This is a genomic window from Thermoanaerobaculia bacterium (assembly GCA_035593605.1).
GTDB lineage: Bacteria > Acidobacteriota > Thermoanaerobaculia > UBA2201 > DAOSWS01 > DAOSWS01.
Genome location: DAOSWS010000005.1, coordinates 1 through 57671 on the forward strand (window position 1 = coordinate 1; position 57671 = coordinate 57671).

At 54.0% G+C, this 57671-nt stretch carries 42 protein-coding genes, 3 tRNA genes and 1 pseudogene (1 of these 46 running past the window's edge); 25 read left to right on the forward strand and 21 right to left on the reverse strand.

The genetic code is table 11. From position 1 onward, the window contains the following. Positions 1 to 558 precede the first annotated feature (558 nt). Positions 559 to 1611, reverse strand: a complete 1053-nt coding sequence (locus tag PLD04_03380; GenBank protein ID HXK67362.1) for a Fic family protein — start codon at positions 1609 to 1611, stop codon at positions 559 to 561. A 37-nt stretch (positions 1612 to 1648) separates the two neighbouring features. Next, entirely contained in the window at positions 1649 to 1876 is a 228-nt protein-coding gene (locus PLD04_03385; GenBank protein HXK67363.1) for a helix-turn-helix transcriptional regulator, read from the reverse strand. 593 nt (positions 1877 to 2469) lie between these two features. Between PLD04_03385 and PLD04_03390 the strand changes: the two genes are divergently transcribed. Then, positions 2470 to 9015: a S8 family serine peptidase gene (locus PLD04_03390; protein ID HXK67364.1), complete on the forward strand. Its 6546-nt coding sequence runs from the start codon at positions 2470 to 2472 to the stop codon at positions 9013 to 9015. Between the two features lie 55 nt (positions 9016 to 9070). On the opposite strand, the gene PLD04_03395 is transcribed toward PLD04_03390, so the two are convergent. Beyond that, the gene (locus PLD04_03395; GenBank protein ID HXK67365.1) at positions 9071 to 9562 is read right to left on the reverse strand and encodes a YajQ family cyclic di-GMP-binding protein; all 492 of its coding nucleotides are present in this window, start codon (positions 9560 to 9562) and stop codon (positions 9071 to 9073) included. A 130-nt stretch (positions 9563 to 9692) separates the two neighbouring features. Between PLD04_03395 and PLD04_03400 the strand changes: the two genes are divergently transcribed. The 6 genes and pseudogenes from PLD04_03400 (at position 9693) to PLD04_03425 (ending at position 19378) form a co-directional block, all read left to right on the forward strand. After that, positions 9693 to 11027: a NapC/NirT family cytochrome c gene (locus PLD04_03400; GenBank protein ID HXK67366.1), complete on the forward strand. Its 1335-nt coding sequence runs from the start codon at positions 9693 to 9695 to the stop codon at positions 11025 to 11027. A gap of 296 nt (positions 11028 to 11323) precedes the next feature. Beyond that, positions 11324 to 14521, forward strand: coding sequence for a hypothetical protein (locus PLD04_03405; GenBank protein ID HXK67367.1), 3198 nt, complete (start codon positions 11324 to 11326; stop codon positions 14519 to 14521). A 251-nt stretch (positions 14522 to 14772) separates the two neighbouring features. Then, positions 14773 to 15327, forward strand: a pseudogene (locus tag PLD04_03410) (GTPase domain-containing protein). Between the two features lie 689 nt (positions 15328 to 16016). After that, positions 16017 to 17456, forward strand: a complete 1440-nt coding sequence (locus PLD04_03415; GenBank protein ID HXK67368.1) for a LysM peptidoglycan-binding domain-containing protein — start codon at positions 16017 to 16019, stop codon at positions 17454 to 17456. Continuing rightward, complete coding sequence (locus PLD04_03420; GenBank protein HXK67369.1) at positions 17456 to 18982, forward strand: YifB family Mg chelatase-like AAA ATPase; 1527 nt, start codon at positions 17456 to 17458, stop codon at positions 18980 to 18982. Before PLD04_03415 ends, PLD04_03420 begins: the two co-directional genes overlap by 1 nt. An 18-nt stretch (positions 18983 to 19000) precedes the next feature. Beyond that, entirely contained in the window at positions 19001 to 19378 is a 378-nt protein-coding gene (locus PLD04_03425) for a RidA family protein (protein HXK67370.1), read from the forward strand. A gap of 44 nt (positions 19379 to 19422) precedes the next feature. Here PLD04_03425 and hemH read toward each other — a convergent pair whose 3' ends face one another. Further along, positions 19423 to 20469, reverse strand: a complete 1047-nt coding sequence (gene hemH, locus PLD04_03430; GenBank protein HXK67371.1) for a ferrochelatase — start codon at positions 20467 to 20469, stop codon at positions 19423 to 19425. A gap of 182 nt (positions 20470 to 20651) precedes the next feature. Between hemH and PLD04_03435 the strand changes: the two genes are divergently transcribed. From PLD04_03435 to PLD04_03465, 7 genes are all read left to right on the forward strand, one after another. Continuing rightward, positions 20652 to 20727, forward strand: a tRNA-Gly gene (locus PLD04_03435). Between the two features lie 24 nt (positions 20728 to 20751). Then, positions 20752 to 21315, forward strand: a complete 564-nt coding sequence (pal, locus tag PLD04_03440; protein HXK67372.1) for a peptidoglycan-associated lipoprotein Pal — start codon at positions 20752 to 20754, stop codon at positions 21313 to 21315. After that, positions 21312 to 22103 carry a tol-pal system protein YbgF gene (ybgF, locus tag PLD04_03445; GenBank protein HXK67373.1) on the forward strand — a complete coding sequence of 264 codons (792 nt, stop codon included), beginning with the start codon at positions 21312 to 21314 and terminating at the stop codon, positions 22101 to 22103. The genes pal and ybgF overlap by 4 nt, the downstream gene beginning before the upstream one ends. A 13-nt stretch (positions 22104 to 22116) precedes the next feature. Continuing rightward, positions 22117 to 22386 (forward strand): 30S ribosomal protein S20, encoded by a 270-nt coding sequence (gene rpsT / locus PLD04_03450; GenBank protein ID HXK67374.1) that lies wholly within the window; start codon positions 22117 to 22119, stop codon positions 22384 to 22386. Between the two features lie 7 nt (positions 22387 to 22393). Further along, positions 22394 to 23065 carry an ABC transporter ATP-binding protein gene (locus PLD04_03455; protein HXK67375.1) on the forward strand — a complete coding sequence of 224 codons (672 nt, stop codon included), beginning with the start codon at positions 22394 to 22396 and terminating at the stop codon, positions 23063 to 23065. Positions 23066 to 23094: 29 nt separating this feature from the next. After that, a complete protein-coding gene (locus PLD04_03460; protein ID HXK67376.1) occupies positions 23095 to 25413 on the forward strand; it encodes an FtsX-like permease family protein in 2319 nt (772 codons plus the stop codon). A gap of 40 nt (positions 25414 to 25453) precedes the next feature. Next, positions 25454 to 27025, forward strand: a complete 1572-nt coding sequence (locus tag PLD04_03465) for an HD domain-containing protein (protein HXK67377.1) — start codon at positions 25454 to 25456, stop codon at positions 27023 to 27025. Here PLD04_03465 and PLD04_03470 read toward each other — a convergent pair. The 3 genes from PLD04_03470 to PLD04_03480 all read right to left on the reverse strand — a co-directional run bounded on the left by PLD04_03470 (position 26982) and on the right by PLD04_03480 (position 29988). After that, positions 26982 to 27728, reverse strand: coding sequence for a class I SAM-dependent methyltransferase (locus PLD04_03470; protein HXK67378.1), 747 nt, complete (start codon positions 27726 to 27728; stop codon positions 26982 to 26984). The two genes, PLD04_03465 and PLD04_03470, sit on opposite strands and share 44 nt — an antisense overlap. 10 nt (positions 27729 to 27738) lie before the next feature. Further along, positions 27739 to 28830 carry an ATP-dependent 6-phosphofructokinase gene (locus PLD04_03475; GenBank protein ID HXK67379.1) on the reverse strand — a complete coding sequence of 364 codons (1092 nt, stop codon included), beginning with the start codon at positions 28828 to 28830 and terminating at the stop codon, positions 27739 to 27741. Positions 28831 to 28932: 102 nt separating this feature from the next. Then, the gene (locus PLD04_03480; GenBank protein HXK67380.1) at positions 28933 to 29988 is read right to left on the reverse strand and encodes a hypothetical protein; all 1056 of its coding nucleotides are present in this window, start codon (positions 29986 to 29988) and stop codon (positions 28933 to 28935) included. A 204-nt stretch (positions 29989 to 30192) separates the two neighbouring features. On the opposite strand from PLD04_03480, the gene PLD04_03485 reads away from it, so the two are divergent. Next, positions 30193 to 31218, forward strand: coding sequence for a zinc-binding dehydrogenase (locus PLD04_03485; GenBank protein ID HXK67381.1), 1026 nt, complete (start codon positions 30193 to 30195; stop codon positions 31216 to 31218). After that, positions 31193 to 31894, forward strand: a complete 702-nt coding sequence (locus PLD04_03490; protein HXK67382.1) for a hypothetical protein — start codon at positions 31193 to 31195, stop codon at positions 31892 to 31894. The genes PLD04_03485 and PLD04_03490 overlap by 26 nt, the downstream gene beginning before the upstream one ends. A gap of 20 nt (positions 31895 to 31914) precedes the next feature. On the opposite strand, the gene PLD04_03495 is transcribed toward PLD04_03490, so the two are convergent. From PLD04_03495 to PLD04_03530, 8 genes are all read right to left on the reverse strand, one after another. Next, on the reverse strand, positions 31915 to 33459 hold the full coding sequence (locus PLD04_03495) for a fused MFS/spermidine synthase (GenBank protein ID HXK67383.1): 1545 nt from the start codon (positions 33457 to 33459) through the stop codon (positions 31915 to 31917). Between the two features lie 25 nt (positions 33460 to 33484). Beyond that, positions 33485 to 34867, reverse strand: a complete 1383-nt coding sequence (gene rho, locus PLD04_03500; protein HXK67384.1) for a transcription termination factor Rho — start codon at positions 34865 to 34867, stop codon at positions 33485 to 33487. 10 nt (positions 34868 to 34877) lie between these two features. Then, entirely contained in the window at positions 34878 to 35459 is a 582-nt protein-coding gene (gene yihA / locus PLD04_03505) for a ribosome biogenesis GTP-binding protein YihA/YsxC (protein ID HXK67385.1), read from the reverse strand. Beyond that, the gene (gene lon, locus PLD04_03510) at positions 35460 to 37859 is read right to left on the reverse strand and encodes an endopeptidase La (GenBank protein HXK67386.1); all 2400 of its coding nucleotides are present in this window, start codon (positions 37857 to 37859) and stop codon (positions 35460 to 35462) included. Beyond that, positions 37856 to 39094 carry an ATP-dependent Clp protease ATP-binding subunit ClpX gene (gene clpX, locus PLD04_03515; protein HXK67387.1) on the reverse strand — a complete coding sequence of 413 codons (1239 nt, stop codon included), beginning with the start codon at positions 39092 to 39094 and terminating at the stop codon, positions 37856 to 37858. The genes lon and clpX overlap by 4 nt, the downstream gene beginning before the upstream one ends. Positions 39095 to 39135: 41 nt before the next feature. Next, a complete protein-coding gene (gene clpP / locus PLD04_03520) occupies positions 39136 to 39720 on the reverse strand; it encodes an ATP-dependent Clp endopeptidase proteolytic subunit ClpP (protein ID HXK67388.1) in 585 nt (194 codons plus the stop codon). Then, complete coding sequence (tig, locus tag PLD04_03525; GenBank protein ID HXK67389.1) at positions 39698 to 40966, reverse strand: trigger factor; 1269 nt, start codon at positions 40964 to 40966, stop codon at positions 39698 to 39700. The genes clpP and tig overlap by 23 nt, the downstream gene beginning before the upstream one ends. 22 nt (positions 40967 to 40988) lie before the next feature. Beyond that, positions 40989 to 41072 (reverse strand) — tRNA-Leu (locus PLD04_03530). A gap of 346 nt (positions 41073 to 41418) precedes the next feature. On the opposite strand from PLD04_03530, the gene PLD04_03535 reads away from it, so the two are divergent. Continuing rightward, a complete protein-coding gene (locus PLD04_03535) occupies positions 41419 to 43968 on the forward strand; it encodes a serine/threonine-protein kinase (protein HXK67390.1) in 2550 nt (849 codons plus the stop codon). Between the two features lie 256 nt (positions 43969 to 44224). Here the strand turns inward: PLD04_03535 and PLD04_03540 are convergent. Together PLD04_03540 and PLD04_03545 are read right to left on the reverse strand one after the other, a co-directional pair. Beyond that, positions 44225 to 44297: transfer RNA gene (locus PLD04_03540), tRNA-Lys, on the reverse strand. A 62-nt stretch (positions 44298 to 44359) separates the two neighbouring features. Further along, entirely contained in the window at positions 44360 to 45091 is a 732-nt protein-coding gene (locus PLD04_03545; GenBank protein HXK67391.1) for a hypothetical protein, read from the reverse strand. A gap of 71 nt (positions 45092 to 45162) precedes the next feature. On the opposite strand from PLD04_03545, the gene PLD04_03550 reads away from it, so the two are divergent. Together PLD04_03550 and PLD04_03555 are read left to right on the forward strand one after the other, a co-directional pair. After that, positions 45163 to 45753, forward strand: a complete 591-nt coding sequence (locus PLD04_03550; protein ID HXK67392.1) for a hypothetical protein — start codon at positions 45163 to 45165, stop codon at positions 45751 to 45753. Further along, complete coding sequence (locus PLD04_03555; GenBank protein HXK67393.1) at positions 45723 to 47843, forward strand: DPP IV N-terminal domain-containing protein; 2121 nt, start codon at positions 45723 to 45725, stop codon at positions 47841 to 47843. Before PLD04_03550 ends, PLD04_03555 begins: the two co-directional genes overlap by 31 nt. A 25-nt stretch (positions 47844 to 47868) precedes the next feature. On the opposite strand, the gene PLD04_03560 is transcribed toward PLD04_03555, so the two are convergent. Together PLD04_03560 and PLD04_03565 are read right to left on the reverse strand one after the other, a co-directional pair. Beyond that, positions 47869 to 48327: a helicase associated domain-containing protein gene (locus PLD04_03560; GenBank protein ID HXK67394.1), complete on the reverse strand. Its 459-nt coding sequence runs from the start codon at positions 48325 to 48327 to the stop codon at positions 47869 to 47871. 59 nt (positions 48328 to 48386) lie between these two features. Continuing rightward, positions 48387 to 49334: a hypothetical protein gene (locus PLD04_03565; GenBank protein HXK67395.1), complete on the reverse strand. Its 948-nt coding sequence runs from the start codon at positions 49332 to 49334 to the stop codon at positions 48387 to 48389. A gap of 116 nt (positions 49335 to 49450) precedes the next feature. Between PLD04_03565 and PLD04_03570 the strand changes: the two genes are divergently transcribed. Next, the gene (locus PLD04_03570; protein HXK67396.1) at positions 49451 to 49897 is read left to right on the forward strand and encodes a hypothetical protein; all 447 of its coding nucleotides are present in this window, start codon (positions 49451 to 49453) and stop codon (positions 49895 to 49897) included. A gap of 11 nt (positions 49898 to 49908) precedes the next feature. On the opposite strand, the gene PLD04_03575 is transcribed toward PLD04_03570, so the two are convergent. Then, on the reverse strand, positions 49909 to 50931 hold the full coding sequence (locus PLD04_03575; protein HXK67397.1) for a radical SAM protein: 1023 nt from the start codon (positions 50929 to 50931) through the stop codon (positions 49909 to 49911). Positions 50932 to 50989: 58 nt separating this feature from the next. Between PLD04_03575 and PLD04_03580 the strand changes: the two genes are divergently transcribed. The 5 genes from PLD04_03580 (at position 50990) to PLD04_03600 (ending at position 56289) form a co-directional block, all read left to right on the forward strand. Beyond that, positions 50990 to 51340, forward strand: a complete 351-nt coding sequence (locus PLD04_03580; protein HXK67398.1) for a hypothetical protein — start codon at positions 50990 to 50992, stop codon at positions 51338 to 51340. Between the two features lie 93 nt (positions 51341 to 51433). Then, entirely contained in the window at positions 51434 to 52702 is a 1269-nt protein-coding gene (locus PLD04_03585) for a P-loop NTPase (GenBank protein ID HXK67399.1), read from the forward strand. Positions 52703 to 52868: 166 nt separating this feature from the next. Further along, a complete protein-coding gene (locus PLD04_03590) occupies positions 52869 to 53213 on the forward strand; it encodes a cytochrome c (GenBank protein HXK67400.1) in 345 nt (114 codons plus the stop codon). A 33-nt stretch (positions 53214 to 53246) separates the two neighbouring features. Continuing rightward, positions 53247 to 54893 carry a DUF3373 family protein gene (locus PLD04_03595; protein ID HXK67401.1) on the forward strand — a complete coding sequence of 549 codons (1647 nt, stop codon included), beginning with the start codon at positions 53247 to 53249 and terminating at the stop codon, positions 54891 to 54893. 7 nt (positions 54894 to 54900) lie between these two features. After that, positions 54901 to 56289 (forward strand): hypothetical protein, encoded by a 1389-nt coding sequence (locus PLD04_03600; protein HXK67402.1) that lies wholly within the window; start codon positions 54901 to 54903, stop codon positions 56287 to 56289. Positions 56290 to 56413: 124 nt separating this feature from the next. Here the strand turns inward: PLD04_03600 and PLD04_03605 are convergent, their stop codons facing one another. Further along, positions 56414 to 57671 carry the 3' portion of a hypothetical protein gene (locus tag PLD04_03605; GenBank protein ID HXK67403.1) on the reverse strand. The gene runs 767 nt beyond the window's last position, so 1258 of the gene's 2025 nt are visible here — the last part of the coding sequence; the start codon falls outside the window, past its right edge; the stop codon is at positions 56414 to 56416.

Below are 57671 nucleotides of genomic sequence, written 5' to 3' on the forward strand. Positions count from 1 at the left end.
TGAAATTCTAATTTATTCACCTTGGACGTCTGGTCACTGCGGAGGGATTTTCACCATTGGGTAGGCTCGACTCCCGCCCAGCCTCCCTCTCGCCGCCGTCGCGGGGTGAACCTGTTTTCTTACACTCCATGCTGCTGCGTCGATCCATATGCGCAAAACTGCTGTGTCAAACTCAATCAAAAATCCTCGACGTAACTCAGGCTACGCCTCCGGTATTTTTCAATCGTTTTCCTTGCATTTTCACGTATCTTCACCGCCTCGCTACGCATAGAATATAAGAAAAACAGGTTTGATTACTCGGGTTACGCTCCGGTCAAATCCTCCGCCCGAGCCATACTTTTTCAAATAACAGATAATAATATACTTACAGGTTCAAGTCCCGGAAGGGTCAGGAGTTTGTTCTCTCTCGTTTTTGGACGGGAGGGCAGGCTCTCAGATAAATCACTCCACGTAATCTTTCAAATTCGTCGTCTTCCTTCCTGACCTGAGCGGATTGTGGTTGTTTTGTTTTGTCACAGCTCGTGTCACAGTAATGTCACAGCTCGGTGTCACAGCTTGTCATAGCTTGCCCGGTACATAATGACGAGTCGGATCCGTGGAAGCCACACCTACTTCTATGATAATTTCCTTCGCAAGCATTCCTCTCAGGTCCCGCTGAAGGCTGCGGCGGTTCACATCCGGGCAGAGGGATTCAAAATCCTGGATCGTCAATTTGCCGTGTTGGAGGAGATGCGCGAGAGCCCTGGCCTGTCGTTCGTTCAAACCATGTTTCTTCACAAGCACATCCCGACGGATGGCCTGTTCGCCCCGTTCCCGCACCTCGATCATCTGGGTTTCCAGGCCGGTAATAAAGTAGTCAAGCCAGACCGTCATGTCCATATTATGTTCGCGAACGCTCTGCAGGGCCGTGTAAAAGGCCTGACGGTCCCGATCATAGAATTCACTGATCGTGAAAAGTCGCTTGAAATCATATCCTGCCCGGTAGAGGCAGAGAGTGGAAAGAAGCCGGGAGGCGCGACCGTTGCCATCCAGAAATGGATGAACATGGACCAGCTGAAACTGGGCGACGCCGCTTACAAGCACCGGGTGGATATCGGGATTGCTATTCAGCCATCGGACCAGCTCGGTCATCATCAACGGCACATCAATGGCTGATGGGGGCGTGTAGATCACCTCGCCGGTAGAAGAATTAACAACGTAGTTCTGAACCTTGCGATATTGACCCGGTGCAGCACTTCCTCCGCGTACCCCTTCCACGAGTCGTCGGTGGATTTCACGGATCATCACTTCGGTTATGGGGTCTCTATACTCCAGGGCTTCCGAGATAAACTCAAAAGCTGAACGGTAATTCAGTAACTCCCTCGTGTCATCTGGATCGGCATTCGGGACTGTCTCCCCGTTCCAGAGCCGTTCGGCCTGGTCCAGTGTCAGCCGAGTTCCTTCAATATGGGTGGTGTGATGGGCTTCCAGGATAAGGGCCCGGGCACCCATTTCCTTTACCCAGTCCTCGGAAAGAAGCGCCGCTTCCAGGAATCCTCGTGCCCGTTCAATGCGAGTGATGGCGGAGGTCATCCGATGTGTGATGGTAAAGACAGGGGCGAAGGTGCTCATGTTACGTTCACCTCCTCAGTATGCCGGTCTCGCAGAATCACGGTTCGACTTTCATATGGGGGAGTTTTCCCTTCTTACTCTGTTCCCTGCAGAAAAGGGCGAACTGCCGGAGTGCAAGGGTTGAGGGTGCCGTCTTGCCGTTTTCCCACCGATTGACCGTGGCAAAGCTGACTCCCAGTGCATGAGCGAGCTGTGCCTGCGACATTTGCAATTGCTTCCGAACAGTTTTAACCCGCTTGATAAATTGGTCCTTTTGCTGTGCCATACCTCCCTATTATATAACATGTGTTATATGGGCGCAAGCTAACCTTAGAATATAGCTGCTGGAACATCTTCTGTGGATAGTGAAAATTAACCAAAAAGCTGAGGAATCTGAAGCTGACTGATCCAGTAAAGCACTCAGAATTGAGCGTTTGTATCCAGTGGCAGGACGCCTTGAGAATGCAGTAGTTTACGAAGCTCTGTTCCCAGATTGTCCCTCACGGGGAGCCAACATTTCATAAATAACTGATAATAATATATTTACGGAGTTCCAATCCCTGCGGGATTATCCGGACAAATTCGTAAACATCTGAAAATAAAGAGATAAAAAGTTCCGGTGTCCCGCCGGCCCCCCTGAAGCAACATTTGCGACACTTCCCGGGCCATCCTTGCGAATTCCCCACCGACGCCTGTGATGTATATCGAGATATCACTCCAGTCCATAATCTGAGAAGTTACTCTCGCATTATGATCGAATCTGTGTATAATGGATCCATGTATGTGGCTGTGATGGTAAGTAAAAGCGTGGATCATCCTTATTAACGGTAGAAAGTAAAGATACGAATCAGGTCCGATACCAGAAGGGGAGGGATCTGCATGAAGAGGGTGTTTCTCTTTTTCGTTCTGGTTTTCTTCTTTGGAGATGCGGTTGGACCTTTACAGGGTTTCATTATCCCTGCCCTGCGAGAGAAGACCGTTTCTGATCTGGAGAAAAAGGATTCAAATCCGGATCCTTCTCCCGCTCAAGCATTGAAAATACTTCTTGAAAAACAAAACAGACCATCCACAGAAAAAAATAAACCCATCGTAACTCTTTTCGATCCGCTTTCCGTGAAGGATAATGGGACCCTGAAAGCCAATCCTGACCTGATACTCTTTCGGGCCGGGGTCTTCGATCCAGTCGTAACAATACCATCAGAAATAGATTTCGGGCTGACCTGCAGGAGAGATGCTGGAACCGGGCCTTATCTCTATATCGCCCAGTTCAACAGGACCCCAGGGAAGAGCGATAAGGATCATCTGAACCAGATCGGAGCCGAAGTCCTGTACTACATTCCCAACAACGCCTATATCCTCCGGCTCAAGCCGGAGCAAATCCCAACTGTCGAGAAAATCTCTTCCATTCGAGCTCTTTTTAGACTCCCTAAATGGGCTAAAATTGACCCCCTGATTTGGACGACAATGAAAGATCCAGTCCAGATCGAGATCCTCACCGCTCCCGGCCGGGATGGAGTTCCGGTCCATCGATTCCTGCGTCACACTTTCCAGGATGCCGAATTCATGACAACGGACTATCACCATCAGCGGGGCTGTGTGGTCTGTTCCTTTTCCCATGACAGGCTTTACGAATTCCTGGATACCTGCTCCGATCTTGAAGATGTTCTCTCCATGATTCTCTATGAACCACCGGAACTTCAGAACGACCACTCTATATGGGTTGGCCAGAGCTACGACTGGGTGAACAACACCGATTATGATGTCTCAGCGACAATCTGGAACCAGGGAATCCTGGGTACCGGTCAGATTGTCTGCGTCGCAGACGGCGGCCTGGATACCGACATGTGCTTCTTTCGTTATAACGACTCCATCGAGAGCAAGACATTTCCGCAGTTTTTGAATCCCCCTGAAACCGGTCTCCTGCTTCCAGGTAACAAAGTGATTGCCTATTATGTTCAGCCGGGTGCCGATGAGTGGGATCTCTACTATTTTCATGGAACCCGCGTCTCCGGCTCTGCAGTAGGTGACAATTATCTGACTCTGTCGACGCCCACGTACCATGGCCATGACACAGGAGACGGAATGGCCCCCAACGCCCAGCTGGTGTTCCAGGATGTTACGAACAGCTCGGGTTTCATGGCAGGCCTGATGGGTGACCTGACCGACATGTTCAGCCAGGCTTACTCAGCCGGGGCGCGGATCCACAACGACAGTTGGGGGTTGAGGAGAAATGCCTACTATGCCGATGCCCTGGACATGGATGAGTTTATGTTCCGTCATGAGGATTTTCTCTTTGTCGTGGCCATGGGGAACGCCGGTGCGAATCCGGGAGACGGAACGATCAGCGTTCCCGCCACGGCTAAGAACGTGGTGAGTGTGGGGTCCACAACCAATGGGGGATTGGGCACTCTGGCGGATGATCTGATTAATTCCAGTCGAGGGCCGGTCTTTGATGGACGGCGCAAACCCGACTTGGTTGCCCCCGGTGAAATGATCGTGTCGGCTCTGGGAACCGAGAGCAATGTGGACGACAATTGTTCCACCTGGTCTCACACCGGCAGCTCCTACGCTGCCCCAACGGTCTCGGGTTTACTGGCGCTGATGAGGCAGTACTTCATGGATGGTTTCTACCCGACCGGATCACGAGCCGCGGAAAATGTACGAATACCCTCCGGGGCCCTGTTGAAGGCCTGCCTGATCAACGGTGCTGTTCCCCTGGGGGGTATCGACACATTGACGTCAGGTCCTGTTTCCACTATTCCCTCCAATGACCAGGGGTGGGGGAGGGTACACCTGGACAATGTTCTCTATTTCACGGGAGACTCCCGCCGACTTATGACCTGGGATGTTCGCAACGCCAACGGCCTGTCCACCGGTGAGCAGGTGGAGTACCGGGTGAATGTCACGTCGAGCACGGAGCCCCTCGAGATCCATCTCGTCTGGACCGACCCGGAATCGACGACCCTGGCTGCCGTGAACCTTGTGAACAACCTGGACCTGGAGGTGGTTGACCCGGGAGGAAGCACGACTTACCTGGGCAACGTCTTTTCGGGCGGTGCATCCACAACGGGCGGCTCAGCCGACTTCCTGAACCCTGTTGAAGGGGTCCTGGTCCCCAGTCCCACGACGGGCATGTGGACGCTCCGCGTCAAGGCCACAGCCGTTAATGGGACGGGAACGGCACCCTACAGCAACCGGCAGGGATACGCCCTTGTAGCGACCTTCGCCGACTGTGCCAGTACCATCTCCACGCCGACCGGGCTGAACGCGGTGGATACCGAAATTCTGGGGATCGACCTCAGCTGGAATTCCGTCGCGGGTGCCACCGGGTACCTGATCTACCGCGCCGACGGTTCCTCTCCGGATCCCGAGGAGTATACTCTCGTCGGATCTACAACCTTCACGAACTTTGAGGACACCTTAGTCCAGGGGGGCTACACCTACACGTATACAGTTCGTGCGGTTGATGGATGTACGGAGTCTGCGGCATCCGATACTGCTTCGGCGACATTCAGCGGTGCCTGTGCCCTGAGACCTGACTTCGCCGGCCTTCAAACGGTGATCAACAATACCGACACGGAAGACTGTGAGCTCCATCTCAGCTGGGACCCGGCTTCAAGCAACTGTCCCCAGGGACCTTCCGTTTCGTACAACATCTACCGCGGCACCACTCCCTACTTCATTCTGGGACCGGGAAACCTGCTCCAGCCCGGCTTCAGGGGAACGAGCTATACGGATAGGAGTGTCAACTCCCATGTGACCTACTATTACGTGGTCCGGGCCGAAGACTCCACGACGTCGAACGGCGGCCCGGCCAACGGCGGGAATGAAAGCTTCATGGATGTGGAACGACCCGGTACCGCCTGGTCGTCCTCGATGTCTCCCGGGACGTGGGCGGATGACGGGGGAGACACCGGAGCCAAAATGACCCTCAGCGGGGAATGGCACATCACCAACCTTCAAAACCATACGGGGGGAGGGCACTACAGTTACAGCGCCGCGCGTGACGGTCAACGCTATCCGCGCGGGGCGTGCGCCGCCATCACCACTCCACCTCTGGAGCTACAGCCCGATTCCAATCCCTTGCTTTCCTATTGGGTGAAGTACAACATTCATACGGGGTACGACGGTGTCGTTGTGGAAATCTCGATGGATGGAGGAAATACCTGGGTCACCGTGAATCCGAATGAGTTCTATCCAAGCAGCTTCTATAACACGCAGAACCCTCCAAGAAACGCCTGCGGATACCCGTCCGCACAGAAGTGTTTTTCCGGTCCCGCCGGTAATGCCGGCATGGTAGGATGGGCGAACTATACGCATAACCTGTCACCCTTCGCCGGGCAGACGGTGTTGATCCGGTGGAACCTGTCTTCCGATGATGTCGTTGAGTTCGAAGGGTTCTTTCTCGACGACATTGAAGTGACCTTTGCCAGCGTCAACGAGCCCTGTTATCGGCCCATCGGCAGCAGTCTGCCGCAGACCGGCCAGACCACCTGCTACAACGAAGCCGGGGCCCAGATCAGCTGTACCGGAACCGGCCAGGACGGAGAATTCCGGGCTGGAATTCCGTGGCCCGACCCACGGTTCACGGACAACGGGGACGGAACGGTTACGGATGAACTGACGGGTCTCATATGGCTGGCGGACTGTGGTTGTTTCAGCCCATCATCATGGCTGGATGCCCTGATTTCTATTGCGGCTCTCGCCAATAACCAGTGCGGTCTTTCCGACGGGTCCCAGGCCGGCGATTGGCGCCTCCCCAATGTCCTGGAGCTGGAGAGTTTATATAACTCCGGGGTGTTCAATTCCGCGAACTGGTTGAACACCCAGGGGTTCTCCTATGTTGTCGCAGGAAAGTCCGCGACTTCGACAGCACATCCCTATTCATCGGGATCTGATTTCACTGTTGATATGGCCTGGGGCTATGTGGATGCCGGAGGTGGGGGCCCATTGCTGCCTGTCAGGGGAATATCCTCACTCCCTGCGAGATTATGGCGTACCGGTGTGAAAGTGGTCACTGCTGAAGGAGACGACGGAGATCTTCGGGCTGGAGCGATCTGGCCCGATCCAAGGTTCACGGATAACGGCGACGGGACGGCCACCGATAACCTGACTGGCCTGATCTGGCTCAAAAATACAAACTGTGCCGGTACAGGCAGGACCTGGATCACCGGCTTTTCCGACGTGAACCAGCTCAACACCGACGGGACGATGAATGGGAACAACTGCCAGGACACGAGCAACGGGGGGAGCCATCAGACCGATTGGCGGGTGCCCAACCGCAAAGAAATCATCAGTCTTGTTGACTATTCACGCCTGGATGGATTACCCGAGAATCATCCCTTCATCAATCTTTGCAGTGATTACTGGACTTCCACCACCTTCAGGAGCCACCCGGATTGGGGTTGGTATTTCACAAGATCACTTTTCTTGACAATAACCGAGACCTCCAAAACGAGCTCCCTCTGCATCTGGCCGGTCCGGACAGGCTACAAGACGCTGACGATCTCGAAAACGGGAACGGGGAATGGGACCGTAACAAGCAATCCCCTGGGGATCGATTGCGGTGGAATTTGCAGCGGCTTCTATATGCAAGATGTGCAGGTTTCGCTCTCCGCCGAGGCGGAATCCGGTTCTGAGTTTATAGCGTGGGGTGGAGACTGTGACGCGAGCGGGCATGTCGTCGTCGATGGGGACAAGACCTGCACGGCCACGTTCAACGGCATCTGCACATTGACGGTGGACGTGACGCCCAACGGGACGACAACGGTGTGCGGGGGAGACTCCATCGTCTTCGCCGCGAATCTCACCGGCGGAACGGAATCCTTCACCTACCAGTGGACGGAAGACGGCGATGATATCCCCGGCGCGACAAACCCCACATACACGGCAAGCTATGTGACTGCACAATCCCATGATTACAACTGCAAGGTCTCCGATTCCTGGTGCTGTGTGGATATTATGGAAGATAACGATTCAACGGGTGAATGGGTCACGAAGCCAGGCAGTCCGTCCATCGCTGCCATCTCCGATGACGACGACTGTGCCCAGAGCGGCGTGACCATATCCTTTGTCGCAGGAGTGGACGCCTTATGCCACGATCTCGTCGTGGACGACGCGGTTGTGGCGACAGGGATCAACAGTCCCCATCAGCACGATCCCGGCGACACGGTCAGTCACACCTATGTCGTCCGGGCGGTAAACGGGGACTGCGAAGAGGACTCCGAGGCGCAGTTGTTCACAGACCAGGATAACTCCATCGGGGCCCCTGCCATTACAGGGATCACGGACAACGACGACTGCGCCCAGGACGGTGTGACGATCACCTTTACACCGGGCACCGGGGCGGACAGTCACGACCTCTGGGTGGATGGGAACGAGGTGGACACGGGGATCACCAGTCCTGTCGTCTTTGACCCCGGGGATACGTTGACCCACGTCTACATCGTCTGCGCCGTTAGCGCCTCCTGTACCGCCGACTCTACCGGCTACCCGTTCGCGGATGTCGATGACACACCTGTGCCTCCGGGCCCACCGATTGTGACGGACAGCTGCGGCGGTCTTATGGTCTCCTGGATGGCAACGCCGCCGGCGATCAGCTACAACGTTTACCGAAGGACAAACGGGTGCGGACCCAACAACTGGGGGAACGTCGCCACAGGGCTGACCGGAACTTCGTGGGAGGACACGGGAGTATCTTTGGGAACCGAATACGGGTACTACATCGAAGCATTCAATGACTGCGGAACGGTGACGGACGGCCGCTTTGCATGCGGAGAAGCTTTCAATACCATCGCGTGGCCCGGGGTCCCTTCGATCACTTCCGTGAACGACGCGCTTCCGGGATCCCGTACCGGCCTGTTGATTTCTTTCCTGGGCGGGAGCGGCGCGCAGAGTCACGATCTCTGGATGGACGGCCATGAGGTGGCCACAGGAATTACCAGTCCGTACCTGTACAACCCGGGGAACTGCAGTGTCCACTCCTTTGTCGTTCGCGCGATGGACGGAATCTGTACTACCAGCTCGGCTCCTCAAATCGGTCAGGATGACGGATGCGAAAGCGGTACGCCTCCGCCCATGGGGGATGGAGGGACGGCATCGGGAAATCCCATGACGATGGAAAAGGATGGGGATTTTATTACCTATAGCTATGACAGTACGACTTGCTATTCCAACGCAGCCGTTATGCTGTATGGCGCTCTGGGTACGTTTACTGCATATACCGGGACGGCGGACTGCGACGGTGACGGCACCTTTGATGCCGGTTCGCTGGGAAATGTCTGGTTTAACCTTGTGTGGGTGAACATGGCCAACACGGCGGGCCATCCCGGGTACGACGGGGACGGTCTGGCGCGAGGCCTGGAGGCAGCGGGAGTCGGGTGTGGAATCCTGGGTGATGATCCCGGCGACGGAGTCTGCGACTGAAGAATCGTTCTTTCGTTTGACATTAGAAAAAGAGCCGGATTTTGGAGAGCGACAGTTACGACTTCATGTTGACAAACTGGAGGGGGATTTCCAGGTTTTTCTCCTTCAGCATGTGAATGACGGCCTGGAGGTCATCGATTTTTTTCCCCGAAACCCGGACCTGCTGATCCTGCATTTTCACCTGTACCTTCAACTTCATGTCCTTGATGAGCTTTACAATCAGACGGGACGTGTCGGTGTCGATGCCTTCGATCAGGTTGACGTCCATTTTGAACTGCGCTTTGGCCGCAGGCTTGATCTCCTGAAAGCTGAGAACCTTCGGATCGATGGATCTCTTGACAATATTGCCGATCAGCTCTTCCTTGAGCGCCCGCATCTTCATCTCGTCTTCAGTCAGAATCGTAATCAGATGATCCTTCTTGTTGAGGTTGATTTCCGATTTGGAGTTCCGGAAGTCATACCGGGTCGTGATCATGCGGCGGGTCTGATTGACGGCGTTGTCGACTTCCTGCAAATCCAGCTTATTTACGATGTCAAATTCAGGCATGGTGCCTCCATGATTAAAAGATTGCTGATAGCCCTATTGTATCGCAATTGAAAAGGGTGACTGGAAACGGAGCGTTCTGCTCGTGGTACACTACGATAGCATTGAACGATCTTTCACAAGGGAGGAAGGTATGAAAAAGATTTGGATCATTGTATTGTTCGTTGTTATTGCAGTCTTCGGGTCTCTCTTTGCGGAAGGAACCTATACCTATGACGACTTCGAATCGAGCGAAATCTGCGCTTCCTGTCATGAATCGATTTACAGACAGTATGACCGATCCATGATGAGCCAGACCTTCACCCACATCTGGGATGAAGTGGAATACTATGAGCTGGCCCTTCCCCACGCACGAAAGCTCCCGAAGGTGGCGGAGGTCGAAGCGGGCTGCAACGGCTGTCATGCGCCGGTTGCCTTTCTGACCGGAGATATCCCCCCGAAAAAACCGGCTGAGGAAAGCCGCGCCAACGATTCGCTCTCCTGTGACCTGTGCCACACGATCACGGGATTCAAAGGCGAAGTTCCCTTTAACTTTAACTTTGTTGTGGAACCCGGCGAAACCAAGTATGGAACCCGCAAGGGAGGGGAGAGCACCTACCACGAAATCGCAGTCACTCCCTTCCTTCACACGGCGGAGTTCTGCGGAACCTGCCACAATGAAAAAGATCCTTACGGGATCTGGGTGAAATCAACTCACCTGGAATGGAAGGAGAGTCCTCAGGGGAAGGCCGGCGTGCTTTGCCAGGACTGTCACATGACGCCTGCCAGGAGTGCTTCGGTCACAGCCGGTGCTGTATACGACGACGTCCGACAGCATCTCTTCCATGGGGCGCACGATACGGGAAAACTCGAGGGAGCCGCGGAAATTCTTCTCTACGCCGATGCGAAAAAGGTGAAACCGGGGAAAACCCTCACCCTGGAAGCGTTCGTTCTGAATGCCAAAGCCGGGCACAGTATTCCAAGCGGTTCTGCGGAGGAGCGGCTCGTATGGCTTCACGTAGAGGCTAAAGATGCCAGAGGGAACACCTACCATCTTCCGGTCGACCCGAAGGGTTTCCCGGGCGAGGAGCTCCTGATTGCCGATCCAGAGGCCTATGCATATCAGGATATCGGCGATATCAAGGGGATTGATAACTTCAAGGGGATTAAGCGGGACGGGGACGTTCCGGCAGGGGACAGGATCTTCAGGCTTCCCTATCTCGATCCCGATGGAAGAATGACCATTGCTCAATGGCATACGGCTTCACTGGGCGTCGACTATCGATTGAAGCCCCTGGAAGCCAGGAGGGAGACCTTTACCTGGAAGGTTCCCAAAGATCTTCCCGAAGGTGATGTGACTATTCACGCGGAGGTTTTCTATTCGCGGCTGGTACCCTCTGTTGCCCGATACATGAAGATCCCCGAAGAGGAGTATGCACCCGTCAGCATGAACGCGGATAAGATCGTTCTGCCTGTGGTTTCAAAATAGGTTTCAAACCTGTGCAGGTATGTTGCTCCCCGGCTCGCCGGGGAGTTTTTCTTTTTCCAGATTGAATCAAACAGATTGTTTTCGGTAAACCATGAACATTCCCGTGTGGGTTTTTCTTGACACCCTTTCTCCTGTACGGTACGATTGAATGACAGCCCGGTAAAGAAAAAGGGCGAGAATGTATGGGTTTTTTGTACGAAACCTTGCAGAGATGAAGGGGGAAGCCTGCAGGTTTTGGTCATGATGGAATGAATGGCTGAAATGATGGTAGGAGAGAAACAAGGAGGATGCAAGTCATGAACCGAAGTTTCCTGGCCCTGTTTCTGTCAGTCGTATGGTTATGTGCCTCTTCCCCGGGAACCGCTGAATCGGTCGACCCCGATTCTATCCTCGCAAAATATGGCTCCACGATTCGGCAGATCCAGACGCCTTCGGATCTGGACATGGCAGTCCAGACCATGAGCGGGGAATATGGTTTAACGAAAGACCTCATGTCCTTCATTACGGATTTTTCCGGTGGAGCCTATACAACGCAAATTGAAACGATCATGAACATGCCGGTCCAGAAGTGGAATCCCAACGCGGGACCGGGCTGGGGGATGTACGAAATCCAGAATGTCAAAACGATCGTTACCAAGTACGAAAGCGTACCTGTGACCCAGAGGATTTCCAGCGGCATGAGTACGGTGGGGAAATGCCTGACTGCCTACAGCATCATGCAGGATTGCCTGGCTGCCTATCGTGGAGATGATCGGGCCAAGCTCTCCGCCGTTGCAAAGATGACAGGTGTGACTCGGGACTGGCTGATAGGGCAGATCGGCAGTAAGAGTCTGAGCGTGGCCATGTTTGGTGTCGAAGTGATCAACTATGCCCTGAACAGTTTCATCTCCTATGCCTTTTCCGAGCATGAGACCTACTGGTGGCAGGCATACGTGGCGACCATGGAGGCCAAGTACCCTCATCCGCTGGAATGGGCACAGCTTGCAGAGAGGGAGGGGATGGAGGCGGTGGAACGCAGGCTCATGGAGTTCTGGGATAACGCGGAAATCAATGCCTCCGAATATCTACTGGACGGGAAACGCCTTCCGCCTTCCTGGGGGAATGTCACCGGCGATTTGCTGCAGAGGTACCGTAAGGGATTTGCGGCAAGATATTACACTGACTATATCCATACCACCCTGAAGACCTATTTTTCTTTGAAGGCGGAGCAGGCACTCAATGAAGTGTCGGCACAATACACACAATCCGCCGGTCAGGTAAGCGAGATTGCCCGGGACATGGCAACGTTGAAGGCGGCTCTGGAATCGATGCCGGAAGATGTGGAAGAAATGGAGGAAGACGGGGACGTCGAAGCCATGATGTCAAGAATTGAAGAGATTTCCGGCCAGGTTGCTGCCGGTGCCGCGACGATCAAGTCTTCGACGGCCCCCATGATTCCGCGTCTGGAAAGCTGTCTGGGCATCTTACGGGGCCGTTCCGGAGAAATGGAAGGACTTCGTTCGGAAGCCACCGCATGGAAAGGGGAGATGGATGCATTGCTCGGAAGAGACCTGAACCTCGGCGAGCTTACATCCAGGGCTCAAAAACTGGGAACCACCGTGGCTACCGCCCGGGGTGAGGCGGAAAAACAGGCTCTTACGGCATGTGAGGAAGCTCTGATTATCAAAGAGTCCGGCGGGGACAATCTTGTACGCGTCCAGCATATCCCGAAGCTGGATGTCGCGGTTCGGCTGACGGAATTTAACGCGAAGCTGGCACGCCAGAATTTCAAGGTCATGAAGCAGCAGCTGGACGGTGTAAAGGCATGGTCCGATGAACTGAGTTCCCTGGAGGGGAAGCGTGATGAAATTCTTTCCCGTCTTCCCGCGGATTCCGAATGCTTATCCCTCGACCAGGATTCACAGGAAGTTGTGGGTACCGTAATGGCTCAGCTGGAGGAACTGGTTTCGTTGAACCAGGAAGCAGTCGGGATCGCGGGGACTGTCCGGGCCTACTACGAACAGGGCACTCAGACGGACGCCACGGGAATTAAAAAGGCATTTGCAAAGATTAAGGACAAGACGCAGGGAATGTTCCGGAAAAACAAGGTCAACCAGCATACGGAAGAGATCACGGCCCAGGTCGAATTGGCTCGGGCCGATGGAGAACGGCTGCAGGCGGCTGTGGCTTCGTACCAGTCGGCGGTGAGCCTCATGGAAGGTCAGCTTCAGGGTGTTCGCAACATCCTGGATGATGTTCCCCAGGATTCGGCTGCCCTGCAGGGATTTCAGGATCTTCAGGCCCTGGTCAGTGCGACGGAACTTTTTGTTGAACCCGCGGAATCGGCGGCGGAACAGGCGAAAGTATGCCAGGATGCCGTGCAGGGAGAAGGGGACTCGGATGAGGATGAAGATTCGTCGGAGGATGAATCCGTGGAGCCTGAAGAGGATTCGGGTGATGACGGCTCTGCGGAAGGATGGGTCTCTGTCGGAAGCACACAGGTGATTGAAGTCAACCCTACCGATCCGGATGGGAGCGATCCTTTGCCGGATTCCGGCGGCACCTATGACCCGGATACGAACCGATGGATTCAAAAGGCCCAATCGGATTTTGCCTCCTGCCGGTTTCAGGATGCTCTGCAGAGCGCCAACAATGCTTCCACTATTTCTCCGGACCATCCATGGCTGCAGGCCAATCTGACGGTGATTCAAACCAATGCGCAGAAGCAACAGCAGGCGTTGAGTATTTTGAACGGTGTTCAAAATCAGCTTTCCCAGGGAAACCTGAGCGTGACGCAGCTGCAGAACATACGGGAAACACTGAACATGGCGGCAAGCATTGCTCCCAACTGCATGGTGGATGATATCAACCGGATCAACGACAACATTTCTTCCCAGATTGCCGATGCACGATCCCGGGATCAGCAGCAGACGGCGGCCGCCATGGGGGATCTCTTGCGGACCTTCACATCCGCAATGGCTACGGTGACACAGACAACGGGGGGAGCCACCGGGGGGGGCGGATACGCTCCAGGAACGACTTCCACCCGGCCTCAGACCGGGGCTTCGACGGATCCCTGTGAGTCGAAATATCATTATCCCAGCGCGTGGAGTGATGCACCCATATGCGACTGTCCGGGGTATACATGGAAACAAAACAAGTGTGTATCCACGGGTGGTGGAGGAGGGGGGACCGTCGCTGGATCGACCGGCTCCACGGGATCGGGAAGTTCTCAACAGCAGGGAGATGTCTGTGAAATTTCGGTTTCGGGCGCTCCCCCGGAGACAACCTACTGGGCCCTCTTTTCCTATCGATCCATTTACTGGCATGCGCATCGGTATCATTATGTTGTAAAGGCGATGCAGCCCGGCAGGACACCCCAGTCTGAACTGGTGAGCGCCTGCAGCGATTGCAAACCGGAAGATATGAAAGTAATAGACACGGGTACGAAAGAGGCGATGCGGTCAAAGGCAAATCAACTCTGTCCAAACCCTTTACAGGTCCATGTCTATTGATCAGGCCTGCCATGAATTGATGGGGAAAGAATTATGAGTTGAACAGTCATTCAAGGAGGTCCATTATGATGATCTGTTCCGCAGACGCGGGATTCCTTCCTGAAACGTTTCCCTGGAAATAACCATTGGATTGTCGAATAGTGCAGGTCTCTGATTCCAAGATTCCGTCTCGGTATCAATCGTTCTGAAATGTGCTCACATCGTTGACATTCGTTGACCTCCCTACTCTTTGGTGATAGTATGAGTTCGCCATGGTCTTCATGAACCGCGTTACCCAGGAAATGACCGTAAAAATTGTCTATTACGGGCCGGGTCTGTGCGGGAAGACTACCAACCTTCAACAGATCTATCAGAGAACTTCCCCTGATACCCGGGGTGAGATGGTCAGTCTGGAAACCGAAGCCGACCGTACTCTCTTTTTTGACCTGTTGCCCCTCGAGGTCGGCCGGATCGGCGGTTACAAGACCCGGCTTCAGCTCTATACGGTGCCCGGACAGGTCTTTTACAACACCACGCGGAAGGTTGTGCTAAAAGGCGTCGATGGAGTCGTTTTTGTGGCGGACAGCCAGAAGGAGATGCTGGACGCCAATCTGGAGAGCTTTAAAAACCTCAGGGAAAACATGGATGAACTTGGGATTGACCTGGATGATATTCCCGTTGTCATCCAGTACAACAAGCGGGATCTTCCCAATGTTCTGCCCCTTGAGGAGTTGAACCGGCTTGTGAACCCTTCGAACTATCCCAACCATCCCGCAGTTGCTGTGCGGGGGGAGGGAGTCTTTGAAACTCTGAAAGAGATTTCGAAACAGACCCTGAAAGCTCTCCGAAATCGGCTCACAGGTGCAACGCAGCCTCGACCCCAGCCCACTCCATTGCCGAGACCCCCCCAGGGCACCAGGGAACCTCCCCGACCAACCGTTGCACAGGCGGTTCCTTCCCCCAAGGCTCCGCCGAAAGCGCCTCCAAAATCTGACCAGAAAATACCGTCACAGGCCGAACGCCCCACGCCTCCCAGGGGAGTGCCAGCCGGGGAAGCGCCTCCCGCCAGGCCGTCCAGACCAGTTCCGCCTCCCGAGACCCCTGCGGATTCGCAGGAAGACAAGGTGGAATTTGCCACGTCCGCCCAGCGGCCTTCCGCCGAACTTGAAGTCAGACATGTTAAGGTCAAGCACAGCCTGGATGTTCTCTCCGAACTGGAAAAACTGAAGCAGACCCCGGTCACAAAGAAAAAACAGTCACGGATCAGCGGTACCTCTTCCTCTCTTGAAGATCTGCTGGTTTCATCCGCAAACCACAAGAAGGAAATTCAGAAAACCTTCGATATTACTGTCAAGCGGAAAGACCTATCCAGGGCTCGAAAAATCTCGATCAGCATCCGGCTGGATGATGAATCCAATAAGGCACTGACCGAAGTTCGCAACCTGGATATCTCTTTGAAGGGTGCGGAAGCGATCGCTCAACTCTTTCTGGACCTTAAAGTCAAACTCGAGGGCCAATGAGGGGGATTATTCCCCTCATTTTTCTTATACTTCTCTGCGGGCTTGCCTGTCAGACAACGACACCCGCGCCCGTCGAAACCTCTCCCGAAATCGAACCCCTCAGCGAACCCTTCTTTTCGGAAGCGGAGATGGAAGAACTGGACGTGGAACCCGAGGTTGATCCGCTTCCCATACCACCGCCGCCTGATGTTGAATTGGATGACACCGATATTGAACTCTTTATCCCTGAAGATGTATCCATGCTTCCTCCTTCTCCGGCTGTTCAGCGGTTGATCGATTACTTTACCGGAGAAGGGAGGGAGAAGTTCCAGGAAGGGTTGGACCGGCTCGCTCCCGTGTTCGCCCGTGTCTCCCAAATCTTTCGTGAGGGTGATCTTCCTGAACACTACCTCTTTCTGGGAATGGTGGAGAGTACCTTCAAGGTTCACGCCCGGTCACGTGTGGGTGCGTTCGGCCCCTGGCAGTTTATGACCGGTACTGCTAGATTGTACGGGCTAACGGTCACTCCCTATGTAGATGAACGTGCATCCTGGGATCGGGGTACGAAAACGGCGGTGCGGTACCTCAATGATCTGATCGATGAGATGGGAGGACTTGAGCTGGCGCTAGCGTCGTACAATGCCGGAAAAGGGAGAGTTCAATCAGCCATACGGAGGTGCAGAAAGAAGGATTTCTGGGCGATACGAAGATGTCTGCCCCGGGAAACCCGGAACTTTGTTCCTTCCGTGCTGGCGGCCATGAAAATCGGCCAGAATCCATCGGCCTACGGTTTTTCCTTTGAACCTGAACAGCCCGTTATGATTACTTCCACGAAGGTTCCCATTGCCGCCGATCTGAAGAAGATGGCGGAAAGGCTGGGGCTGGAAGAGTCAACGCTACTGAATCTCAATCCACACCTTGTATCCGGATTTACGCCGCCGTCCGGTGCCTCTATTACCGTTCCGGCGGAGGTCGTAGACCGGATGAATGAATCTCTCCTTACCCACCATGTTACGTCAGGTGAGACCTGGAGTTCCATTGCGGCCCGGTATGAAATCCAATCCAAGACTCTCCTGGCCGCCAACCCGGCGTTTTCCTCCTCCGGGATTCAGGAAGGTCAGGTTCTGTACATTCCCGAATTTCCCGAGCAGGTTACCTACAGGGTGCAGCGAGGGGATACGCCATGGTCCATCAGCCGTAAGTTTGGCGTATCCCTGAATGCTTTGCTGTCCTATAACGGCCTGACCAAACGATCCCGCATCTTTCCGGGGCAAACCCTTATCATACCGGGACGAAAGGGGATAGGTGCGTCGTCTCCATCCTCTTACAGAGTACGTTCAGGGGATACCCTGTTCAGCATCGCCCAGAGGTTTCATACCACGGTTGACAGGCTGATACGAGCCAATGGGTTGACTTCTTCCATTATCCGTCCCGGAGAACTACTGCGTATCGACTGATGCTTTCCCGGGTACGTTCCGCTGTTCTCGTTGGAATCGATGCTTTCCCGCTGCAAATCGAAGTGGATATCCACAACGGGCTTCCCGCCTTCACGGTTGTAGGACTACCGGACACGGCAATCAAAGAGAGTCGGGAACGGATCAGAAGCGCACTCCGAAATTCAGGATTTACTTTTCCCGACGGAGTCATTACCGCAAACCTGGCACCGGCCGACCTGAAAAAGGAGGGTACTCAGCTGGATCTTGCTCTGGCTGTCGCCATTCTGAATGCTTCCGGTCAGGTTCCCCATGTTCCCGATCATGCACTCCTGGCTGGAGAGCTTTCCCTTTCGGGTGAGGTAAGGGCAATCCACGGGACATTGTCCATATCCCTGATGGCTTCCCGGGAAGGAGTCAAAGAACTCTTTGTCCCCGGGGATAATGCCCCTGAGGCTGCCGTATGTGATGATGTTGCCGTCCGTCCCGTTCGCCACCTGAAAGATCTCACCGGCCATATGGGGGGTGTGGATCGGATCCCCGCTCAACCTTCGGAGGCGCTTTCTCCATCCGAACGAACCATGTACAGTGTCGACCTGTCCGATGTCCGGGGGCAATGGCAGGCAAAGCGGGCTCTGGAAATTGCTGCGGCCGGCGGCCACAATCTATTGATGGTAGGACCTCCGGGCACGGGCAAGAGTATTCTGGCTCAAAGGCTCCCCACGCTCTTTCCGCCCATGGAGCTGGAGGAGTCTCTGGAAACGACCCGGATCCACTCCGCTGCAGGCCTGCTGCCTCCAGACACGTCTCTTCTGTGGGCTCGTCCCTTCCGTTCCCCGCACCATACGGTTTCTTATGCGGGTCTGACGGGAGGGGGAACGGTTCCCAGACCGGGGGAAATTACACTGGCTCATAATGGCGTTCTTTTTCTCGATGAACTGACGGAATTTCGTCGGGACACCCTGGAGGCACTGCGGCAGCCCATGGAGAATGGATCTGTGACCATTACCCGGTCCAACCGTTCACTGACCTTTCCGGCCCGCTTTATGCTCGTGGCCGCGATGAATCCCTGCCCATGCGGTCATCTCGGCCATCCGAAGCAGCCCTGCAAGTGCACGCCCACACAGGTGACAAGGTACAGATCCAAAATTTCCGGTCCCCTGCTGGATCGTATCGATCTGGCAGTCGATGTGCCCGCTCTTACTTACGATGAATTCACAGCCGATTCCCATTCTCCCCGGTCCGATGAGGTTCGAAAGCGGGTATCCGATGCCAGAAAGAGGCAGTTCCAGCGGCTGAAGATTCCGGGGCGGACCAATGCGTGCATGGGACCGAGGGAGATTGAAACCTTCTGTCCTAAGGAACCGGAAATCGACCGAATTCTGAAATCGGCAATGGATCGATTCGGCCTCTCCGGAAGATCCATTCACCGCACACTGAAGGTTGCGCGGACCATTGCTGATCTTGAAGATAAAGATATACTTGAACCGTCCCATGTCGCTGAAGCTCTCCAGTTCCGTATACAGGTTACAGAGGCAGCTAAATATTGAGTCTATTCGGGAGGATCTATGAAGACCATTCAAACGGATCGTGCACCCAGGGCCATTGGCCCTTATTCTCAGGCGGTGGAAATGAGTCGGTGGATCTTTACCTCCGGCCAGATCGCACTTCATCCCGAAACCGGGAAGCTGGTGAACGATAGCTTCGCGCAGGAAGTTCAGCAGGTACTCGCAAACCTGAAGGCCGTTCTGGAGGCGGGAGGGTGCAGGGTGAAAGATGTTTTAAAAACCACGGTCTTTCTGGATGATATGGCCAACTTTGCAGAATTTAACGGAATCTATGAAGCCTTCATGGAGGGACACAAACCGGCCCGCTCCACGATTCAGGTCGCCGGTCTGCCCCTGGGTGTTCGAATCGAAATTGAGGCGATTGCCGTCATTCCCTGATTCGATTCCTTCTGCTGCCCGGGAAGATTTCCGGGAATAAGGGATCAGGGGGTATCTTCTTTCCAGGCACTTTCATCCTGGATGAGTTCGGTTACGGTCTCAACCCATCCGGGGCTTACATTCAGGCAGGGGATAAGATCCATGGTTTCGCCTCCTGCCTTACGAAAGGTATCTCGACCCCTGATCCCCAGTTCTTCCAGCGTTTCCAGGCAGTCGGTCACGAAGGAAGGTGAGAGAACGGCGAGGTTCTTCGTCCCCGCATTTCCCAGACGGATCAGTTCCGATTCCGTGGAGGGTTCAAGCCATTTGTCCCTTCCCAGGCGGGACTGATAGGCATGGGATACGTTGTCCGAATCGATTCCAAGTTCCTTTACCACCGCCCGGGTTGTCTCCATGGCCTGATGGCGATAGCAGAACGTATGGGCCGGGGAGGGTGTCGAACAGCAGTCTGGCTGGATCAGACAATGGTGACCGGTCGGGTCGGTCTTTCGAAGATGGCGTTCGGGAAGGCCGTGGTAACTGAAGAGCAGGTGGTCCGCTCCCCTTTCCAGAAACGGACGGACAAGCTCGGCCAGGGACGAAATATAACGGGGGTCCCTGAAGAAGGGTTGAATCACTTTGAGACGTATGTCCGGGGCCAGGAGCTTGAGGTTCCGTCTGGTTTCCACAACCACCGACTCGAAGGTGGACATGGCGTATTGAGGATAGAGGGGGAGGAGGCGGAGCTCGGAGAGGCTGTCTTTCATCGAGGCCAGGATGGCGGAAAGGGTGCTCCGTATACCCGGATTTCCATAACGCATCGCAAGGAAAACGGGGATGGACAATCTTTCCCGCACCCTTGACTCCAACTGTTGACTCAGGTGAATCAGAGGAGATCCGTTCGCCGTCCAGATCGACCGGTACGCTTCTGCAGAGTGTCTGGGCCTTGTCGGCAGGATCAGGGCATGAACGATCAACCAGCGGATCGGGAACGGAGCATCGATGACCCGTGGGTCCATGAGGAATTCTCTGAGGTACCGTCGCACGTGGGGAACCTGAGTGGAGTCTGGAGATCCCAGATTGACCAGAAGTACCGCAGAATCCTGTGTCATTCGAGTGGCAGAATCCTGCAGCGAGGGTAGGTTTTGCGGACCATGGCACCACAATACAGGAAGCGGAGGGAAAAGGCCAGAGCAGATAGCGGAGAATAGGGGGAGAGGATCGATGGCATGTCCATGCGAGAAAGCCGGATTCTGTTGACATACCACAGGGCTTCATGTATAGTATGAGCCGAGCGGGAATAGCTCAGCTGGTAGAGCACAACCTTGCCAAGGTTGGGGTCGCGGGTTCGAATCCCGTTTCCCGCTCCATTTTTCTCTCGAAAGGAGCCAGGAATGCGTCACGCACTTTTATTGACCGTCACGCTTATCTCCCTCACGCTTGTTCTCGCCTGTGCACATAAGAAGGCCGCACCCCCGGCTCCCGAGCCTCCGGCTGTGGAAGAACCTGCACCGGCACCCGAACCCCCGGCCCAGGAAGTGAAGCCTGAAGTCGTCAAGCCGGTTCAGGAGCCGCAGCCCAAAGAGGAAATCCCTTCCGATGTTGCCGAACTGAACCGTAAGGGTTATCTGAAGGATGTATATTTCGAATTTGATAAGTACGATCTGAAGGAAGATTCCAGAACCGGCCTCGCCGCCAATGCGGAATGGCTCCGAAAGTTCTCCACGATCAAGATCATGATTGAAGGTCATTGTGATGAACGGGGAACTAGGGAGTACAACCTCTCTCTCGGCGAGAAGCGCGCCAGCGCGGCAATGGACTATCTCGTATCGCTGGGTGTCGACGCTTCGCGCGTGGATGTCATCAGCTACGGTGAGGACCGGCCCTTTTCGACCTGCCACGATGAATCCTGCTGGTCGCAGAACCGCCGTGCCCACTTTGTGATTACCGCCCGATGAGCCGAGCCTTACCGATCCTTCTCCTTTCCGTCACCTTCATGGTCGGATGCGTGACGACGGAAGATATGGATCGTCTGCACAAGGAAATCAACTCTCTGCACACGGAGATCATCAACCTGCAGGCGCAGTCACCCAACCGCACGGATATTGATGAAGCGGTGGCTCGCCTCCAGAAAGAGATCCAGACCCTGTTGAGATCGAACGCGGACGTGGCCACGGATATTAAGGACCTGTCCCGATCCATTGAATCGTTACAGACACAGCTTACCGATTCGAACCGTCGGCTTGCGGAACTTTCGCAGAAGCTGGCCCTTACGGAGAAGCGACTGGCAGCTCTCCCGGGAAAGGAAGAATCCGGAGCGGGAGAGAATCCGGTTGAAACGGGATCCGGATCCGTAATCGTTCCCCCGGAAAGCCTCTATCAGCAGGCATATCAGGACTATCTCCAGGGAAATTATGAGCTGGCCATCAGCGGATTTGACGATTACCTGAAAGAGTATCCTGAGACTGAAACATCCGATGACGCCCATTTTTACATCGGGGAATGCCATTACGCAATGAAGAAATATTCCGATGCTATCAAGGCTTACGATCGTCTGCTCGTTCGTTTTCCGTCAAGCGAGTTGGCCCCCGCAGCCCGGTTGAAAAAGGGTTTCTCCTTTTTTGCCATGGGGGACAAGCCTCAGGGCGTCGTGGAAATGCAGTACGTGATTTACGAATACCCAAATTCCGAAGAAGCCAGGAAAGCCAAGTCCAGATTAGAAGAACTCGGTATCCCGGTCCACTAAGGGAGGAAGAAGCATGGCGCACAGTTTATCCGCCAGGAAAAGAGTCAGGCAGAACCTTAAGCTAAGAGAGCGCAATCGTGTTAGCCGTTCGCGCATGCGCACGATGATCAAGGCTTTTCGATCGAAAGTTGAATCCGGTGACCTGGAGAACGCCCGGGCCTATTTCCCGACTGTTGCCAGGGAGATTGACTTGACTGCGAAAAAGGGGATCATCAAGGACGCGACAGCCTCTCGTTACAAATCCCGCCTGGCCAAATTGCTCCAGCATCAAATTTCAGCCTGACCCTCACATGATCCGACTGAATCGAGTATCCAAGGCGTTCCGCCAGGGAACGCTGAGGGTTGCTGTCCTTTCGGATCTTTCGTGCACAATTCGGGAGGGGGATCTTGTCACGATCCAGGGCGTCAGTGGCAGTGGGAAAAGTACCCTCCTGCACCTGATCGGAGCCCTGGAGCGGCCCGATTCGGGTTCCATCCTCATCGGGGATCAGGATATTTCCACCTATGACAATCGGCAGGCTGCCGTTTTCAGAAGAGATTCGGTGGGTATCATCTTTCAATTCTATAATCTGATCCCTACCCTCACAGCCTGGGAAAATGTCGCCATGGCCCTCGACATAATGAATGGCGGAATCCCAAAGGACTATACGCGTGTCGACACCGTTCTTGAACAGGTCGGACTCGCATCCCATGCCCACGCTTTTCCCCAGGAACTTTCAGGTGGGCAGCAGCAGAGAGTTGCCATTGCCAGAGGCCTTGTCAAGCATCCGGCCGTCCTTCTTGCAGACGAACCTACCGGGAACCTTGATGAGGCCATGAGTGACCAGGTCATGGATCTTATGGTTCGGATCAATGAGGAACAGGGAACGACAGTCCTCGTGGTGACCCATGACCCTTCGGTCGCAGAACGAGGTCGAACCCGTCTCAAGCTCCATCACGGAGTCCTGACCCCCGTACCTTGAAGCGCCTTATTCTTAGTATTTTGAGAGACTTGTGGCGATCGAAATGGCGATCCCTTTCCGTGGTGACGATCGTGGCAATCGGGGTTTCGGTCACGATCGGCCTCTATGCCGCCATGGACTCCCTGAATCACACGCTGGATACGGTCTATCGGGAAGGGGAGCTCGCCGATCTGGAGATCCGCTTTTTAGCTGAGGATAGACAGAATGTTCCCGAAGTTCGTGATATCGACGGCGTGGAGGAAGTGGAAACCCGGCTGATCATGCCGGGCTACATTACCCTGGCTTCAGGTCGACGACTGCCCACGCTGGTCTATTTTTTACCGGATGAATGGCCTCAGCGTGTAAATCCTATTCGGCCCATCGATGGAGATTCCTTTTCCCCGGACTCGAGTTCCTGGTGCCTTGCGGAGAGATCTCTGGCCGCATACCATGGAGTACGGAAGGGAGATTCTCTTCGTGTTCAGGTGGGGTATAAGGCCTATGAGTTTCATGTCTCGGGTGTCGCTTTTTCCCCTGAGTATCTCATGTCAGCCTCCACCGGAAACTTCCTGGTTCCAGAGAAGGGCGCTCTTGCGGTTGTCTATACGTCTCAGAACCAGTTCAGCCAAAATATGGGTTTTGAGCTGGTGTCCAGTATCAGCTTTCGCTTCCAGAAAGGAGCCGACGCCGTAATTCTTCGGAAAAAACTGGAATCGCGTCTTTCGGAGCGGCTGCAGATTCTGGAAGTTATTCCCAAACGGGAACAATTCTCCTATCGCTGGTTAAGCCTGGACCTGGAAGCCTATGCGGGGTTTATTCCCGTTCTGATTGTGATATTCGGAATCGTGGGAATCTTTGCCACATTTATCACCTTTACAAGAATGATCCTGTCCAATCGGCGCGGAATCGGGACCTTCATGGCTCTGGGTTACGATTTTCGCCACCTTGCCTTTGCCTATCTAACCGGAGGAGTCATTCTTGCCTGTCTTGCATTCGGGCTGGGACTTTTCATCTCTTTTCCTCTTCGTGATCTTTTTATGTCAGCCTACGCGCAGGCCATTGGTCTTTATCAGATGTATCCCGTCATGCCGGTTCGACGGGTATTGCTGGGAGGCGCCCTCTCTTTCGTGACGGTCGGGGGGGCCGTAGCGATTTCCCTGAGATACCTTTCTACCCTTACTCCGCTGCGGGCGCTTCGCCCGGTACAAAATGGCGGAAAGAGAAGGTTTTCAGGAAATCTGAAGATGGGCCGTGGATTTGCCGTGACCTATGCCCTGCGCAACCTTGTGCGCCACTCGGGACTCTCGGGAGCCACGGTGTTCTGTATTGCCCTTTCGCTCGCGGCTGTCATGGCCTACTTTATCGCTCTGACATCCCTGGATCGCACGGTTGAAGGATTTTTCCGCGGCTATCCCTGGGATCTGATTGTCGATTTTCACACGAACCTCTGGCCCGAAGATGTTGAGGAACTCGCGGCAAACCAGCCGATTGACGCCTGGGAAGTCCGGGTCAAGGGTCATGTAACCTTCACTTCGGAAGCCGGGGAATATGACAGTACGCTGATCGGTGTCCCGGCCAGTGCGGCCCTGATCCTCCCCCCCCATCGCATCGGAACACAGCCTCCTGACTGTCAAAAGGGAGAGGTTGTGCTGGAAACAGTTCTGGCGCGAAACCTGAGAGTAGAGCCGGGCGATGGCCTGACACTCCGGTCGGGTCAGCAAACGAGACATGTTCGAGTCGTGGGGATCTGTGCCGGAATATCGGGTCATACATCCTTTTCCAGGATCGATTATGCCCGGGACGTGCTGGATATCGGAGAGACGAGCTCCATCCTGATCGCAAAGGCTTCTGCGGATGTGGAACCCGAGGATCTGGCCGACCGTCTGATGCAGGAGCCGGACGTAGCCTATATTACCGTTCAGAGTAATATCGTCGGCTCATTCAAGGCTCTGCTCGAGGAATTCTGGGTGATTCTGCGGATTGCTACCGCGTTAAGCATCATGGTGGCTCTTGTATTTATCATTACGACGCTGTTACTTTCTGTCATGGAACGGAGAGATGAATTTGCCACGATGAAGGTGATGGGGGTCAGTCAGGGGCGGATCGGTGCGATTCTTATCACCGAGGCCATGGTTCAAATGGTCCTGGGGATTCTGGTGGCTCTTCCCATTTCGATCTGGATCGCATTTTATCTGGCTCACTCCATGAGTTCCCTGTGGTTTGATGTCCATCTTCAACCTTCCCTGGCCAACTACCTGGTGGTGGCTATCCCGGCAATTGTTCTGAGCCCCCTGAGCGTTCTCCCAAGCTACCGGTACTTGGTAAGCCTCGACCTTACGGATACGATCCGCAATAGAAACCAGGAGTAGGTTCTCTGTCTGCCACGGATTACTGTGATATACTCAGGATGTGTTGAGGGCGCACAGGTTTCGATCCATCTCTTCCCTTCAGATCGTTCTCCTGACCGGTGCGATCTATGCCATCCTGAATCAATTCGGGTCAGTAACGGAAATTTTCCCGGGAGTTTCCATTGTCTTTCCGGCTACGGCCATCGCTGTAGCCTCCATCTACCATTTCGGATTTCCCGCCGTACTGGGGATCTTTCTGGGAACCATGATCACGCCCTGGGGAGCGAAGGAAGGTCTTCTTTCGATTTTCATCTACTATCTGCCCATGGGGGTTATCAACGTTCTGGAAGGGCTCATTCCCGCCCTCGCCTTTCGAAAAATTCGCACCTTTGATCCCGAGCTGTCAAGACTGCGTGATATCGGGATTTTTCTTCTCTTCGCATGCATCTTGAATACCGGCATTTCCTCCGTTTCCGGAAACCTGATCCGCCATCTGGTTTCTGGAGCCCCCTTTTCCTTTGCGCCGATTAAAATCTGGTGGATTGCCGATGGAATCGCGGCCCTGGTCTGGGGACTTCCCCTCTTTCTCCTTCTGGAATTCCTGAGAAAGGGGAAATCGCCTTTTGTGTTGGGAAAAGAAGGCTGGGAAAAACAGGAAGCCAGAGTCCTGCCCGACATTTTTGCTCTGATTATACTCTTCGCCGGGGTTTTCTATCTGACAGAATCCTGGGGAATCGGTTCCTTTCATATTTTTGCCATTCTCTTTCTCATCCCACTCCTGTGGGCTACGTGGACTCAGGGTCTGCCGGGGGGAACAATCATCAACGGCGTCATCTCCATCGCTTATATCACCGTGGCTCTGATCACGGACATATCGGCTGAGGGGGCCTTCCCGAGATTTGGGTTTTATGCCAATACGGTCACCGTTTATCTCTTTCTCTACTTTTTTGCGCTCTTTGCAATCTTCGGCGGCCATCTGGCCGATCAGAAGCGGGAACTCCTCAGAGAAATCGAGCGGCGGCGAAAAGATATCGAGCAGGATTTTCTTTCGGCAGTGTGCGCGCTGTCAGCAGCCATCGAGGCCAAGGATCCCGGTACCGTCGATCATGTGCGGCGGGTTTCCGACCATTCCGTGATGATCGGCCGTATCCTTGGACTGGAAGGAGAAGACCTCCATACCCTTCAATATGCGGCCATCCTGCATGATGTGGGAAAAATCGGCATCCCCGAATCCATTCTTCTCAAGCCCGGCCCCCTGACGGAAGAGGAAAAAGCGGTCATGAAGCGGCACGTGGAAGTAGGGGCCCGGATCATCGGAAATGTTTCGGCGCTCCAGGGAGCTGTCCCCCTGATCCTTCACCACCAGGAACGGTGGGATGGAGATGTAAACCATCCCCGCTTTCCTGCCTATCCCGAGGGGCTCCAGGGAGAAGATATTCCTCTGGGATCAAGAATTATTGCCGTGATCGATGCCTTTGATGCCATGACCTCGGAACGCCCCTATCGATCCGCCCGGAGCAGGGAAGAGGCGGTACGGGAGTTAAAGGAAGAGGCGGGACGTCAGTTTGACCCCGGGGTGGTGGAAGCCTTCATCTCCGCGTTTTCTGATTTTGGGGAGCTCCAGGCAGGATAAATCTCGCAATCCATCCGACATTCCATCGGCGGGTGGGCCACTGCACGTGAAAGATCCCGTAGAGAATTGTGCTGAACAGCTTTTTCAGGATCAGCCATTTCCGAGCCCCGGCAGAATGGTCTCCATGGGTATGCCGTGCCTGCGTCAGGCGGCGAATGATCAGGGTGTCATAGATCCGGAGGAACGGAAATCCGTACCCCAGAACGTCCACCGGAAGAAAACCTTCAAAAACCTGGATCAATTCCGGAAAGGTGTAGCGCCGCTGGTGTCCTGCCCAGTCATCCCAGACGGCCCACTGGGACGGATGAGCGGGAACCGAGATGGTCACCGTGCCTCCCGGGAGAAGCGAACGGGAGAACTCTGCAACGGCCGCCTGATGGGCAAGGATGTGCTCCAGAGTTTCGGCACTGATGATGAGGCCGAGTGACTGCTCTTTAACCGGAAGCCGGGTTGCATCGCCCACCAGGACGGGCAATCCCCGATTCCGGGTCCGAAGTGCCGCCCCGAGATCCCGATCCATTCCCATCACTTTGTAGCCCCGGTTATGGAGTTTTTCCGTGAGTGTCCCCAGACCGCATGCCGTATCGAGGCACCACCTCTGGTCAGGGGAAGGGATCCGTTCGAGAATCAGCTTTTCCCGGAATTTGTGGCGCGGCCCGAAAAACTCTTCGCCGCCGCCCCACTCGGCCATGTATCGCGTCATGGATATCCTGTCAGGATCCCGATCCGAAGGAAATTCCCAGATTCCTTGCCATGCGGACCATCTCGCCATCGGGGTCGACCCGCTTGAGTTTTCCGATGCCTTCTTCCAACGGGACGAAGACGATGCTTCCTCCCCGGTAGGCGACCATGTGATCCCACTTCTCTTCCGCCAGCAGGTCGACGGCCCGAACTGCAAATCGGGTGGCAAGCGTTCGGTCAAATGCAGAGGGGGATCCCCCCCGCTGGATATGGCCCAGGATCGTTGTCCGCACTTCCAGGTTGCTCTTCTTCTGGATCTGTTCCGCAAGGAACTGGCTGATGCCGCCCAGGCGTTTCTGTCCCGTCACCGGGTCCACAGAAACATAACTCTGGTTCCCCTCGGCGGGAAAGGCACCCTCGGCCACGACAATCACGGAAAAGAGGTTGCCTGCCTCTTCCCGATTCTTGATCTTTCCGACCACGGCATCGGGATCGAAGGGGATTTCCGGAATCAGGATGACATCGGCGCCTCCCGCCACGCCCGAATAGAGAGCGATCCAACCGCAATCCCTGCCCATGACCTCCAGGAGCATGACCCGATGGTGGCTTTCCGCCGTCGTATGGAGACGGTCCACAGCGTCGGTGGCGACATCCACCGCTGTCATGAATCCAAAGGTGAATTCCGTCGCGGAAATGTCATTGTCGATCGTCTTGGGAATCCCGATGAAACGGGCGCCCATCGCGCAGAACTTGTGTGCGATCCCGAGGGTCCCGTCCCCTCCCACCGCCACAACGGCATCAAGTTCCATTCGCTCCATGTTCTGGATGACGCGTTGAGAATAATCCCGGGCTTCCTTTGTCCCGTCGGGAAGGAGTACGGGGAAATTAAAGGGATTTCCACGGTTGGTCGTACCCAGGATCGTTCCGCCCTTGGGGAGAAGGCCGCGGATCCTGGAAAGGGGGAGTGGGATGGTTCGATTGTGAACCAGACCCTCAAACCCGTCCAGAATTCCGACGACTTCCCAGCCGTGCTTCAGAATCGATGCGTGGACGACGCCGCGAACCACGGCATTCAGGCCCGGGCAGTCGCCGCCTCCCGTCAATATCCCAATGCGCTTGATCATGATCTTATGATAGCAGATTTCATTCCAGCCCGAAGCGGAGTTTGCAGGTCAGGGAATCGGCGTGACATCCCGGGAAAAGTTCTGTTTATGGAGGAATTCGAATTATAACTTCTTCCCAGCCAGGCCTCTGGTTTCCAGCTCTTTCAGAGCCTCTTCAAGGACACGTTTTTCATTTAAAACGCAGGTACCCTCATATGTCTCCAATCCCTCGCCATCCCACACAAAGTTTATGCTCTTAAGCCCTGCATCGTAGGCCTTCTGCCACTGATGCAAAACCATGTACGCCGTGGAAAGACGCTTATAAATCTTCGCCGCTTTGATATGATTCGGGTGATCCATGATATAGGGTTCAGCATGCTGGATGAATTCTTTCGCTTCCTCTTCCGCAGATTTAACGTAATATCTACCATCTCCTGTTTTGGGATAATTCTTTCCTTCATCATCCTGAACCACCGTTCCCCGTCGCTTCCTTGATTCAACGGGTTTCATCATATCGTCCAGAAAATCCTTTCCGTTCACAAAATCTGCCAATGTGGCACCGGGGCTTTTACGGGCCAGGATCCAACCCGTATAAGTGGAATCGGGATAATTTTGTACGATATTCATTTTCCGGTCTAAATCATATACCGTAATCCAAGTTCGGATTTCCTCTTGTATGTGCATCTTGTATTGGTCCATCGCTTCAAAGGCCTTCATGTCGACCCCAGTCGGTTCTAAAATCTGAAATATAAGCTTATTACTTATCCATGTCGGTCCATCAGGAATTCCATCCTTTGTCAAATCAATCTCAGCCCAGACGATATTTTTCCCGTGTCTTAAGGGAAGGAAATTCAAGTCAATCGTTTGATCCAGTACTTTTCCAGATTGTAGTTTTTTCCTTCCAAGTAATCTACTGATTTGTTTGTTTACAAATCCAAAGAAAGCCTTGCTTTTATATTCAAGCTCATTTACATGAAGCACAAATCCTCTTGACTCGACTGGTTTAGTATCATATCCAATTTCTTCTTCTACGTCTCCAGAATTTTTTAGAATCACTAAGACTGTTACTGGCTCCCCTGCAATCCGCGTTTCGCGTGCCTCCGTCGGGACAAGCCGGAGCTCCAAACCGCCAAAGGCGGAGCCGGTGAGAAGAAGTCCAAGGAAAATGCGAAGGATCATAAACGTTCATCCGTATTGTACAACATAGGTTTGTGTCCGTAATTTTATAGGATTCAGGTCCGGAGGATCACCTCTTAAAATGAGATCGATGCCCGGTTTCTCCTCTGGAAAGTGACCACCCTTGCAGGATGGCGGTCGATCTGGTTCAATAGAGAGGTCAATTCCCCCTTTTTAGGGACTACATCTAAGTTCAGGAGGTGCCGCATGAAGGCCGTCTATATTCAGGGACACGGTGATATGGAGCAGATGAAGGTGGGAGACCGTCCCGAGCCTTCTCCGAAGCCTGGAGAGATTAAGGTTAGGATCAAAGCGGCCAGCCTGAACCATCTGGATCTTTTTGTCCTCAAGGGACTGCCGGGCCTGAACCTGGCCTTCCCCCACATCTGCGGCGCCGATGGGGCCGGGGAGGTTGTGGAGGTGAACGGAGAATCCTCGCTCAAACCGGGTGACCCTGTCGTTCTGAACCCGGGTCTCTCCTGCGGAACCTGTCCCTTTTGCCGCGCAGGAGAGCATTCCCTCTGCTCCTCCTTCATGATCCTCGGGGAGCACGTCTCCGGGACCTTTGCCGAGTTTTTGACGGTCCCGGAAAGGAATGTCTTTCCGATGCCCGGACATCTCTCCTTTGAAGAAGCGGCGGCCTTTCCCCTGACCTTTCTCACGGCCTACCGCATGCTCTTTACCCGTGCCCGCCTGCAGGCCGGGCAGAGCCTCCTGATCCACGGCATCGGGGGAGGAGTCTCCCTGGCGGCCATGCAGATGGCTCTTAAAGCCGGATGCCGGGTTCTGGTCTCCTCCGGTTCAAACGCGAAGCTGGAAGAGGCGATGAAACTGGGTGCCACCGCGGGGTTCAACTACAGGGAAGAGAAGGTGACCCGTGCGGTAAAGAACTTTACGGAAGGTATGGGGGTGGATCTTGTTGTCGATTCCGTAGGGGAAAAGACCTGGCTGGACAGCATTAAAGCGGTACGGAAGGGAGGGACCATCGTGACCTGCGGGGCGACAACCGGTCCCAATCCGCAGACCGAGATCCGCCTGATCTTCTGGAAACAGATCTCTATTCTCGGTTCCACGATGGGCAGTGATTCCGATTTCGCCCACATGGTGAACCTGGTTCGAGCGAACGAAATCAAGCCTGTTGTGGACCGGGTATTCGAAATTGATCATGCCCCGGATGCCTACCTGCGGCTTCGATCCGGAGAACAATTTGGGAACGTGGTCCTTTCCGTCTGACGGCACGAATGTCATTGTCGATCTGACTTCAATTCTGTCCCTGCAGGAGAAATCTTCCCCTTCGTGGCCGGAAGGATTATCTCCAGATCTTCGAGCGGTCTTTCTGATTTCAGATTCTCTCGATTCCCATCCATTGGTTTCGGCTCTGAATCACCGTGGGTGGCAGGTGAAAATCGTACCGGAAACGGGAGAGAGGGACTTTCTGGCCAGCATTGCCCTCTCCTGCATCCGTGAGGGCATTCCGGCCAGTCTCGCAACAGCAGACCCCCTGGCGCTGCAGTTTGCGGGGCCGCGGCTCGACATCTGGCTTTTCCCGGAGGGAAAGAGGTGGATGGCCTCGGATGTTGTGGAACGATGGGGGGTCGACCCCTGGAAACTACCCGATCTTCACGCCCTGATGGGGCTGCCGGAACGAGGTGTCCCCGGCACCCTCGGCCTGGATCGGGATCTGGCGATCAAAATTCTCAGCATCTTTGACGGTGTGGAAGAATTGCTGGCCCGCCTGGACCTGCTGGAGGTTCATGAATTTCCCTCACCCCATCGGCTGCAGAAACTGCTGGATCAACAGGCCGATCGGATCCTGATAGGCCTGGAGCGGGTACGATACGATCACAGGTATAACATACCCGTGGATCCGTCGATGTTTATCCGAAAAAGAAAGAGCAGAATTCTTTAACCGGGATTCCTTCACACAGCCTATGGTGTGGTCTGGGAAATTGGGATTCCCTCTCCCAGGATGGAAAGCATGCGAAGGACTTCCGCCGAAGATTTGTCGTCCCGAAAGATGGGGGCTTCCGACAGGTGAAGCTCGTCGGTGAACATCTTTTCTGCATAGGAATCGAGAGGGTAGGGGGTCCCCGTCTTTTCTCGAAAGGCCAGAGCCCGGGCCTTTAAGGTATCCTTGGGAATTCTGTACATCTTGGTATCGGCAACCACAAGCACGTTCCCGACACCGCCGGGTGTGAAATCCCCCACCGGAAAGAGATAGATCTGGGGGAAAACCTCCTGGAGCGTCTTGACCGTCGCCGAAAGAAGCTCATCGGAAAACTTTCGATTCCCGACCAGAAGGTTCATGGCCATGCACCCCTCATGGTTCAGGTGATCTTTCACAACATGGAAGAATTCAACCGTCATGAGATGAAAGGGAATCGAATCAGCCAGGAATGCATCCACGACGATGAAATCATACTTCTCTCCCGTGTTTTGCAGAAAGGTCCTTCCATCGGCAATCGTGACCCGGGTCAGCGGATGGGGGTGAAAATAAAAAAACTTCCGTGCTACATCCTCCACGGCTGGATCAATCTCCACGACATCAATCATGAGTTCCGGATCCAGGGCTCGAAATTCCCGGGGCATAATTCCGGCACCGAGGCCGATGATCAAGACGCTACGGGTTTCCCGGTTGAAGACAAACCCCAGCTGCATATAATCGGTATAGGTTGTCTTTGATGGGTAAGGAGGTGTTGTTGAGACCAGACCCTGGATCAGGTTGTCAAACCGCATCATCCGCTGCTGACCGTTGTCCAGAACCTCGATGTGGTGGTAAGCCGAATCCCGGCTGTAAATGCGTTTGAAGTCACCCTCCGTCACTTCGTGGCCCGATCGAAGATGATAAATTCCGAGCGTACCTCCGATGAGAACGACGGAGATCAGGAAGGAAAGGATTCTTCGCTGTGACGCAAGTACATGGGTGACAAGGACCAGAGTAAGGCCCAGGCCGAGGAGATTTGCGGCAACAGGAAAGGAGGGAAGGAGGAAAAAGGTCGCCATCAGGGTCCCCACAATACTTCCCAGTGTGGACACGGCATAGAGATGACCGGCCAGGGATCCGATGCTCTCAATATCCCGGGCCGCAAGCCGGATCGCAAAGGGAGAGACCATGCCAAGAAGGATGGCGGGGAGGGTGAAGAGTAACCCTGCGGCAACGAGGGGAGCATAGCGGATGTCCGGGATTACAGTCTGAATGAACCCGGCTATGGGTTTGGAGAAAAAGACCAATAGAAGGATGAGAAGGGATGAAGAAAGAATGATCCTTGCAAGAAGGCGGTCCTCAGGCCTTCGGTCGGCTATTCTTCCTCCCAGGCTGTAGCCGATGCTCAGAGCAGCCAGAATGATCGTGATCAGGGCGCCCCAGACAAAGACCGACGTCCCGAAGAAGGGGGCCATGATTCTGGAACCCAGAATTTCCAGGGCCATCAGAACGGCCCCGCAGATGAACGCTACGATATAGTATCCAGCCATTCCTCTGCCTTTCCCTTGAGTGATCTTATCCCCGGCTCATGCTCGAGAGGAAATCGGCGTTGGATTTCGTTCGGCCCAGACGGTCCAGGAGAAGTTCCATGGCCTCCACGACCGAAAGTGGCTGAAGAACCTTGCGCAGGATCCAGACCCGGTTGAGCTCGATTTCGTCCATCAGGAGCTCTTCCTTACGGGTCCCGGAACGGTTGATGTCAATGGCGGGGAAGACTCTCTTGTCCACAAGCTTGCGGTCAAGGATGACTTCCATGTTTCCGGTTCCCTTGAACTCTTCAAAGATGACATCGTCCATTCGACTTCCTGTTTCCACCAGGGCGGTGGCCATGATCGTCAGGCTTCCGCCCTCTTCGATATTCCGGGCGGCTCCAAAGAAGCGCTTGGGTTTCTGCAGGGCATTGGCATCGACACCACCGGACAGGACCTTGCCCGATGGAGGAACGACCGTGTTATAGGCACGGGCCAAACGTGTAATCGAGTCCAGGAGGATGACAACGTCGTTTTTGTATTCGACGAGACGCTTGGCCTTCTCGATCACCATTTCCGCGACGTTGACATGGCGGGCCGCGGGTTCGTCAAAGGTGGAATGGATGACTTCGCCTTTGACGGATCGCTGCATGTCGGTGACCTCTTCCGGCCGTTCGTCGATCAGAAGAACGATCAGAATGATTTCAGGATGGTTGAGCGTGATGGAATGGGCCAGGGTTTGAAGAAGCATGGTCTTTCCCGTTCGGGGAGGGGCAACGATGAGACCCCGCTGGCCTTTTCCGATCGGGGTGATGAGATCCATGACCCGGCTCGAGATCTCTTCCGGGTTTTCGAGGCGAATTCTATCCAGAGGATAGAGGGGCGTAAGGGAATCAAACATGGCCCGGCGCAGTGAATTCTCCGGAGGTTCAAAATTGATGGCTTCCAGCTTGACCGTGGCGAAGTATCGCTCGCCCTCTTCCTGGCGCGGTTCCCGGATCTGACAGGAAATGGTGTCCCCTGTCTTCATGCTGAAACGCTTGATCTGGCTTGGAGAGACGTAGACATCATCGGGACCCGGCATATAGGAGTATTCGGGAGCCCGAAGGAACCCGTACCCTTCCGGCAGGACTTCAAGGACGCCTTCCGAGAAGATGAGGCCGTTCTTTTCCGTCTGGGCCTTCAGGATTTCGAAGACGATCTCCTGTTTTCTCATGGTAGAGTAACTTTCAATTTTCAGATCCTGTGCGATCTTCTGGAGGTCACTCATGGAGGAATCCTTGAGACCTTTCAGGGAGTGCTGTCCCTCAAGCTCTACGATGTCCTCATCTTCCGCCGGGATACCGACTTGCTCTTTGCGGCGGGGCGGCTTCCCCCGGTTGAATCCACTTCTACGGCTGGGCCCTTTTTTCTTGATAGGGTTAGGCATGCATCTCTCCTTACGATGATGATATATCGGTCTCTATCGTACGCCACAGGTCAACGATGCCTCGACCCGATTTCGCGGATGCGGAGATAACGTCGATGGATCCCTGCGAGATCTCAGAGTGACGACGAAGAGTCTTATGACGCTCCGATTGGTTCAATTTGTCGGCTTTAGTCAGGACAAGGGTAACCCGAATACCGCGCTGAAGGCAAGCCTCCATCAGATCCAGTTCCTCATTCTTTACCGTTCTCCGAATATCCATGAGGAGGAAACACCGCATTGGCGGTGTCTTTTCCAGAAAGGAAAGCAGGAGCCGCTGCATATTTGCGGCCTGCGGCCTTGAGACGCTTGCATGTCCGTATCCCGGAAGATCCACAATATAGAGAGCTTCGTTGACGAGGTAGTAATGCAGCGCTCTGGTTCGGCCGGGCTGCTTGGATACCGTGGCAAGACGTTTCCTCCTCAGGAGACTGTTGATCACACTCGACTTTCCGGCGTTGGACCTCCCTGCAAACGCAAAAGATGGCATGCGGATGGCAGGTATATCATCGGCCCGTGATACCTTGAACGCTGGTGTGATGGTTTGAATATCCACTCAGTGAGGTAATTCTTCTCCTCGAGATTTGATCAGTGGTGAATCTTTGGGATAAGCAAGTGAAGGAATGGATCCCTTCAGGGCTGTCCTCAGAACCTCATAGATGTGTTCGACGAGAACAAAGTCCATTGTATCATGAATATCCTCGGGAATGTCTTCGAGGTCCTTTTCATTCTCTCTGGGAAGAATAATCGTATTGATGCCCGCCCGGAATCCGGCGAGCACCTTATCCTTGATTCCTCCGACAGGAAGCACCTTGCCGCGCAATGTGATCTCCCCCGTCATGGCCAAATCCATGCGCACGGGGATGCCGGTCAGGAGGGATACAAGAGCCGTGGCCATCGTGATCCCCGCGGACGGTCCGTCTTTGGGGATGGCTCCCTCCGGGACGTGGATATGGATATCGAATTTCTCATGAAAATCCGGGTCGATCCCCAGAAGATCGGAGTTCGCGCGAACGAAGCTCAATGCAGCCTGTGCCGATTCCTTCATGACATCGCCCAGCTGGCCGGTGAGGAGAAGCTTGTCCTTGCCCTTCATCTTGGTGACTTCCGTGGCCAGGATGTCACCCCCGACCTCTGTCCATGCCAGTCCCATGGCCACGCCGATCTCGGCCGATTCCTTTTCTCTCTTCTGTCTTCGAAATCTGGGTTTGCCGAGCAGATCCCGGATGTCGTCTCCTTCCAGGTCCAGAGGAGCCTTTGACTTTCGGGAGATGATTTTTCTTGCGACCTTTCGGCAGATCGATGCAATTTCCCTCTCAAGATTTCGGACGCCGGCCTCCCGAGTGTAGTGCTCGATGATCTCCTGAATGGCGGATTCGGTAAAATCGATCTTCCGTGTTGTCAATCCGTGGTTCTTGACCTGCTTCGGGATGAGATGGTTCCGGGCAATCTCGATCTTCTCCCGATCGGTATAGCCGGAGATATGGATGATTTCCATCCGGTCACGCAGGGCCGGAGGAATCGGATGGATCAGGTTCGCCGTGGCAATAAAAAAGACGCGGGAGAGATCGTAATCGACATCCAGATAGTGGTCCCGGAAGGCGTTGTTCTGTTCGGGATCCAGCACCTCCATCAAGGCTGCGGATGGGTCTCCGCGAAAGTCGGCGGACAGTTTGTCCACCTCGTCCAGGAGGAATACCGGATTGACGCTCTCCGCCCTTCGCATCATCTGGATGATCTGTCCGGGAAGCGCACCGATGTAGGTTCTCCGATGGCCCCGGATTTCCGCTTCATCCCGCACTCCCCCGAGGGAGAGTCGAATGAAGTTTCTTCCGGTCGCGCGTGCGATGGACTTGGCAAGACTGCTCTTACCGACTCCCGGAGGACCGACAAAACAGAGAATCGTTCCCTGCGTGTCCTTCTTTAACTGTCGGACCGCAAGAAATTCCAGGATTCTGTCCTTGACCTTTTCCAGGCCGTAATGGTCTTCGTTAAGGATCTTTTCCGCCCGCTCGATGTTGCGGATCTCCTTCGTGGAGGATTCCCAGGGAACACCCACCAGCCAGTCGATATAGGTCCGGGATACGGTGGCCTCGGCGGACATGGGCTGCATCGCCTCAAGCCGCTTGATTTCGTGCAGGGCTTTTTCCTTGACGGGCTCCGGCATCCCTAGGGTCTCGATCTTGTCCTTCAGCTCTTGAATTTCCGCCCTGTGATCTTCCTGGAGACCCAGCTCGTCGTGGATCGCCTTAATCTTTTCATTCAGGTAGTATTCCTTCTGGGCCTTCTCCATCTGCTTCCGGACCTTCTGGTTGATCCTGCGGTCGATCTGGATCTTCTCGATTTCCATTTCAAGAAAATCCTGAAGCCTCTGCAGGCGTTCATAGGGATTCACGGTTTCCAGGAGGGATTGTTTCTCCGCCGTAGAGATCTTGATGTGTGCCGCAATGCCGTCGGCAAAGGCGTTTACATCTTCCCTGGGCAGAGTGTCGGAAAAGTGTTCAATGGCCACCTGGTTCGTAAACTTACCATAGCGGCGAAACTGCTTGACCAGCAGATCCATGAATTTACGGACTTCCGGTGTCAGTTCTCCGTGCATGAAGTGGACATTAACTTCCACAAGATAGCGGGGCTCGAGTTCCTGGAACTTTGTAATACTTGCCCGGTGGATACCCTGAACCAGGACGCGGACGTTTCCATTCGGCTGTTCGAAGTGCTGAACAATCTGTGCAATGACGCCGTAGTTGTGAATGTCCTTGGGTGTGGGATCGTCGACATTGGCGTCTTTCTGGCTCGAAAGGAAGATCCATCGGTCGGGTGTTTCAAGAGCCTCTTCGAGGGCCTTCAGGGAAGAAGGACGACCAATCATAAATGGGGCGACCATACCCGGGAAAATCACCATTTCCCGGAGCGGTATCAGCGGAAGGGTATGGGTCTGGGGTGTCAATAGGTTCATACGGCTTTCTTTACTCCTGATAATCTGATTTTTTTCTCCTCGACTTCCCTCCTGGATATCACAATCTCCCGCTCTTCCTTCATCGTCGGTGCTTCATACATGACATCGAGCATGATTTCTTCCAGAATGATCTTGAGTCCCCGCGCCCCCACCTTTCTCCGGATCGCTTCCTTTGCGATGGAGGACAGGGCGTCATCGGTGAAACGCAACTCAATCCCGTCCAATTCCAGCATCTTTTCGTACTGCTTGGTGACGGCATTCTTCGGGCGGGTCAGGATTTCCACGAGGGAGTCCTTATCCAGTTCATCCAGGGTCGAGGTGACGGGAAGTCGGCCCACAAACTCGGGAATCAGGCCGTACCTGATGAGGTCTTCCGGGTGCACCTGACGGAGAAGGTCGCCGACCCGTTCATCCTTGCGGGATCGGATAGCGGCGTTGAATCCCATAGTCTTCTCCGAGACACGCTGGGCGATCACGTTTTCGAGTCCAACAAAGGCACCTCCGCAGATGAAGAGGACGTTGGTCGTATCGATCTGAAGAAATTCCTGATGGGGATGTTTTCTTCCGCCCTGGGGGGGAACGTTGCAGATCGTTCCTTCCAGAATTTTTAGAAGGGCCTGCTGCACGCCTTCCCCGGACACGTCGCGGGTGATGGAGGGATTCTCACTCTTTCGGGCGATCTTGTCGATTTCGTCAATGTAAACGATGCCGCGCTGGGTTTTGTCCTTGTCGCCTCCCGCGGCCTGGTAGAGCTTGAGAATAATGTTTTCGACGTCCTCGCCCACATAGCCGGCCTCGGTCAATGTTGTCGCGTCGGCAATGGCGAAGGGGACATGGAGCATGCGGGCCAGGGTCTGAGCCAGGAGGGTCTTCCCCGTCCCCGTGGGGCCGACGAGAAGGATGTTGCTTTTCTGGAGTTCCACCTCGCTTCGAGGATGCCGGGTCGTGTAATCGATGCGCTTGTAGTGGTTGTAGACGGCAACGGCAAGCTTTTTCTTGGCTTCATCCTGGGAAACGACATAGCCATCCAGGAATTCCTTGATTTCCTTCGGAGTGGGAAGGTGGAACCCCTTGCCCGTAGTGTCTGCGGGTTCGTCTTCATGAATGATGTCCAGGCAGACCTGAACGCATTCATCGCAGATAAAGACAGCCGGTCCCGCAATCAGCTTTCGAACTTCACGCTGACTCTTGTTGCAGAACGAACAACGCAGGATGTCTTCGTCTTTCTTAGGCATAGGATCTCTCCACTCTGCTAGAACCGGGCAGGGTCATGACTTTATTCCTTCCGGACCACGATGGAATCTATAATTCCGTAGCGTTTTGCCTGCTCGGCATCCATGATGTAGTCTCGATCGGTATCGCCATGGATCTTCTCTTCCGTCTGTCCGGTGTGGTTCGCAAGAATTCCGTTGATCTTCTCGCGAAGACGCATGATATCTTTGGCATGGATATCGATGTCCGATGCCTGTCCCTGGAGGCCGTAGAGAAGAGGCTGGTGAATGATCACTCTCGAATTGGGAAGGGCAAACCGTTTTCCCGATGCCCCGCCTGCCAGCAGAACCGCGGCCATGCTGGCGGCCTGGCCGACGACGATAGTAGAAACGTCAGGTTTCACGTACTGCATGGTGTCGTAAATGGCGAGTCCCGCGGTTATGGAACCCCCGGGTGAATTGATGTAAAGCGAAATATCCTTTTCCGGGTTTTCCGCTTCCAGGAAGAGGATCTGGGCAATAATCAGGTTTGCGATTTCATCTGTGATGGATGTGCCCAGAAAGATGACATTGTCCTTGAGAAGGCGCGAAAAGATATCATAGGCGCGCTCTCCGCGGGGGGTCTGTTCAACTACGATCGGAACCAGCATCGTCTTCCTCCGTCAGGCGTTTGTAAAGCGAATCGTAGGTCTTTTCAAGGGAGAGATGGTAACGGATCGTTTCAAATTGACCATCTTTCCTGAGACGCTTTACGAGGACAGCCAGATCCTCGTTGGGCCCCGATTCCTCCTTGATGGCTTTGATGACTTCGCTGTCATCCACGCTGATCTTCCATTCACGCGCCATCCTTCGAAGCAGGAGCTCCTCTTGAAGTTTACGTATGGCACGCGGTTCGAGTTCCTTTTTCATTCCTTCCACGTTGACGCCATCCAGGGATACACCCTGACGGGCGAGGCGGGAAAGGGTCATGCGGAGTTCCCGGTTCATCTCGTCTTCGAGAAGGATCGGCGGTACTTCCACCGATACCCGGGTCAGCAACTGGTCGATGATGCTTCTGCGCGTCTCAGCGAGACGTTCATGGTGCTTGTGGTTTTTTAGGTTCTCCGCAATCTTTTCCCGGAAGCCTTCTACGGTTGTGGGTTCACCCATGAGTTCCGTTGCGAAAGTTTCATCGATATCGGGGAGTTCCCGGGTCTTGATCTCCTGAACGACGGCACGGTAGGAGACCCGCTTTCCCGCAAGGGGACCGCCCTCTTCCTTTGGATAATCCTTCGCGAAGGTCACCTCGTCCCCGGGGTTGGAATTTTCAAGTTCGGGGACCGGGTCATTTCCGGTCGGGCTCAAAAGCCTCTTTCCCACCGATTCCTCTTCTTCCCCATCCACGGTTCTGAACAGATCGACCACGCAGAAATTATCTTTACCACAGGAGCCATCCACGGGAATAAGCCTGGCTCTGGATTCCCGCAGTTCCTCCAGGGATGCCTGAACCTCTTCATCTTCAACCGTTACATCCATGGAAGGGAGTTCAACGCCGTCCATTTCCGGGAGGTCAATGGATGGGTAGAGATGGAGATGGACGACGATTTCCCCGGAGAAGTCGGATTCAATCGTCTTGCTCTCCACATGGGGATGGGTAATCAGATCGAGATCGTTTTCCTTCTCCGCCTCATGGAGGGATTCGTGGAGGATTTCGTGAACCAGCTCTTCCTCCACGCTGTCGCGGAAGCGGTTCAGCAGGAGGGTTTCAGGGACTTTTCCCCGACGAAATCCCGGAATGGATACCGACTTTTTCAGAGTTTTCATCGTCTTGGACAGCAGAGGACGAACATCGTCCGCCGTAAACTGGACCCGAAGAGTCCCGGATGAGGAGGATTGATTTTCGAGGCTGGTTTTCATAGTGTCTCCTTGCGAGGGCTCATGGTGCGAAAGGGGGGACTCGAACCCCCACGGGAATCCCACAAGATCCTAAGTCTTGCGCGTCTGCCAGTTCCGCCACTTTCGCGACAATGAAGAACATAACCCCCATTATTGTACCAAACTTTAAAGTATTTCTTTAACCTTTCAACGTCGACCGGGAAGTCCGCGAAATCGGTGCATCGAATATGGCGAAAATCGCTTCCCGAAAAACCGTTATATTGACGTGGGAATGGGTAAACAATTTAAATACCCCGTTTCATTCCTCATAGAGTATGAAACGGGATTATAGCACAATGCACGGGATGATTTGTGTCCATGGGTGCGCGCGGACCCTTTGCTATAATCTTAAGTCAAACGAAGCATGAAAATTCGGATGCCCATCGTGCCTGAATACAGCAGACACACGATCGGTTGACGGGAGGTCCGATTCTATGACCGATGAACATACTCTTCCGGGTGAGGATCAGAAGGAGCGCCAGACCGAGAAGATCGATCAGCCCAGATCGGTTCTTCCCACCGTGCCCGGGTTTCAGCTGGTTCGCAAGCTCGGCCAGGGGGGAATGGGGGAGGTCTACGAGGCGAACCAGATCGAACCGGTTCGCCGGAGGGTGGCCATCAAGCTGATCCGGCCCGGAATGGAAGGGGAGGATGTTCTCCATCGATTTGCCGTGGAGAGGCAGGCGCTGGCCCTGATGGATCATCCCAATATCGCCCGGGTCTTTGACGCGGGAACGACTCCCGACGGCAGACCCTATTTTGTGATGGAATACGTGGCCGGCATTCCGATCGACCGGTACTGTGATGAACACCGCCTGGAGACCAGAAAACGGCTGGAGCTCTTTCTTACGGTTTGTGGAGGTGTACAGCACGCGCATCACAAGGGGATCATTCACAGGGATCTCAAACCGGCCAATATTCTGATCTCCATGCAGGACGGGAACCCTGTCCCCAAGATCATCGATTTTGGTGTTGCCCGGGCGACTGCCGGTTTTTTATTCGGAGATTCGTCCCGGACCCTTATCGGGGATCTGCTCGGGACACCGGATTACATGAGTCCGGAGCAGGCAGACCTTTCTACGCTGGATATCGATACCCGGAGTGATGTCTATTCTCTGGGTGTTGTCTTCTATGAACTCCTTGTCGGTGCACGTCCCTTTGATGCGAAGACCCTGCGGAGCGGGGGATTTGATGAGATGCGCCGGCTGATCCGGGAAAAGGATCCGCCCCGACCCAGTACCCGCTTTCTGTCGCTGGGAGAGGCGTCGACCGTTTCGGCCAGGAATCGTCAGACGGAACCGAGAAATCTGATCCGGGAGCTCAGCGGTGATCTGGATTGGATCACGATGAAGGCTCTGGAAAAAGACCGGACGCGAAGATACAACTCGCCGTCCGATATGGCCGACGACATTCTGCGATTCCTGCGATCGGAACCGATTTTTGCACGGCCGCCCAGTGCGATGTACCGGTTCTCCCGGTTTGTCCGGAGGCACACGGTCGGTGTCGCCGCCGGGTTTATTGTTGTTCTGGCCATCATTGCCGGTGTCGCCGGAATGACCGTGGGCCTTGTAAAGGCCCAGCGTGCCGAACGTAAGGCGGAACAGGAAGCCGAGGCAGCCCGTCAGGTATCGGATTTCCTCGTGAGTCTCTTTGAAGTATCACAACCCGGCGAGTCCATGGGGGAGACGATCACAGCCAGAGAGATCCTGGATCGCGGAGTGGAGTCGATTCAGGTCGAGCTTACAGATCAGCCCCTGGTTCAGGCCCGGCTCATGGATACCATGGGAATCGTGTACAAGTCGCTTGGCCTGTATGAGAAAGCAGAAAGCCTCTATACCGCCTCGCTGGAGATTCGCGAGGACAACCTCCCTGAAAATCATCCGGACGTTGCCACAAGCCTGAATCACCTTGGTCTTTTTTACGATGGACAGGGAAAGTACGAGGAAGCCGAACCACTCTACAAGAGAGCTCTGACCATCAGGACTGAAGTTCTTGGAAAGGACCACGGAGAAGTGGCCCTGATGTGGAACAACCTGGGGCTTCTCTACTGGCATCAGGGGCTTTACGAAAAGGTTGGACCCTGTTATGAGGAGGCCCTGAAAATCTGGGAGAAGGTGGAAAAACCGGATCAGGCAAAGATTGCCATGGTCCTGAATAACCTTGCCTCCCTGCGGTATAAGGAGGGGAACTATTCAGAGGCCGTATCCTTCTTTACCCGGGCACTGGGAATTCGGGAAAAACTGCTGGGGGAGAACCATCCGGATGTTGCCAATGCCCTCAACAACCTGGCGACGGTCCACTTTATCCTGGGAGAGTACAAAGAAACTGAGAAGCTCCTGCTTCGATCCCAGGCCATTCGGGAAAAGGTGTACGGTCCCAACCACCCGGAAATTGCGCTTGGGCTGAGGAACCTGGCCGTCTTTTACAAGAAGAGAGGCGAGTACGAAAAGGCGGAACCGCTTCTTTTGAAGGCACTGGAGATACGAAAGGCGACGCTTCCAGAAGATCATCCCGATATTGCTTCCGCCCTGGCAAGCCTGGCCAACCTCTATAACGATTTGAACGATCCGGCAAAGGCTGAACCGCTCTTCAGGGAAGCCATTACCATGCAGGAGAAAGTTCTGGGATCCGAACACCCGGACCTGGCTCCCAACCTTAGGGACCTGGCGGTCTGCCTGACGAAGCGGGAACGGTACGGGGAAGCGGAGAAGCTCTTTGAACGTGCGTTATCCATCCAGGAGAAGGTCCGTGGAAACGACCACCCCGCCATCGCTGGAATTCTGAAGGGAATGGCCGCGCTTTACGTGAACCAGGAACGATACCAAGAAGCGGAAACGCTCTATAAACGGGCGATTTCGATCCTGGAAGCCAAGTTCAAACCCGACCACCCGGATCTAGTTGCCATGAAAACCAGCTACGCCGATCTCCTCCGCAAGACCGGAAGAGAAACCGAAGCCAGAGAAATCGAGAAACAAGGAAAATAACAGGTGTGACATGCAATGCTCACCAGGGGATTGGTATAAAGTACTGCCGGAAAAAGGAGACGTTTTTTCCGGAGACACGTAACGAGTACATGTCCCCGCGAGTCCCGCTTTTTCCCGGGGGGAGTGGGTGGGGAAGGCGAGGAGGAGAGGGTGGGAATGAGCCGCGTAGGAGTTGACGCGACGGTACCCTCGATCGGACCCCGGAGCGCGATTCCGGGGGGAGTGGGTGGGGAAGGCGAGGGGGAAAGGGTGGGAGTGAGCCGCGTAGGAATCGAACCTACAACCCACGGATTAAGAGTCCGTTGCTCTGCCAGTTGAGCTAGCGGCCCGTAGTTTTGAAAAAACCAGAGAGAGTGTATCTGATTATTGGTTGGAGGTCAAGCGAGGATGGCTAGGTCTTTTTCATCACCAGCTTTTTGAATTCCGCATTTCCATATTCCCGGCTCCGGGCAAGGATGACCACGGCGGCGGCACCCTGCGTGAATGCCGGTATGGAAAAGACGAGGCGGATCTTCCCATCTTCGGCCGTGATTCCGCTGAACACCTCCAGAGGTTTGGCCAGGAAGGTCGTCATCACCCGGACTTCCACGGGAACATTGGGTATGCTCTGGCCGGAAAGGCTCGTAGAGATCTTGATCACCTGATCAACCTTCTGACCGGCATAAAACTCCAGGTTGTCGGGGATCACGATTTCCAGCTGGTCCTTTTCCTGCGCTGTGGAAAGGTATTCGAGAATGACTTCATCCAGGGTCTTGGCTTCCGGTGCTTCCCCATTCAGAAGATCGGAAGGAATGGTCTGGGTTGTTTTCTCGATGGTGATCACTTCTTCCTCTTCAACGGGAACGGTGAGCTTCGTGGGGGGGAGATCCTTCTTGGGAGCCAGCCGACCGCGCTTGATAGCCGCGATCAGGGTTCGGTGCTGGTTCTCCATGAGGGCCCGGATTTCCTTCTCCGTAATCCCCTTGACGAGCTTTTCCTTGTATTCAATCCGCTTGGAAAATATGATCGCGCCGCCCATGTAGACCAGGGATTCGATATACGGATTCTCAATGCCCTTGTCTTCGGTCTGGACGTGATACACTTTAGAGTCGAAATCGACGTCGGTATTAAAGCCTGTGATCATAGATTCAATGTTCCCGGGCTATTCTCCCTTAAAAGGAGGTCATTGTCAATGTTAATCAAGGATTTTAGGTTATGGAAAAGGTCCTAGGCGTACCCCGTGAACGGCTGAAAGGATACCTCCCCAGACGGAACCTGTTGAAGGGGTACGTGGACGAGGTTCTCACGATCGGAAGTAAATACGGAGAGTACCGTTCCCGATCGGAGGTAGAAACCGATCCCGACTTTAAACAGCTGATTCCTTACGTTTTTCTCACGACGGACCAGGAGATCTTTATCTATCGGCGATTGACCGGAGGAGGGGAGAAACGGCTTCACAACCTGGTCAGCCTTGGTATTGGCGGCCACGTCAACGATCTGCATGAAGATCCTGAGGTGAACTGGTGCATGAACATGGCGCGGGAGATCCATGAAGAGCTCCACCTGACGTCGCCCTACAGCCTTCACCCCTTCGGTATTCTGAACGAGGATATTACCGATGTATGTACCGTTCATCTTGGAATGGTCTATGAAGCCCGGGTCCATAACCGGGATAAGGTCTCCATCAAGGAGAAGGGTGAACTGGAAGGGGACTGGCACAGCCTCAATGCCCTGGAAGAACTCTACACCCACATGGAAGTCTGGAGTAAGATTCTATGCGAAACGATTACGGGAAAACAGCCCTGAAGCGATGGTTTTTTCTATGCGTTCTTCTCCTGCCGGCACTGGCATGGACATCCGGGGAACGTATCTCGATGGAAGATATTTTCAAGAATAAAACCTATGCCCGTTCCGAGCCGAGGAACCTTACGTTCAGAAACGAGGTTCTCTACTATATCCAGGACGGCGCCCTCTTTCAATGCAGCCTGACGGACAATACCCGTCATCTCGTGTCGCTGCCGCCCGTACTCACAGATAAAAAGATTTCCGACCTGGCACTCTTTTCTGAAGGGGAGGGAATGGTAATTACGGCGGATGGCACGCCGTACTGGCTCGAGGGGGAGAAAGTCCTCGCTTCTCTTCCTCCCGGATCCCGTTTCGCCCTGTCTCCCTCGGGATCGGGAATCGCTTATACAGATGGGTATAACATCTCCCTGATGGATCGGGAAGGGAAGCCCCGGCCCATCACGACCGACGGCACCGAACTTGTTTTTTACGGACAGCCGGACTGGGTATACGAAGAGGAGTTTGAGCTTTCGGAGACCCTGTTCTTTTCCCCCGACGGCCGTTATCTCGTCTTCTTCCGGTTTAATGAGAGCGAAGTTCCGAGATATCCCCTGAATGATGATCCCTTACCCCATTCCACCGTAACCTGGCAATTCTATCCCCAGCCGGGAGATCCAAATCCGCATGTCGATCTCGGGATTGCAGATCTGTCCACAGGGGAAGTCTCGTGGGTCGCCTCTTCCGGCGATGATGGATACCTTGTCCGGGCCGAATGGTCGGCTACGGGGGACGGAATCTATATCCAGCTGCTCGATCGGGCTCAGCATACCCTGCGTCTCGTGAAATATATCCCCGATTCTGTCGAATCGAAAACTCTCCTCACGGAAGAAGATGACCACTGGATCAACCTGGAAGACGGCGGGATCTTTCCCTTGAAGGACGGAAGCTTTCTATGGTCGTCTGAACGTTCGGGATATCGACATCTCTACCGCTATTCCGCCGATGGGTCACGGGTTCAGCCCGTAACCCGGGGTTCATGGTCGGTGACTTCCGTGGACTGGGTGGATCCGGAGGGTAAGAGTGTGATTGTCACGTCGACCGATCCTGATCCCGCTCAGAGACAGGTTTATCTTGTGTCGATGGAAACTCTGAACCGCACCCGGTTGTCCGAAGGTGACGGGTTCCACTCGATCAAGGTTTCGGAAGATGGGCGATTCATGGTGGACTCCCATTCGAATTGCTTGATGCCTACCCGGACCTGGGTCATCGATCGAACAATGAAGACCAAGAGCTTACTGGATGATTGTGCCACCCCAGCGTACGCCAAATTGACTCTTCCAGATCTTCAGCGTGTTGAGATCCCCACGTCGAGGGGTTATTCCATTCCCGGGCTGATTCTGCGCCCTTCTCCCCTGAAGGAAGGAAAACGCTATCCGGTCCTTCACTACGTTTACGGCGGACCCCACGCACAGGTCACCCTGGACCGATGGAGTTCCACGAACCTCTGGTATACCATGCTTGTCCAGCGCGGGTACGTAATCTATATGGTGGATAACCGGGGCTCCGCGGGAAGAGGCAAACCGTGGGAAGATGCTGTTGCAGGAGAGTTCGGGCCGCGGGAGCTTGAGGATCAGTTATCCGGCCTTGCCTATCTGAAGGATCAATCCTGGGTCGATAAGGACCGCATCACCCTGTTCGGCTGGTCCTACGGCGGATTCATGACCCTCTACGCGCTGACTCGCTCTGCGGCCTGGGCGGCGGGAATTGCCGTTGCGCCTGTGACAGACTGGATGCTCTATGATTCGATCTATACGGAGCGCTATCTGGGACTTCCGGACCAGAATCCGGAAGGCTACAAAAGGAGCAGTCCCATTCACCAGGCGGAGAAGGTCAGGGCCCCGCTGATGCTTGCCCACGGCTTCCGGGATGACAACGTCCACGTGTCCCATACAATTGGTTTTATCGATTCGCTCATCGAGGGACAGGTTCCCTACACCCTTTACCTTTTTCCCGGGAAGAGCCACGGGATCCGGGGAACCTCGGACCGTATCTTCCTCTTTTCCAGAATGACCGATTTTCTTGAAACGATTGCAGGGGGAAATTCGAAGTAAGCCCGACCCGGCAGGGAAATCCGGGCTAGTCCCAGGACCACCCTGCGTGGGAGGTGAGGCGATCGACTTTATCTCCGGACAGGGAGCCCCGCCGGTAAGCCTTTTTCTGATTTTTCACCCATGTACCCAGCTGGAACCCGTCCGGTGATGTGTAATTCAGGAGTACATCGGCGCTTCCCGTATCCCGGACAAATTCGAGCAGGTGCTGATAGGCCATGAGCCAGGCATTTTCACGGGCATCCCACGTCCATCCCGGCAATGCATCAAACAGCTGTTGTTGATCCTCGGTGAGACGCCCCTCGTTGTTGAACGTTCGTTGAAGACGGACCCAGTCTCCCAGGGGAAAACCATCTGAATCCCGGTAATGAGCGAGGATGTACACGTGACCCCGCTCTTTCACGTACCGGGAGAACTTCTGAAAAATGTCATGCCACCGCATATCTTCCGGGGGAATCGTGTGAAGTGTGGATACGGAATCCATCATGGACACCATCTTACGGCAGATGGCTCTGCATGACAATGGGCAGTTTGTACCGATGCCTCTCAGGAAGCCAGGATTTCTTCACGCAATCCGGATTCGTTCAGGATGGCTTCCGATCGATCATTTCGCTCCGTGAAGACGATTCCGCCGGGACGAATCGCCCGGAGATATGTCATGATTTCTGCCAGGGTCGGCTCTTCATGCCAGGGAAGATTCGCATCGACAGGGATTTGCGGGTCTGAGGAGAGGGAAATAACAAAGGGGGGCGAGGGAAAGTCGAGATTCACACAATCATGCCATCGACTTTCGCTGATCACGAGAAGGTCGCCGGATAGAGAAGAGTCAGGTTTCCATGCAATAAAGGGGGAAAGAGGAAGTCCCGCGCGGCTGGCCAGGGACGTCAGTTTAAATATCTCCCAGTCCAGAGCGCAGAGTGTGGACGTGGACTGGAGAAGATAGAGGACATCCTGCGCTCTGCCATAATTTCCGGAGACTGTGATGACTGGAAACATTCCCCGGGAGCGGGCAAGGGTCAGGGCTCCCCGGAGGCGTCGAGCCATCTCCGGGATTGAGAGGCTCTGTACGGAACAGATTCGAGAGGGGGTATGCATCAGGATAATATCAGCGCTGGGCAGGGCGGTCGGTGGTCCCATGGGAGAAGGGGACATGGAAAATTTTCCTGAGTACAATATGGAAAATTTCCCCCGGCGGAGCAGGATCTGCGAACTTCCCGGACCTCTACCCCCGGGAAGCAGAGTAATGCTTACCCGTCCCAGACTGTACTCTTCTCCCAGACGGTACGCCGTACAGCGGAGAACATTCGGCCCCAGAAGCGCCTGAAATCGGGATGTGAAAAGGGTTCCATGTACCATCGACGCATGCTCCGCCGGCGGAAATGGAAAGGAATGAAAAACCTCTTCCCCCGCAAATTCGCAATCCAGTCTCCAGGAAAGGTCGGGAAGACGGGTAAAGGCGGGAGGCGTGAGGCTGGCGGCAAGTGGATTGGACATGTTCACCTCTGAGTACGGAGCCCGGCTGCAGTTCGTTAATGATCCGGATTGAAACGGGAATAGAGGCACAGGTATTTCTGGTTTGGATGGGTATATTCAATACGCCTGGAGGTTCCATGAATCGCAACTATCGTTTGATGGCCATCGCAGTGGGATTTCTTCTTCTTACCTTCATCTCGGGTTCGCTGACCCTTTATGCCGGCGGGAGACGGGACCGGATGCCCCGGGATTACAAGGCTTTACTTGAAAAAGCAGATTCTCTATGGGCGGAGTATCTGAAAGCCGATAAGAAATTCCACGAAAAGGGACGCACCGATATTGGCTCTCATATCGTGACTCTGGCTCAGATCCATGACCAGCTTTCGGATTTACTGAAAAAATGGCAACAGTACGAGATGCCCGACGGTCTGGTCAGTATGGATCTGAAAGTCGGGCTTGCCCTGGAACTTCAGATGTCCGCGATAAATGCGGAGATCATCGGATTACTCGATCAAAATCAGGAGATGCTGGAGCTGAGTGAGGATCTCGATCAGGATTACAGTTTCGTCGTGGACTCCATTTAGTTCGTACGGAATCAGTCATCCCCGGGGAAGTCATCGATATCCCGGAATGGTTTCTTCTGGTTCCTGAAGTCCGGCCGGTAATATTCGGGGGATGAGCGCAAATCCTGCACGTAGCCGTGATCTCCCTCCATAAAGGTGCGGTGTGCAAGAATGACCTGATGCCACTCCGCAGGATTAATTCTCCGGCCGATTTCTTCCCGGTAGGGCGAATAACCGGCCCAGTGGGAAGGATAATATTGGGACATGAGGCTGACGGCGACCCGGGGAGAGAGGCTCTCCGCGATCCATTTCAGGGTATCTGCCGTTCCCGAGAGATTGTGGGGTAAAACCAGAAGCCGAATCAACAATCCTCTCTGCAGGGCGCCATCCGACTCCATCCAGGATTCTCCTACCTGTCGAAACATCTCCGATACTGCTTCCCGTGAACGCATCGTGTAGTCGGGCACGCCGGAATAAAGACGGGCTTTTTCCGGATCGGCATATTTCAGATCCGGGAGGTAGATGTCCACGATCCCGTCGAGAATACGAAGGGCTGCCACGCTGTCGTACCCATTGGAATTGTAGACAATGGGAATCCGGAGGCCTTTTTTCGCCGCAACCAGCAACGCGCAAAGGAGCTGGGCGGTCTGATGAGTGGGAGAAACCCAGTTGATATTGTGGCATCCGGCATTCTGAAGATCGATCATTCGGCCGGCAAGTTCCTCTGAGCTTTCCAGGGAGAGGGTGATATCTTGACAGGGTTGAGAGATCTGGTGATTCTGGCAATAGACGCAGGCCAGGTTGCAGTGGCCCATGAAGATCGTTCCCGATCCCCGGTTTCCCGAGATGGGAGGTTCCTCTCCAAAGTGGGGCGTATGAGATGAAACCACCGGATCGCGTCCTGTGCCACAGCGTCCGAGTTGCGTACGGCGGTCCACCCGGCACTCCCACGGACAGAGTGTGCAGGGGGAAGAAAGGGATTTCAGAGCCCGAACACGGGACTGAAGTTCGCCGCTCGCGAGAAGTTTCACATAACCCGGTACCGGGGAGGACATGGTAAAATTATACAGGGAAAGGGGTACTGAAACCTACAGGAATTCCAGGGAGGTAGCCATGTCGCAACCACGGTGGGTCGCTTCCGATGAAGACCTTCGAAACATGGACACAACGAAGGCCCGGGATCTCATTGTCCGATGTTTTTATGAAGCACAGAAGGAAACTCTGGCCCGGGCAAGAAAACGACTGGGTCAGAGTGATGATGAAGAAAAGCTCTTTTCCGGAATGGAATCGATGGTCCGCACTGTCTTTAAAGAGTGTGGTGTGGACTACAACACGCCTTCTCCGGAAGATCTTCATTGTGTGATTGAAGTTCTGGCACGCAAGGCCGAGGCCTGGGGAACTCCGGACGATATCATCGAACATCACAAAGGACAGATCGAGAAAATTCTTTCCACCATCCACTGATACGACACCGGTTTGGACATTCAGTGTGACAATTTCTCCAGTTTCGAGTGGTCTTGTCACCCCCGATCTTTGTGATAGAATGAACATCCCATTATGATGATCGACCTTCCACGCAAACGGATCGTGACCATTTCCTCCGGTAAGGGAGGGGTTGGAAAAACGACATTTGCGATCAACTATGCCCTTACTCTGAGCCGGTTTGCACCGACAGTGCTCGTCGATCTTGACACGGGAACCTCTTCCATCCGCAATGTCATTGATCTTGATGTCAAGTATGACATTTACCATTTTCTCCGCCGGAACCGGCCAATGCATGAATGTCTGACGCCATTTCCCGAGAAATGGGATCCCGATGGGAACTATCGGAATCTTGGAATTGTTGCCGGTCCCACGCACTATATTGACGATATTGCCAACCTTACGGCGCATAACAAGGACAAGATCATTGACGGGGTAAACAACCTCCCGGCCAAGTTCATCGTACTGGATATGAAAGCCGGAGTCGATCCCAACGTGATTGACTTTTTACCCTTTTCCAATACGGGAGTTCTGGTTTTTACACCGCATCTTCCCGCGGCCACCATGGCCGCATCCGATATTGTGAAAGCCATTCTCTTCCGCAAACTGCGGGTAATCTTCTCACTGGAATCACCCTTTTACGAGTATGTTGGTCATCGACGAAGAAATTTCGAGCTGATCAACCAGCTCATCAACGAAGTGGAAGATTCCTATGACGATCGTCTTCCCAACCTGGAAGCTTTCCTGGTCGATCTCAGAAATGCTTTTGGGGAGCATCCCATTGTTGAACGGGTTCAAAACGCGCTCGAATACTTCAATGTCTACTACGTTTTGAATCAATTCAACGGTGTAAAGGAATCCTACGACAACGCGGTCCGACCCTTTGTCGGTAATATATTTGACAACGTCTCCGAGCGGCTGAACGTCATTAATCTTGGCTGGGTGATGGCTTCCCCGGAAGTACACAAGGCCAACTGCTCGAGGATTCCGGCGCTTCTCTACGAAACGATCCAGAAGAAAAAGAAGGTTAACCCAATTGAAAAAGAATTGGGACATCTGGCCAATGTCTATCTGGGACTGAAAACCGAAAAGACTCTCCGGAAGAAAATTCCTTCTAGCTATAGCAGGTCGGACCCATCGGATATCCTTGGACAGCAGATCGAGCTCATGAATCGAATGCATGAGGACATGGAAGGAAAGAACTACAAGGATAACTTTCTTTACTGTGCCTATCGGACGCTCCATCTGATGAACAGCAGAAGGGTGCAGGATTTTGGAGATGTGAAGGTATTCCGTCCGGAAGAAATCCTTCACGCCATCTTTAATTCTGCGCGCCCTTCCTGACATATTCTCCTCGCCGGATCTTCCTGAACATTACGTTGACTCAGATCCCACCATGATTAGCCAGGACATTTTCCTATAAATATAACTATATAGCAATAAAAACTACTTGACAAACTATAAAGTATGGTAGTATACTCCTTGTGAAATCTATTACAAGGAGGGGGTTGTGAGACAACTTCGTTTTTTGCTGATTGTACTGATGGTGCTTGGTGTGGCCTTCGCGGGTCTGACCGCGGAAGGCGCAAAGTCCGGAAAGGAACTCTTCAAGTCAAAGTGCCGTGCATGCCATGGCAAGGAATCGAAAGATGGAGAGTTTACTCCGCTGACGTACATCCAGGATCAGTGGACGCGGTTTTTCGAGAGGAAGTACACATCCAGGCATGATGGACTTCTCTTTCCCGATACCGATCAGAAGGTTCTGGATGTGGTGACCGAAGAGGAACTTCAAAAAATCAGGGAATTCCTCGTGGACCATGCCGCTGATTCCGAACAACCGGAAACCTGCGGCTAAACCGACGCAATCAATACTGGAGGATCAAATCAAATGAAAACATGGATCATTCTATTTCTTTCTGCGCTGGTTCTTTCTGTCGGTCTGGTGCGGGCCGATGCTCCCACCTCCGACGAAATTAAGAAGTTGAAAGATGAGATCGAAGATCTCGAGGATCGTCTCAACGAGGTCGAGAAGAAATCGGTCATGGATCGTTTAAGCTTTTATGGGGATTACCGCTTTGAGGCTTCATCGATCGATGGTTCGGTTCCCGACCATTATGACGGCATGGTTCTTCAGAACCTGATGATCGGTACGATGTTTTACTACGGTGCCACGGGCCAGTTTCCCATGGGAACCGGCGACGTGCAGAATTTTATCGCGACCAATTACGCGGACTGGCTCTATTTCACCAACAATCTGACCTTTGATCAGCTTTACTCCATGATGTCGCTGTTTCCTCCGGAGATGCAGCAGCAGCTCATGATGATGCTTCTTCCCGATGCCTACCGCCAGGGATACGATTACAGCAACGACATCATCTATACCAACCGTCTTCGCTTGAGCTTTAAAGCCGATGTCGCGAAAGATATTGAATTCTCGGGCCGCCTATCGATGTACAAGGCATGGGGGGATTCCACCGGTGTGCAGGTTTTTAACGGTCAACCCACATCCATGAATATAGACGGCACGACAACGCAGGTACCCAACAGCGATATCCTCAGGGTCGAGCGGGCCTATTTCAGTTGGAAAAATATCTTTGGGTCACCTCTCTATCTCTCCATCGGCCGTCGTCCCTCTTCCTCAGGCCCTCCGATGCATCTTCGTGAAGGTGAAATGAGAGGGGGGACCCCGCTGGGGCTGGCCGTGGAGTATCAATACGATGGTCTGACACTTGGTTATTCTTTTCTGGATCATCATTCCACATTCCGTCTTTGTTACGGCGTAGGATTTGAATCGGGTTTCGGGCAGGCGGCGGAACTGAAGTCTCCCGCGGATCGTCTTGAGGACGTTCACATGGGGGGGATCAACTGGGATATTTATCAGGATGAATCGATGCTTGTCCAGACCACAATCATGCGTGCCTTTGACGTGACCGATGGGTTCAACGGACTGGTGGTAATGCCCGTGAATCCTCTGACCGGTGAATCGGTCAATGCGCCGGTCGTTATGCGCTATACTCCATCCGCGAATCTCGGGAACATCGACCTTGCCGGATTCATGGTCCTGCGGCGGGACGGTCCCGTGGACTGGTTTATTAACTATGGATACATGAAGAGTCATCCTGATCCCATCACCACCCCCTTCGGCGGACTCTTCAGCGATCCCTTCGAAGTACCGGAGTCCCAGACCGGTCACGCGTACTATGCGGGCCTTCGATACAACTTTTCCAATGAAAAGACCATGCTTGGACTGGAATTCAACCACGGTTCCGAGTACTGGTTCAACTTCGCGCAGGGTGCTGACGATCTCGTTTCTCCCAAGCTTTCTACTCGAGGGGATGTTTACGAGGCTTATATCCTTCATCAGCCCAACAAGCATGTTCTCTTGAAATTAGATTACATGCGCTACGATTACGACTATTCCGGTTCCGGCTGGCATGTGGGTGCCCCGAAGAAGCTGGATGAAACGCCGATCCTGGGATTTGCCACCTTTGATGAAGTGGATGTTCTTTCCTTCTCTCTGATCACCAGGTTCTGAGGCTGTCATGAAGCGAATTCCATTTCTTCTGGTGTTACTGGTTTTTACAGCCCTGCTGCCGGCTGGAACTCAATCGTACAGCCACCAGGAGTATTTCGAGCATTATGAAGGTACGCAGACCTGCCTGGAATGTCACAGGGCGGAAGCGGAAACCTTTTTCCACTCACAGCACTATCAGTGGAAGGGGGAGACCCCCAATCTCGTCAACTCCGGCGGGAAAAAGCTCGGCAAGATCAACACGATGAACGATTTCTGCACGAACCCCTCGGGGACCTGGATCGGCAAATTCACCAATGCCGCGGGAAACGTGGTCTCCAGAGGATGCAGTCAGTGCCATGCCGGTCTTGGGCTCCTCCCTTCGGAGTCGATGTCGGAAAAACAGCTCCTCAACATCGATTGCCTGCAGTGTCATGCCATGGGCTACAGACGGGATGTCTATGAGGAAGAGAACGGCTGGGTCTGGAAACCCATTCTCTGGAACAACCCGGAGGGTCTCGATTCCGTTTCTAAACGCATTACTCTTCCCACCCGGGATATGTGCCTGCGGTGCCACGCGGGTGCGGGCGGCGGTCTCAATTACAAACGGGGAGACATCGAATATGCCATGAAAAAGGCCGACCGTTCCTATGACGTTCATCTGGGCAGCGGAATGGAATGCCTCGACTGTCACCGCGGAAAGGACCATCGCCTGATTGGAAGGGGTGCGGATCTCTCAGCCACCGATATGCCCGGTTATCGTCTGACATGTGATGAAGAGGGCTGTCACGTCAACCCGCCCCATCGTTCGGCCCAGATCAACGCTCACCTGAAACGGGTCAGCTGTACATCCTGTCATATCCCTGAATTTGCCAAGGTGGAAGAAACGGATCTATTTCGTGACTGGAGCAAAATTATCTACCACGAGGATCTCTCCAAGTATGAAGCGACGATGAAACACGGTCTCCACGTTCAGCCGGTCTATGCCTGGTGGAATGGAGACTCCACGGCGCAGTTTCTGGGGGATCCGGTAAAGTTGAAAGACGGCAAGATTCAGATGATGATGCCGGTCGGATCCAGAAATGATCCCGGTTCCAAAATCTATGCCTTCAAAGCTCACGGTGCCATTCTTCCCGTGGAAAGAGAAACAAAGGTTCTACTCCCTATCAAAGTCACGACGGTTTTTACATCCGGCGATATTGATAAGGCCGTCCATGAGGGTGCGAAAGCCTTCTACGGGAAAGATATCAAGAACTATGACTGGGTGGAATCGATTCGGTACATGGGGCTGTTCCATGAAATCCCCAGAGCCGAAGAGGCACTGGAATGTCTGGACTGCCACGGTTCATCCGGTCGAATGGATTTTAAAGCGCTGGGATATGATGGAGATCCTCTCCTGAAAAAACTTACGCAGGAGTAGTCAATCCGAAAGAATTATCCAGATTTGCGTATCCATTTTCCCTCTATATGAAGTGATTTTATGATAAGCCCCGGGCAAGCCCGGGGCGTTTTTTCATACTGAAGGAGAAAATGCCTTACGGTTCTTACTTCACTACCTTCAGGGCCTCATCGGTCGCTTTCAGAATCGGTTGAGTTGAAATGGAAGCACCCACGGCATTCTTCATCCAGGCCTCGGGGATCAATCGGCCCGCCGCACACATGCGTGGCATCTCTTCTCCGAGGTTTTTTCCTTCCAGGTAATGGCTGATCTGAAACTCGATCAGCTGCCCCAGAGGATAGTCCGGGAGGTACATGGCTCCATCGATCATGTGGGAGTAAATAGCCAGGATCGGTTCATCTTTTACGCCGAATATGTCGGAGTAATACTGATTCCAGACATCTTTGGCGATGGAAAGAACAGCTTCCCGAAGCTGGGCAGGTGTCGCACCGGGGTGGTCGTAGAGCCAGTGCCAGACCTTCATGTCCACCAGGGATACCCCCATGATTTCATAAGCGGCCCAGACCTTGTCGAGGGTCTCCAGGTACTTCGCATTCGGATCGTCGACGTTGATGCCGAGAACCTGCAGATCCTTACCCTGAAAGACGAAGGCAAAGGCCTCGGTGAAGGCTGTATTGGGTACACCGCGTAGTTCATAGTAGTCCACATCGTGAAGCGTCAGGGTCTGCTCGACGTTGTGACCCAGCTCATGCATGGCAATGTTGAAACCCTTATAGTTCATCCCATCCTTTGGTACACGTGTCCGCAGGCGGGATTTTTCACTCTTCATTTCCGCACCCCAGGCGTGGCCGGCTCCCCGGGCGGGATCGACGGCGATTTTCGATGCGATAAAGGAAGCTTTTCCCTTTTCAAAGCCGAGGGATGTGAGGATGTTTGGAATATCCTTTTCAAAGGCTGCGAGGGTCGGATATCGCGCTTTTACCTTCTTATCCAGGAGATCCTCCGAAATGGTGCTTCGCGATTTAAACCCGTCATACCAGATGTCAAAGGGTTCAAGATTCCTTCCCAGCCTTTTCTGGATGAGGGCACCGACCCTTCGTATCTCGGGGGAGGACATGAGATCGGTGAAGAGCTTTTCCACGGTTGCCTCGGGAATTTCCCGGTCCTGCTCAAAGCGCCGTGCAATGTGGGTCGGCAGGGTGGGGTAGTAGGGATCCAGGAGCCGCATGGCCTGATAAGTGGAGAGGAAGTGGCCGTACCGGGTGTCGGGCTCCCGTTCCGCAGTGGAAGGTTTTCCGTCCTTGAAGAGGGTATTGGAATAGGGAGCCCAGGTATCGTCCTCGTTGTTAATAACGGAGGCCGGGATTTCCTGCTGGATGATCCGTTTCATGACCTGGTAGATC

What these genes read in the sequence shown, in the direction of transcription:
- PLD04_03550 (HXK67392.1), top strand. Translation starts at nt 45,163, where the DNA reads ATGGAAAAGGTCCTAGGCGTACCCCGTGAACGGCTGAAAGGATACCTC.
- PLD04_03400 (HXK67366.1), top strand. Translation starts at nt 9,693, where the DNA reads ATGAAAAAGATTTGGATCATTGTATTGTTCGTTGTTATTGCAGTCTTC.
- PLD04_03565 (HXK67395.1), bottom strand. Translation starts at nt 49,334, where the DNA reads ATGTCCAATCCACTTGCCGCCAGCCTCACGCCTCCCGCCTTTACCCGT.
- PLD04_03395 (HXK67365.1), bottom strand. Translation starts at nt 9,562, where the DNA reads ATGCCTGAATTTGACATCGTAAATAAGCTGGATTTGCAGGAAGTCGAC.
- PLD04_03495 (HXK67383.1), bottom strand. Translation starts at nt 33,459, where the DNA reads ATGGCTGGATACTATATCGTAGCGTTCATCTGCGGGGCCGTTCTGATG.
- clpP (HXK67388.1), bottom strand. Translation starts at nt 39,720, where the DNA reads ATGCTGGTTCCGATCGTAGTTGAACAGACCCCCCGCGGAGAGCGCGCC.
- hemH (HXK67371.1), bottom strand. Translation starts at nt 20,469, where the DNA reads ATGACACAGGATTCTGCGGTACTTCTGGTCAATCTGGGATCTCCAGAC.
- PLD04_03470 (HXK67378.1), bottom strand. Translation starts at nt 27,728, where the DNA reads ATGACGCGATACATGGCCGAGTGGGGCGGCGGCGAAGAGTTTTTCGGG.
- clpX (HXK67387.1), bottom strand. Translation starts at nt 39,094, where the DNA reads ATGCCTAAGAAAGACGAAGACATCCTGCGTTGTTCGTTCTGCAACAAG.
- PLD04_03560 (HXK67394.1), bottom strand. Translation starts at nt 48,327, where the DNA reads ATGATGGATTCCGTATCCACACTTCACACGATTCCCCCGGAAGATATG.
- PLD04_03480 (HXK67380.1), bottom strand. Translation starts at nt 29,988, where the DNA reads ATGATCCTTCGCATTTTCCTTGGACTTCTTCTCACCGGCTCCGCCTTT.
- PLD04_03455 (HXK67375.1), top strand. Translation starts at nt 22,394, where the DNA reads ATGATCCGACTGAATCGAGTATCCAAGGCGTTCCGCCAGGGAACGCTG.
- PLD04_03595 (HXK67401.1), top strand. Translation starts at nt 53,247, where the DNA reads ATGAAAACATGGATCATTCTATTTCTTTCTGCGCTGGTTCTTTCTGTC.
- PLD04_03425 (HXK67370.1), top strand. Translation starts at nt 19,001, where the DNA reads ATGAAGACCATTCAAACGGATCGTGCACCCAGGGCCATTGGCCCTTAT.
- PLD04_03415 (HXK67368.1), top strand. Translation starts at nt 16,017, where the DNA reads ATGAGGGGGATTATTCCCCTCATTTTTCTTATACTTCTCTGCGGGCTT.
- rho (HXK67384.1), bottom strand. Translation starts at nt 34,867, where the DNA reads ATGCCTAACCCTATCAAGAAAAAAGGGCCCAGCCGTAGAAGTGGATTC.
- PLD04_03420 (HXK67369.1), top strand. Translation starts at nt 17,456, where the DNA reads ATGCTTTCCCGGGTACGTTCCGCTGTTCTCGTTGGAATCGATGCTTTC.
- PLD04_03390 (HXK67364.1), top strand. Translation starts at nt 2,470, where the DNA reads ATGAAGAGGGTGTTTCTCTTTTTCGTTCTGGTTTTCTTCTTTGGAGAT.
- PLD04_03575 (HXK67397.1), bottom strand. Translation starts at nt 50,931, where the DNA reads ATGTCCTCCCCGGTACCGGGTTATGTGAAACTTCTCGCGAGCGGCGAA.
- ybgF (HXK67373.1), top strand. Translation starts at nt 21,312, where the DNA reads ATGAGCCGAGCCTTACCGATCCTTCTCCTTTCCGTCACCTTCATGGTC.
- PLD04_03535 (HXK67390.1), top strand. Translation starts at nt 41,419, where the DNA reads ATGACCGATGAACATACTCTTCCGGGTGAGGATCAGAAGGAGCGCCAG.
- PLD04_03545 (HXK67391.1), bottom strand. Translation starts at nt 45,091, where the DNA reads ATGATCACAGGCTTTAATACCGACGTCGATTTCGACTCTAAAGTGTAT.
- PLD04_03570 (HXK67396.1), top strand. Translation starts at nt 49,451, where the DNA reads ATGAATCGCAACTATCGTTTGATGGCCATCGCAGTGGGATTTCTTCTT.
- PLD04_03585 (HXK67399.1), top strand. Translation starts at nt 51,434, where the DNA reads ATGATGATCGACCTTCCACGCAAACGGATCGTGACCATTTCCTCCGGT.
- PLD04_03580 (HXK67398.1), top strand. Translation starts at nt 50,990, where the DNA reads ATGTCGCAACCACGGTGGGTCGCTTCCGATGAAGACCTTCGAAACATG.
- PLD04_03485 (HXK67381.1), top strand. Translation starts at nt 30,193, where the DNA reads ATGAAGGCCGTCTATATTCAGGGACACGGTGATATGGAGCAGATGAAG.
- rpsT (HXK67374.1), top strand. Translation starts at nt 22,117, where the DNA reads ATGGCGCACAGTTTATCCGCCAGGAAAAGAGTCAGGCAGAACCTTAAG.
- PLD04_03475 (HXK67379.1), bottom strand. Translation starts at nt 28,830, where the DNA reads ATGATCAAGCGCATTGGGATATTGACGGGAGGCGGCGACTGCCCGGGC.
- lon (HXK67386.1), bottom strand. Translation starts at nt 37,859, where the DNA reads ATGAACCTATTGACACCCCAGACCCATACCCTTCCGCTGATACCGCTC.
- PLD04_03600 (HXK67402.1), top strand. Translation starts at nt 54,901, where the DNA reads ATGAAGCGAATTCCATTTCTTCTGGTGTTACTGGTTTTTACAGCCCTG.
- PLD04_03405 (HXK67367.1), top strand. Translation starts at nt 11,324, where the DNA reads ATGAACCGAAGTTTCCTGGCCCTGTTTCTGTCAGTCGTATGGTTATGT.
- pal (HXK67372.1), top strand. Translation starts at nt 20,752, where the DNA reads ATGCGTCACGCACTTTTATTGACCGTCACGCTTATCTCCCTCACGCTT.
- PLD04_03555 (HXK67393.1), top strand. Translation starts at nt 45,723, where the DNA reads ATGCGAAACGATTACGGGAAAACAGCCCTGAAGCGATGGTTTTTTCTA.
- PLD04_03385 (HXK67363.1), bottom strand. Translation starts at nt 1,876, where the DNA reads ATGGCACAGCAAAAGGACCAATTTATCAAGCGGGTTAAAACTGTTCGG.
- PLD04_03380 (HXK67362.1), bottom strand. Translation starts at nt 1,611, where the DNA reads ATGAGCACCTTCGCCCCTGTCTTTACCATCACACATCGGATGACCTCC.
- tig (HXK67389.1), bottom strand. Translation starts at nt 40,966, where the DNA reads ATGAAAACCAGCCTCGAAAATCAATCCTCCTCATCCGGGACTCTTCGG.